Consider the following 56240-nt stretch of genomic DNA (forward strand, 5'->3'; position numbering starts at 1 on the left):
TCGGCAGAATGATCGCCAGCGCCAGCACCAGGCTTTCAGCGCCAAAGAACGCCGGGGACCAGAGAAAGTTCAGCCCCATCTGCGCCAGCCAGAAGAATTTCATCCGTCTGTCGCCGGTGCGGTACCAGCTGCGCCAGCCCGCAATACCGATCAGAATATAAAGCAGCGTCCAGACCGGGGCGAAAACCGCGCCAGGCGGGTTGAACCAGGGTTTGCTCAGTCCCGCATACCAGGGCCCGGGCTGGAAGAGGAAGCCGATCAGTGCTCCGGTGCCGACAACCAGAAGAATGAACAGGGGCAGGGCATATTTTTCCGACATCAGCTGCGTCTCTTGATTCGTGAAACCGGGCGGGAAATACGGCGCAGCCGGATTTTGTCCTGCTGCCAGAGAGGGAACAAGGGTGTAACGTCGCGCCTCAAACCGGGTTCCGCCGCCCGGACCCATGCGGATCGCTTTTGGGTTGTTTCTCATGAAGCAACAATGTGTGCCATCGCGCCGGATCTGGCGAGGCCTGCCGGATAAAAGCAGCCGTCTGGCGCGGCAGGGGGCTGCGGTCAGCGGCAGCAGAGCGTGGAGAGCATTGCCTGGTTCTGCTTTCGCCTCCCTGGTTTCGGGAGGTAGATTTGCACAATCCAGGGGCGTATTCAGCAGCAGTGTTTAGTCAGTTTTTGGGTTTTGGTCATGTTTGAATGTGTGAGCGGGCCTAAGGGCGAGGAAGCGGCTCTGGCAGCTGCGGATGCAGACTGGAGCGCATGCGAGGCGCGGATTGCGGCGGCCTTTGAAAGCCTGAAGCAACGCGAGGTGCTTGCCCTTGGCCAGGCCGGTCAGACGCAATATGACGCGCTGAGCGAGGTCGAGCGGAGCTTTCACGATGCAGCGCTTGCCGGGGCAGGGGTGCAATTCCTCGGTGCCTGTTTCTACACCCGTGAGGATGGCCAGCGCGCCCGCTCTACCGGCGAGCTGCCTATCGCGCTCTGGGCGCCCCAGGGCGATTTCGATCAGTCGATGCGCGCCATCGGTCGCGCCGTGGTCGAGGAATTCGCCAGGGTCGGTCTTCGTATCACCTGGGATGGCCGCAGCCGCAGCCGCCCGGTGGTGCGCCTGCACTGATGTCCCCGGATCGCCCCCCGGGGGCTATGTGGGGCGATGCCCGGCTGTTGCCCTGACGGGTCTGCCTGACAGAGCCGCTCCTAACCGGGGCGGTTGTCTGTTTTGTGATCATGGCCAGGCGCTTTTGGGGATGGATGACGCGGCGGCAGTGGGCTCGGCGGGCGGGATATCGATTCGAGCGGCGCAGATCTGCGGATTTGCCTGAGCGCGCTGCGCCTGAGCTGCTGATGCCAGGAAATGGTATCTGCCTGTTTTTTGGGCGATTTCTCTGGCGAGTCATCGGGATAATTGGCTGAAATTTGAAAATATGCCGCCATAATGACTGGATAAGTTAGTAATAATGGTCGTATTTCCGTAACCATGGTGGATCAGCTATTTTGATCACATCTGCCGACACTCTGCCGTTGCAATGGAAAGGGGCATTTGACTAGGCTCAGGGCAATCAGCGCAAAACAGCTGCCGGACGACAGGGGGATACCAGGTGACGGGTGATACCAAAAACGATGCTTACGTCGCTTTTGAGCATGTTCAGAAGAGTTATGACGGGGTGTCGCTGGTCGTCAAAGATCTGAACCTCTCAATCGCACGCGGTGAGTTTCTGACCATGCTCGGGCCCTCGGGCTCGGGCAAGACCACCTGCCTGATGATGCTGGCCGGGTTCGAGACCGCGACCCATGGCGAGATCCGTCTCGATGGCCGCCCGATAAATCAGGTGCCGCCGCATAAACGCGGCATTGGCATGGTGTTCCAGAATTACGCGCTTTTCCCGCATATGACCGTGGGCGAAAATCTCGCCTTCCCGCTGGAAGTGCGCGGCATGGGCAAGGATGAGCGCGAGACCCGGATTAAACGGGCGCTGGATATGGTGCAGATGGGGGCCTTTACCGCCCGCCGCCCGGCCCAGCTCTCGGGCGGGCAGCAGCAGCGTATCGCTTTGGCGCGCGCGCTTGTGTTCGATCCGAAGCTGGTGCTGATGGATGAGCCGCTCGGTGCGCTCGACAAACAGCTGCGCGAGCATATGCAGTTTGAAATCAAGCGCCTGCATGAAAGCCTTGGCATTACCGTGGTCTATGTGACCCATGACCAGGGCGAGGCGCTGACCATGTCGGACCGGGTCGCGGTGTTCAATGATGGCCGGATCCAGCAGCTTGCCCCGCCGGCCGATCTTTATGAGCGGCCCGAAAACAGCTTTGTCGCCCAGTTCATTGGCGAGAATAACAAGCTGCAGGGCGTGATTGAGCAGATCGAGGGCGATAAGGCGCTGGTGCGTCTGGCCTCGGGCGAGCTGATCGATGCCACCCCGGTGAATGTGACGCAGAAGGGCGAGAAGACCCTGGTCTCGATCCGCCCCGAACGCGTCGAATTCAAGAGCGAGATGATGCCCGCCGGTGCGCATACGCTGGAGGCTGAGGTGCTGGAGGTCATCTATATGGGCGACATTCTGCGCACCCGGCTGCGCGTTGCGGGCTCGGATGATTTCGTGATGAAATGCCGCAATACCCTGTCGCAGACCCGGCTGAACCCGGGCGAGAAAGTCCGGGTGGGCTGGCATCCGCTCGACGCGCGGGCGCTCGACGCCTGAGCGCAGGCAGCTCAGAATTCCCGGGAACCGGCAAAATAGCCGGAGCCGGGCAGGCCAGAGAACTCTGGCCGAACCAACATAACAAGGGAGTGCTATTCTATGAACAAACTGCTGTTTCTGACGACGGCTCTGGTCGCCGCGGCTTCGGTTGCCCGTGCAGATGTGAATGTGCTCAGCTGGGGCGGGGCCTATGGCAACAGCCATAATGAGGCTTATATCAAGCCCTTCGCCGCCGAAACCGGGATCAAAATCTCGATGTCGGATGCCGATAACCCGGCCACCCCGGTCAAAGCCATGGTTGAGGCGGGCAATGTCACCGTGAACGTGGCTTCGGTGGAATATGCCGATGCCGTGCGTCTGTGCGACGAGGGCCTGCTTGAGGAGATTGACCCGGCGATCCTGCTGCCGGCCGCCGATGGCACCGCTGCGACCGATGATTTCATCGCCGGTGCGGTGACGCCCTGCTTCATCGGCACCGATGTCTACACCATGGCCATCGCTTTTGATGACAGCAAATTTGCCGATGCCAAGCCTGCCAGCCCGGCCGATTTCTTCGATACCGCGAAATTCCCCGGCAAGCGCACCATGCGCAAGGGCGCGAAATTCAACCTCGAATTCGCGCTGATGGCAGATGGCGTGCCGGCGGCGGAAGTCTATGACATGCTCGGCACCCCGGAAGGTGTGGACCGCGCTTTCGCCAAGCTCGACACCCTCAAAAATGACATGATCTGGTGGGAAGCCGGTGCCCAGGCACCGCAGCTGCTCGCCGATGGCGAAGTCGCCATGGCCTATGCGTTCAACGGCCGGATCTTCTCGGCCGCGACCACCGATAATAAGCCCTTCAAAATCGTCTGGGATGGCCAGGTCTATGAGATGGAAGGCTGGGTGGTGCCGAAAGGTGCCCCGGATCTGGAAGATGCGATGAAATTCATCGCCTTCTCGACCGGCACCGGCCCGCAGGCCCGCGCGGCTGAATTCATCAGCTATGGCCCGCCGCGCGCTTCGGCAGCGGCTGCGGTTGGCAATTTCAACGGCACCGATATTCCGATGGCGCCGAACCTGCCGACCACGGCGGCGAATATGACCAATGCCCTGGCATCCAATCTCGATTTCTGGGTCGATCATGACGCCGAGCTGAATGAGCGCTTCAACTCCTGGCTGCTCGCCAACTGAGACCTGCTCTCTGTGATCCGGGGGCCGCACTGGCCCCCGGTTTTCTGCACGACCCCTGTGCCAGATCCGCAGCCGGTGCTGTCGCCGGGCTCCGGAAGGGGCAGGGGCTGGCTTTATGCCTGAACGCGCCTGGCGAGAATGGACCTGAGATGACCGAGGCAATCCTGCTGACCACTGCCGATGGCCGCCCGCTGAAAGAGGCCCTTGCCCGCGCCCAGTCAAAGGCGAAGCGGCGGGCCTTTTTCCTCGTGCTGCCGCTTTTGCTGTTTATCATGCTGACTTTCGTGATCCCGATCGGTCAGATGTTGCAGCGTTCGGTCTATCATGACGGCTTTTCGCGCTCGGCCCCGTCGCTTGCAGCCTGGTTTGACGCCAATGCCAGCGGCACCGCGCCCGATGAGGCCGCCTATGCCGCGCTGGCTGCCGATCTGGTCTATATGAAGGAAAAAAAACTCGCCGGTGAGGCCGGAACCCGGCTGAATTACGCCGTACCTGGCACCCGTTCGCTGGTGACCTCGGCAGCGCGTGGCGCCGATAAGCTTGAGCCGCCCTTCAAAGAGGCGCTGCTCGCGGAAGATAAGAAATGGGGCGAGCCGCTGATCTGGGCTGCGATGCGCGAGGCCTCCTCGCCCTGGACCACGGATTTCTATCTGACCGGCCTTGATATGGAACGCGCCGCCGATGGCTCTGCGGTACGGGTGGCCGAAAATAAGCAGGTCTATGTCCAGCTTTACCTGCGCACCTTCGTCATCTCGGCGATCATCACCGTGATCTGCCTGCTGCTGGCCTTCCCGATTGCCCATCTGCTGGCGACCTTGCCGATGGCTAAGGCCAATCTGCTGATGATCCTGGTGCTGCTGCCATTCTGGACCTCGCTGCTGGTGCGCACCACCTCGTGGATTGTGCTGCTGCAGGGCCAGGGGGTGATCAATTCATTCCTGGTCTGGCTCGGAGTGATCAGCGAGGAGGGCCGTCTGACCATGATCTATAATCAGACCGGCACGATCATCGTCATGGTGCATATCCTGCTGCCCTTTATGGTGCTGCCGCTCTATTCGGTGATGCGGGTCATTCCACCGAGCTATGCCCGCGCGGCGCGCTCGCTCGGGGCAACCTCCTGGACCACCTTCCGCCGGATCTATCTGCCGCAGACCCTGCCGGGGATCGGCGCGGGCGTGCTGCTCGTCTTCATCCTGGCGGTTGGCTATTACATCACCCCCGCCCTGGTCGGCGGCGCAGATGGCCAGCTGTTCTCGAACCAGATCCAGTTCCATATGAGCAAATCGAACTGGAGCCAGGCGGCGGCGCTTGCGGCCATGCTGCTGGCCGGGGTGCTGCTGCTCTACTGGCTCTATGACCGCCTCGTCGGCATTGACAAACTGAAGCTCGGCTGAGGAGCGAAATCATGGCCCTTCCCACCTATGCCGATCCGCTGGAGCGCGCCTGGTATTATGCCTATCTGGTGATCTGCACGCTGATCTTCATCTTCCTGATCGTGCCGATCCTGGTGATCATCCCGCTGTCATTCAATGCCGAGCCCTATTTCACCTTCAGCGAGAAGATGCTGACCTTCGATCCCGAGGGCTATTCTTTGCGCTGGTATAAGGCGCTGGTCTCGGTGGGGATGCAGGCGCCTGAGGCCAGCGAGGGCTGGTGGCAGGATATGTGGACCAATGCCACCTGGGTGAAAGCGGCCAAGAACTCGCTGATCATCGGCCTCTGGTCCACCATTCTCGCGACCGTGCTCGGCACTCTTGCCGCGCTTGGCCTCAGCCGCCCGGAAATGCCCTGGCGCCGGCTGATCATGGCGGTGCTGATCTCGCCGATGATCGTGCCGATCATCATCGTCGGCACCGGCATGTTCTTCTTCTACTCGAACCCCTGCGGTGTCATCGGTCTGACCTGTGGCAGCGAGGCCCAGCCCTGGCGCCTGACCTCGACCTATACCGGGGTGATCATGGCCCATGCCGCGCTTGGTATTCCTTTCGTGATCATTACCGTCACCGCCACATTGTCGGGCTTTGATCAGTCGCTGATCCGGGCGGCTGCCAGCCTCGGGGCCAATCCGCGCATCACCTTCTTTAAAGTAGTGATGCCGCTGATCCTGCCGGGGGTGATCTCGGGCGCGCTCTTCGCCTTTGTCACCTCGTTTGACGAGGTGGTGGCGGTGCTGTTTATCGGCTCGGACCAGCAGCAGACCATTCCGCGCCAGATGTGGAACGGTATCCGCGAGCAGATCAGCCCGGCAATTCTTGCGGTGGCGACGATCCTGGTGGTGATCTCGATTGCGCTGCTGACCACGATCGAGCTGCTGCGCCGCCGCTCGGACCGGCTGCGCGGGGTGACCGGGCGCTGAGCGGATCCGCTCCCGCGGAAATCAGGGGCCGGGGGGAACAGAGGCCGGGAAAATCAGGGGCCGGGGGGAAACCTCCGGCCCTTTTTCATGGAGGGGGGACGCGCTTCATCGATGTGACCGGATGACCCGGCGGGTAATCAGGGCAGAAGCTGCAGCCAGATCCAGACCGAGAGGATCGAGAAGGCAGTGCCGAACAGCACCGCCGAGGCATTCACCCGCTTGGCCACGCCATACATATGGGCAAACATATAGGCATTGGCGCCGGGCGCCATGGCGGCGGTGACCACGACCGAGCGCAGACCGGCATCCTCAAGGCTGAAGATGCCGCGCGCGACGCCCCAGGCAATGGCGGGATGAATGACCAGCGAGACGGTGCAGATGGTGATAATCACCATCCGGTCGCCCTCGGGCCGGTAGCGCCAGAGCACGCCGCCAAGGCCAAACAAAGCGGCGGGCAGGGCGGCTTTGGCCATCATCGCGGTTGCGGCCAGCAGCATATCGGGCAGGGGCAGACCGCTGAGATTGAGGGCAAAGCCGCAGAGAATGCCAAAGACCAGCGGCTGCAGCAGAATGGCGCGGGTGATCTTGCGCGCGAGATCAAGCGCCGAGAGCCCCTCACCGCGCGAGCGCGCCCATTCCATCAGGCTGATGCCAAGGCCGTAAAACAGCGGCGAATGGATCGAGAGAATGGCAATATTGCCGGTCAGGGCATCGGGCCCATAGGCCCGCTCGGTGATCGGCAGGCCGAGCAGCAGCGAGTTTGAGAACATGCCGGCAAAGCCAATCGCCACCGCATCGGTGAGCGGACGGCGAAACAGCCAGCGCGCCGCGACAAAGCACAGAGCAAAGCCCGAAAAAGCGCCGCTGTAAAATGACAGCATCAGCGCCGGGCTATAGGCGCTGGAGAGATCAAGCTGAGCCACGCCGAGAAACAGCACACAGGGCAGAGCAAAGCCCTGGGCAAAGCGCATCAGCCCGTCGACGGCGCTGTCACTGAACCAGCCCCGCCAGGCGGCAATCCAGCCAAAGCCGATGACCAGAAACACCGGCAGAATGACATCAAGTAAAGCAGACATGGGCTACAGGCTCCTGATCCCGGCTCGGCTCCGGCAGGCCCGGGGCCTCAGCCGGGCAGATCGTAGCAGATCGTCATTCCGTCAAAGGCCGGGCGGATCTCTGGCGGCAATTCGCCCAGCAGGGTCTGATAATCCAGATCCAGATGCATATTGGTCAGCACGGCGCGGGCCGGTTTTGCCCGGGCAATCCAGTCCAGCGCCATGGCCAGATGGGCATGGGTCGGATGCGGCCTGCGGCGCAAAGCATCGACGATCAGACAATCCAGTCCCGCAAGCACCGGCCAGCTTGCCGCCGGGATCGCCACCGCATCGGGCAGATAGGCCAGGTCCTGGATCCGGAAGCCCAGAGCATCCATCGTGCCGTGATCGGCCTCAAACGGGGTGAAGCGGATCGCTCCGCCAGGCCCCGGCACCTCAAACGGGCCGGAAATGGTGTTCAGCGTCAGGATCGGCGGATAGGCACTGTCGGCGGGCTGGACGAAAGCATAGCCAAAGCGCGACAGCAAAGCCTCCTGGGTCGGGCCATCGGCCCAGACCGGCAGGCGGTGCCCCATATTCAGCACCACCTGGCGCAGATCATCAAGGCCGTGCACATGATCGGCATGGCTATGGGTATAGACCACGCCGTCGAGCTGCCCGACCCCGGCCGAGATCAGCTGTTCGCGCAGATCCGGCCCGGTATCGATCACCACGCGCGTTACCGCCTCGCCTGCGAAACGCTCGACCAGCAGGGCGCAGCGGCGGCGGCGGTTCTTCGGCTCGCCCGGGTCACAATCGCCCCAGTCGCCGCCGATCCGCGGCACCCCGCCCGAAGAGCCGCAGCCCAGAATGGTAAAGCGCAGCCGGTTCATGAGCGGTTTCGTCCCCAGTCTGCGGCCCGCGGGAACAGGCGGTCAAAATTCTCGCTGGTTGCCCGGGCGAATTCTGCCGCGCTGAGGCCATAAAGCCTGGCCCCCACCGCCGCGGTATGGGCGACATAGGCCGGCTCATTGCGGCGGCCGCGATGGGGCGGCGGCGCCAGATAGGGGCTGTCGGTTTCCACGAGGATCCGCTCGAGCGGCGCGGCGGCGAAGATATCGCGGATCTCCTGGCTTTTCGGGAAAGCAGCAATGCCCGACATCGACAGATAAAAGCCCATCTCCAGCGCGGCCCCGGCCAGGCGCGGCCCCGAGGAGAAGCAATGCATCACCGCGCTATAGGGCGCTTCTTTCAGCCCCTCGGCCAGGATCTTCTCCATATCCTCATCGGCATTGCGGGCATGAATCACCAAGGGCAGCCCGCTTTGCTGGGCGGCGGTGATATGTTCGCGCAGGCTGATCAGCTGGGCCTCGCGGGTTTCGGGCGTGTAGTGGAAATCAAGGCCGGTTTCGCCAAAAGCGACGAATTTCTCATGATGGCTGAGCGCGATCAGTTCAGTCGCAGTGATCTTTGGCTCTTCGGTGACATGCAAAGGATGCACGCCATAGGTGAAGAAGACGCCGGGATGGCTTTCGGCCAGGCTCTGGCAATAGGGCAGATTGGCAATGCGGGTGCAGATGGTGACCATCCGGGTCACCCCGGCGGCCCGGGCACGCGCAACCAGCTGATCGACCTCGCCGTTAAAATCGGCAAAGTCGAGATGGCAATGGCTGTCTACCAGTTCGGGGAGAGCGGTCAGGTCGGGAGAGGTCGCGTCGGGCATTTTCATCCGTTGGCGAGCTGTCCCGCCGTAGCGTCGATTTGCAGGAGGATATCCATGAGAAGGGCTGCGGGGTCAAGGTTAACCGCCTTGCCGCGTCTGGCCCGGGCGGTCAGGGTCTGGGCCAGCCCGGCCCAGGGCAGAGCCGCACCGGCATGGGGGGCGAGTTTCGCGAACAGCTCGGCCTCTCCCGGGGCGGCCTCGGGCGGGGTCTGGCGCCGGGCTGCGGCCCGGGCGAGGCGGGACAGGAAAAGATCAATCTGGGTCAGGATCAGATCGAATTTCTCGGCCGCACCACGCGCCGCCGCCTGTTCGGCCAGCGCCAGCGCCCGGTCGCGGTCAAGGCGTGGCAGGGTGGAAAACAGCCGCACAAGGCCGGCATAGGTTTTCAACCCGTCGAGATTGGTCAGCCGGAACGCCTCACCCGCCGAGCCGCCCGCCAGTTCCGCCAGCGCATCACGATCCTCGGGCTCAATCGCGCCCCCGGCCTGGGTCAGCGCATCCGAGAGATCCCCGGCCCCGAGCGGGGCGAGCCGCAGCTCGCGGCAGCGCGAGCGGATCGTGGGCAGCAGCCGGGCGGGCTGATGCGAGATCAGCAGGAACACCGCCCGGGGCGGCGGCTCTTCCAGCAGTTTCAGCAGGCCATTGGCGGCATTGGGGTTCATCTCATCCACGCTGTCGACAATGGCGACGCGCTTGCCGCCATCCGCCGCCGAGAGGCTGAAGAAATTTTTCAGCCTGCGGGTATCATCAATGGTGATGAACTGCGACAGCGCATTGCCTTTGTCATTGGCGGTGCGGCGCAACAGGGCGAGGCGCGGCTCGGCCAGGGCACGCATCCGCCGTGCCACCGGGCTTTCGGGATCGGTCCCGAGGCTTTGCGGCTTTTCCGGCGCGCCAAACAGACCGGCAGGTCCGGCCTCGGGCGTGGTCAGGAGAAAACGCGCGATCCGCCAGGCCAGTGTTGCCTTGCCGATGCCTTTGGCCCCGGTCAGCATCCAGGCATGATGCAGCCGGCCGGTGTTAAAGGCGCGCAGGAAATCCGCCTCGGCGCTGTGCTGCCCAAACAGGGCTGCAGTGTCGCGCGGATGGGGCGCACCCTCGACGCAATCGGGTTCGGGAAGCTCAGTCTCTGCCATAGCCTGTCATCGCTGGCGCCGGGAGGCGGTGTCAAGGGCCGGGTGCTGGCATCGCCCCACCAGGGGCGCGGGGTCAGCGCGGGGAAAGCGGGACAGCGTCGCGCAGGGCGGCGCGCACGGCTTCGGCCACCCTGTCCTGCGTGCCCGCGCCGTCGATCACCCGGAACCGCTCCGGCGCGGCCCCGGCAAGGGCGAGAAAGCCCTCGCGCACCCGGGTCTGGAAGCCAAGCCCCATATCCTCAAACCGCATTTCGCTGCCCTGGCGGGCCTGGGCGCGGGCCAGGCCAAGCGCCGGCTCCAGATCGATCAGCAGGGTCAGATCCGGCTCGCGCCCGATCATCAGCCGGTGCAGCTGATCGACCATGGCGCTGAGATCACCCCGGGTCAGGCCCTGAAACACCCTTGTGCTGTCGGCAAAGCGGTCACAGATCACCACCTCGCCGCGCGCAAGTGCCGGCAGGACGGTCTTTTCCAGATGATCGCGCCTTGCGGCGGTGAACAGCAGGATTTCGGTCTCGGGCGACCAGCGATCAGCATCGCCCTCAAGCACGAGGCTGCGGATCTGCTCGGCCCCGGCCGAGCCTCCAGGCTCACGGGTGAGGGTGACCTGATGGCCCTCGGCCCGCAGGGTTTCGGCCAGACGGCGGGCCTGGGTGCTTTTGCCCGACCCGTCGATGCCTTCGAAAGAAAGAAACAGTCCGGCCAAGAGATCAGCTCGCCGGGCTGGCGGCTTCACCCGCGACATGTTTGGACCAGAGCACACCGGCGGTGGTGCTGAGGCGGCGCAGGAAACCGGCTTTCGGTACCGAGGTTTCCGCCACCAGCGGCACGCGGTGATCGGGCAGGCCGGGCACGCGGATGATCAGCTCGGCCAGTTCAGCCCCGGCCTCAATCGGCGCCGGGACCGGGCCGGTATAGACCACCTCGGCCTCAAGACTGGTCTGACCCATGGTCGGGACCAGAAGTTTCAGATCCTTTGCCGGCACCAGACCGACCTTCGAGCTTTCGCCCATGAAAACATTGGCTTCGGTCACCCTTGTGCCGCCGGTTACCACGGTTTTTGCCGCGAACTGGCGAAAGGCCCAGTTCACGATAGCCTCAGATTCGCGCGCCCGCGCCGCATCATTGGCAAGGCCGGTGATGACAAAGACCACGCGCCGCCCGTCATCTTTGACCGCCGAGCCGACCAGGCCATAGCCCGCTTCTTCGGTATGGCCGGTTTTCAGCCCATCGGCCTTCCAGTCGCCGCCTTTGATGCGCAGGAGCGGATTGCGGTTCTCGCTGTTGGAGGGGACGCGGTCTTTATAGACAAAGCCGGTCATGGCAAACATCGGATAATATTCGGGATATTCCTCGATCAGCCGCACCGCCAGAATACCCAGATCCTCAAGGCTCATGCGCTGACCCGGATCGGGCCAGCCCGAGGCATTGGCAAAGGAGGAATGGGTCATGCCAAGCTCACGCGCGCGCTCGGTCATCAGCCGCGCAAAGGCCTCTTCCGATCCGGCCATGCCCTCGGCCACCACCACACAGGCATCATTTCCGGAATTGATGATGATGCCATGCAGCAGCTCTTCAATCGTCGGACGGTCGTCGGGTTTGACGAACATTTTCGAGCCGCCCATCTTCCAGGCCTTTTCCGAGACCGGGAAAGTATCGCTCATCTGCAGCCGGCCCGATTGCAGCGCTTCAAACACCATATTGATGGTCATCAGCTTTGACATCGAGGCCGGCGGCAGCGGCTCGGTGGCATTCTTGTCGAGCAGCACCGTATGGGTCGAGACATCATAGACCCAGGCCGCGCGGGCCTCGGTTTCAAAGGCCTTGGCCGGGGCGGCGCAGGCGATGATCACAGCTGCGATGGCCTGCAGTGCTCTGAAGCGGCGGAGGGGCATTGGTGCTCCTATTTTAACAGATAGGCATCGGCAAAGCCGGCAGCCTTGATTTTCTTCAGAAGCGCCGCATCACCGCGGGTGACAACAGTCCAGTAATCCTTGCCGCTGGCGCTTTCCTTGCGCTTCGTGGCCTGGACCCCGGCTTTGGCGAGCGCATCGACGGCGCGGGTGGCATTGGTTTCAACCGAGAAGAAGCCGATCTGGATCGGACGACCCGATCCGGCAGCGGCGGGGGCCGCGGCGGCGGGTTTTGTCGCCGCTGCTTTGGCAGGCTCTGGCCTGGCCGCCGCAGCCTTGCCGGGGGCAGGCTTATTGGCGGCAGGGGGGGAGGCCTCTGCCGCCAGGATGGCGGCGCTTGCGCCAGCGGCAACCGGAGCGGCACCTGCTGGGGTGGCGAGGGGGGCTGCGCTGACCCCGCCGGCATCATAGCTGCCCGGGGCGGCCGCTTTGGCGGCGGCCAGGCTTTCATTGCTGTCAAGCACCGGCGCGGCGGGGGCTTTGCTCTCGGCCTGTTCGCGGCGCAAAGCGGTTACCGACAGCTTTGCCGGCTGGCCTGCCAGCAGGCCAAGCGCATCCGCCGCATCCGAGCTGATCTGCAGTTTCGGGCCGGGATTGTCGCGCTCGCGCTTAAACAGCGCGCCGATGACGAATTTGCCATTGGCGGGGTTGCGCATAATCACCCGCTCGGGATCGGTCACATCGGGCGAGGCCACCCAGACGCCGCCGAGGGAAGGCCGGCCGTCCCAGAGCGCCTGATCGCTGACCTGAAACACCTGGGGGGCCTCAACATCGCGTTCGACAATCCGGGTCGAGCGCTGGGTTTTCGGTGCCGCCACCTCTCCCGGGGCGGCGGCTTCGCTGCTGTCGCTGCCGGCAACGCATCCGGCCAGAGCCATCGCCGCACCACCGGCCAGCAAGAGCTGCACCAGCGGGCGCAAAGCTGCCCGGGCCGGGCCAGCCGTGGTGATATCCGTCTCCGCCTGAAGAACTGCTCTGATCATCTGCGCCTCTTGCGGCGCGGTCTGCGCCGCGCTTGGGTTGTTCTGATAACTTTGTCCGGGAACCGGGCCGAAAGGGATGGTGTAAACTGACTTGATAAACTGACCATAGGTATCGCAGATCTGCCTGCCCGGCCCGGGAACGGGCCTGAACCTGCGCTGCGGAAAAATACTGTTTCCTGCTGGCGCAATCATAGTCAGAGCGCGCGGTCAAGGAAAGGCCTCAGCGTCCGGGGCGGGATCACGAAGCAAGGAAAGGCCTGGCAGGCGCAGGGGAGAGAATCACCGGGGAGGGGCGGTGGTCCGCAAGGGCGTCACACCGGGAATTGATCGGGCATGGCCGGGTCTGCTGGCTTTTGCCGGGCGGGCAGGGACCCAGTAAATTAAGGCTGCGGCCCTGGACAAGCGAAACCAGAGCCCTGGCGGATTGCGAAGGGTTCTGGACGCGGCCGCCGGCTTGTGATTACAACGGGATGCGCTGTCGCCGCGCCGGAGCTTTGCCCGGCTCGGGGCCCGCGCCTGCGGACAGGTGGCCGAGTGGTTTAAGGCTCTAGTCTTGAAAACTAGCGTGCGGGGAACCGTACCGTGGGTTCGAATCCCACCCTGTCCGCCACGTTAGTATGAAACCGGGAACGCCGATTCCCGCCGATTTCCCTCCCTTCGTGGCCATGAGCGTCTTCAACAGGACGTTTTTGTTGCCTTTGATGTAGATCGCATCGTCCGCGACCTCGACACGCTGCGCGAAAGCCCGGACGTGTTCCCGCCGATAGCCGCCCTTTCCAAGCCGGAGCCGGGTGCGGGCTTCGGACGCCAGTTCGCGCACGGCCGCCCCGGTGATGCCCTGATGGGCCGAGCCTTTCAGCATGGCCTCGGTCCTTTCGGCATCGGCCCGCGCCTGATCCCGTAGCGCGGTCAACCCCGCGATCCGTTCGCCAAGGGCAGATTCGGCCGGATCGAGCGAACCGGCCTCGATGGCGTCGTAGAGCCGCTTGAGGCGCATGTCGGCCTCGGCCGCGCGCTGGTTCAATTCGGCGATGTGCTGGCTGCGCCGCTCGACGCTCTCCTGCCGGCGATCCAGCAGCGATGCGAGGATTTCTTCGATCCGCTCGGGATCGAGAAGCCGTTCCTCGATGTGACCGACCACGATGCGGTCGAGCTTGTCCATGGGAATCGCCCGGCCCTTGCAGCCGGTTTCGCCCTGCCGCGCCCGGATCGAACAGGCATAATAGCGGTAGCGGCCGTTCTTGCCGGTGCGCAGCGTCATCGCGCCGCCGCAATTGCCGCAATGGCAGATGCCGGTCAGCAGGTTTGGCCCGCTGACGACGCGCGGTGGCGTCACTTTGGGATTGTTGGCCTGCAAACGGCTCTGCACCGCCTCGAACGTCTCAAGGTCGATCAGGGGCGGCACCGCGACGGTGACGATTTCTTCCTCGGGCTTCACCTCGCCCTTCTTGGAGCGACGATTGAAGCGATGCTCGCCGATATAGGTGCGACGTGTCAGGATGCGGTGAAGCTGGCCAATGCCCCAACGTCCGCCGCTGCGGGTGAACATGCTGTTCCTGTTGAGGGTGCTGACGATGTTCTTGACGCCCATCGGGCCGGATGTGCCGTCGCCTTCCGATGCAAGGCGGAAGATCATCCGCACGGTATCGGCGTGGAGCGGGTCGATCTCCAGCTTCTTCTTCATCTTCGTGCCGCGCTGCTCGGCGTCGATCACACGGTAGCCGATGGGCGGCAGCGAGCCGTTCCAGAAGCCTTGCCGGGCATTCTCTTTCAAGGCGCGCAGAACGTGCTTGGCGTTCTCCTTGGACTGATATTCGTCGAACAACGCCATGATCTGCCGCATCATGACGTGCATGGGATCGTCGCCCATCTCCTGCGTGATGGAGACGAGCTTGACGCCGTTCTTCGCCAGCTTGCGGACATAGAACTCCAGCTCGAAGTGATCGCGGAAGAAGCGGCTAAACGAATGGACCACGACAACATCGAAGGGCGCGGGCTTTGACGTGCCCGCCTCGATCATCCGTTGAAACTCTGGCCGGCGGTCATTGGTCGCCGATGCTCCGGGTTCCACAAAGGTCTCGACGAGCTGATAGCCACGCGAGGCGCAATAGGCTTCGCCTTGCCGCTTCTGATCCGGGATCGACACGTCATGCTCGGCCTGCCGGGCGGTCGAGACACGCAGATAGAGCGCGGCGCGCAGTGCGACATGGGGACTCTGCATGTTCATAGCGCGTCTCCTTTCGCGGCACGGCGCTCAATCAGCGGCAGCTCCAGCGCCACGCGATCATAAAGAACGCGGGGCATGACTTTCCGGCCATGCCCCTTCTCCATGCGGACAAGGCCGTAGCTCGCCATCGTCTTGAGGGTGCGGGACAGGCTGGGCTTCGTCCGTCCGGTCATCTGCGACAGTTCCTCCAGCGAGCCGGGCGAGTGTTCGTCGATGACGCGCAGCAGTTCGCGGTTCCCGCTGGACAGGATTTGCGCGAAAGATTCCGTGGACGTGAACCACACCTTCGGATCGTCGGGCGCGGGCTTTTCTTCGCCGCGCGCAATCCGCATGGTGCGGTCCTTCATCTCGTCATAGTCGGCGATCCCGACTTTCAACGTGGTCATAGCACACCTCGCTCCTTCAACACCGCATCCACTGCCTGCCAGAAGTCGGCCAGCAGCGTGGCCGCGTCCTGCCAGTCATAGGGCTTCACGGTCTGGAGGCGATGCCGATGATCCATCGGCTTGCCCCTCTTGCCCCGGCCGACCGGATGGGCGTTATCAAAGCCGACCAGCCGTTCGCCCGAAGGCCCATGAAGCGTGAGCGAGTAATCGAGGCCGTGCGGCTTTTCCGGTGAGACCGGAACGCGGGTGACGACGAACTTCACCCAATGGCCGCCCTCGGGATCGACAACGAGCACCTGTCCGTCGAGGTCCAGAAGCGTGTCGAGGCTCGGATCACGATCCCCGCTCATGACTTGTTATTACCATCTGGTGTTAATTCAGGCAAGCTCTCATTGCCCGGATCGGCATCGACAGACCCGAACAACCGGTCGAGCACGTCGCCGAAATACCGCTCGAAGATGTCGATCTCGGCCTCGGTGACAGGCACCTTTTCGGGCCAGTCGTCGAAGACCGGCAGTGCTTCAACATCGACGATGCGAAGCGGCGACCTGCGGCGCTCCCGGCCGCCTGGCGTCGGTTCGTCGGCGTAGTCGAACAGATCGTCGGGGAGTGCATCAGGGACCGGGTGTAGCGGTCGCCCTTTACGGGCGCGGTGGCGCTCTGCACACATGGAATCCTCCTTGGTTCTGGTGGATTCCGGGGCGCTACTGGCCCCGGAATTAAGCGAACCATGGAGGGCATTCGGCGATCTGCGCCAGAAGATCAGGCAGAACAGGTGCATCTTCTCCACCATCGAACTGGTCAACGCCCTCGAACAGGAAAAGCCAAAGGCAAGGCAGGGCAGATCGCCGAGGGCCTGACCAGGCTCGACCTCGTGATTCTGGATGAACTTGGCTATCTGCCCTTCAGCCCCTCTCGGGCGGGGCGCTTCTGTTCCATCTGCTGAGCAAGCTCTGCGGGCGCACCAGCGAGGCGATCACCGCCAACCTCAGCTTCAGCGAATGGGCCACGGTCTTTGGTGATGCCAAGATGACCACTGCCTTGCTCGACCGCCTCACCCACCGCTGTCACATCCTGGAGACCGGAAACGACAGCTTCCGCTTCAAGGCAAGCTGAGCAACTGCAGATAGGAAAAAGAAGGAGACACCCCCCAGACCCCAGCTTGAACCGAAATCCATAATCAGATGTGGCTCAATTATCGGTGACAAAACCGGCTCAGTTCCGTGTGAGATTCAACAGGCAGTTGCGCAGCTGGGTGTGACGCCGGGAACCGGGCCATTTCCGGGCTTTCCGGCCGTCTTTTGTCGTGTAGCAGCCGGGGCACGATTATCCAAATAAGATACCCACCCGCCACGGCTCCGGGCGGTGGCTGCTGATCTGTAGAAAACGGTCAGGCCCCCGGCTTTGTCATAAAAAAGCCCGCCGGTGAGGGCGGGCTTATCTGGGTCAGTTGTCCTGTGATCCGGCATCGGTGAGGACCTGTACCTCGTTTTCACGCGGATCATCTGCCGGCTCATCGGCGATCTGCGGGAAGTCGATGCGGAAGCTGCGCAGCAGGAATTCCGGGACATGATCGCCCATGCCGACCACCTGGGGGCCATCATCGCGACGGTCGCGGCGATGGTGCTCGCGGTGGCTGTGGTCGCGCTGAGCATTGTCACGCGGCTGGCTGTCACGGCCATTGCTGTGACCGTTTTCACGCGCGGCTGCGGGCTCACGCGAGGTCTGGGCCTCACGTGGCTGGCGCTGGCTGTCACGGCCCGTGCTGCGACCGGCGTCGCGGCGGGGCTCGGCTTTCTCGCGACGGGGTTCGTTCTGACGGGGCTCGCTCTGACGGGGCTCGCTCTGCGGTTCGGCAGGTGCTTGCGGCTGTTCGTTGCCGGCCTCAGCCAGCACAGGGGTCTGATCCTCACGGGCAGCACGCTCACGCTCGCCACCGCGCGAACGGTCGCGGCCACGGCCAGCCCGCTCCGCGCCGCGCTCGCCGCGCGGCTTGCTTTCGCTGCGTTCACGCGGCGGGCGGGCCGAGCCAGCCCCGGCCAGATCGGTGCCTTCGGGCAGTTCGGCGCGGGGGATTTCGGTCTTGATCAGTGCCTCAACCCCGGCCAGCTGCCTCGCATCATGCGGGGTCGAGATCGTGAAGGCCTTGCCGTGACGACCGGCACGGCCGGTGCGGCCGATGCGGTGCACATAATCCTCGGGATGGCTCGGCACGTCGAAGTTAAAGACATGGCTGACCGCCGGGATATCGAGGCCGCGCGCCGCCACATCGGAAGCGACGAGAATATGCAGGCTGCCATCGCGGAAGGCGTCGAGCGTCTTCATCCGTTCGGACTGGGCCAGATCCCCATGGATCGGTGCGGCGTTGAATCCATGCGATTTCAGCGATTTGGCGACGACATCCACATCCATCTTGCGGTTGCAGAAGATGATGCCATTGGTGCAGGCCTCACCCTCGGCCCGGATCAGCTCGCGCAGAACCGCGCGCTTTTCGGTGAAGGTGCGGTCTTTGCGCGAAGGGGTGAAGAACACCAGCTTCTGGTCGATATTGGTATTGGTGGTGGCCTGACGCGCCACTTCGACCCGGGCCGGAGCATTCAGGAAAGTATTGGTAATGCGCTCAATTTCCGGCGCCATGGTGGCGGAATAGAACATGGTCTGACGGGTGAAGGGCGTCAGCTGGAAGATGCGCTCGATATCGGGGATGAAGCCCATGTCGAGCATCCGGTCGGCCTCATCGACCACCATGATCTGCACGCCGGTCAGCAAGAGCTTGCCGCGCTCGAAATGGTCGAGCAACCGGCCCGGGGTGGCGATCAGCACATCGACGCCGCGGTCGATCAGCTTATCCTGCTCGCCAAAGGCGACGCCGCCGATCAGCAGCGCCTTGGTCAGCTTGGTATGTTTGGCATAGATGTCGAAATTCTCGGCCACCTGGGCGGCCAGCTCGCGCGTCGGGCAGAGCACGAGGCTGCGCGGCATGCGGGCGCGGGCGCGGCCCTGGCCCAGAAGCGTGATCATCGGCAGCGTGAAGCTGGCGGTTTTGCCGGTGCCGGTCTGGGCGATGCCCAGCACGTCGCGGCCTTTCAGCGCTTCGGGAATGGCTTCGGCCTGGATCGGAGTGGGGCTTTCATAGCCGGCTTCCGAAACAGCCTGAAGGACACGGGGGTCAAGCGCGAGATCTGAAAATTTGGTCATAGGCGTCCAGTGGTGGCGGCCGGAGACTGAAGAGACTGCAAGGCCGCGGGAGGGCGGGACGCAGGTTCAGGCGCCCCATCGGATCAGCCCGCCGGATTGCGGGTTGATCGCCGATACAATGAAATGCAGGCCGGGTCAATCTTACGGCGGTTTTTGCCCGTAAAACGGCAAAATTTGAACTTAACCCCGTGGTTACCCGGGGGGGAACCAGACCCTGGCGCAGGCAGAGCCGGGCCGGGGCTGGCGAATGGGGGGATTTTGCCACCTGTCTTGAATGGTGAGAATTCTTCCCCATCTGCAAGCGGTAACAGCTGAGGTATGCCGATGAAATGTCCGGTCGATAATGAGACCCTTCTGATGACGATGCGCGAAGGCGTCGAGATTGACTATTGCCCGAAATGCCGGGGGGTCTGGCTCGACCGGGGCGAGCTGGACAAGCTGATTGGCGCCGCAGCTCAGCAGCCGCTGTCGCAGCCTGTTCAGGCGGCAGCGGGATATGGCGCAGCGCCGCCGCCCTTGCCCGAGGGCCAGGCCTATGGCCGCCCGGCGGCCGATTACCGCCGCGATGCGCCGCGTGATCTGTCGCAGGGCCGCGACAGCTATCGCCGCCGCGATGATGACGATGATGATGACCGCGACCGCGATGGCTATCGCCGCTATGACGATTACAAAGGGCATAAGCGCCGCAAGGGCGGCTTCCTCGCCGATATTTTTGATTTCTGATCCCGCATCAGGATCGCTGCAGAGAAACCTGATCTGTAAAGAAAAACGGCCCGGACTGCTCCGGGCCGTTTTGTCATTGGGGCCTGAGCCTCAGACCATCATTTCCTTGGTCGCAGTCAGCTTCGCCAGCGGGTAATCGCGGACCACGCGGTCGATGTCCCATTGCAGACGGGTCAGGAACACCAGATCGCCATCGCTGTCGGTGGCGATATGCTGTTTGTTCATATTGACCAGCTTCTCCACCTCGGCCTTGTCGCCCGAGATCCAGCGTGCCGACTGGAAGGAGGAGGATTCGAACCGCACCGGGATCGAATATTCCAGCTGAATGCGCGAGGCGAGCACATCGAACTGCAGCGCGCCGACGACACCGACGATAAAGCCCGAGCCGATCATCGGCTTGAAGACTTTGGCCGCGCCTTCCTCGGCAAACTGGGTCAGGGCCTTCTCCAGATGTTTGGCCTTCATCGGATCGGCGGCGCGGATATTCTGCAGCAGTTCCGGCGCGAAAGAAGGGATGCCGGTAAAGCGCAGGCTCTCGCCCTCGGTCAGCGCATCACCGATGCGCAGCTGGCCATGGTTCGGAATGCCGATGATATCGCCGGCCCAGGCCTCTTCCGCCAGTTCGCGGTCGGCGGCGAGGAACAGCACCGGGTTGGAAATCGCCATCTGCTTTTTTGAGCGCACATGGGTCAGCTTCATGCCGCGCTCAAAATGCCCGGAGGCGAGGCGGACGAAAGCAACGCGGTCGCGGTGCTTGGGGTCCATATTGGCCTGAACCTTGAAGACAAAGCCCGCGACCCTGGTCTCGCCGGCATTGACGGCGCGCTCGGTGGCTTTCTGCGGCTGCGGCCCGGGGCCGAAAGTGCCGATCCCCTCCATCAGCTCTTTCACGCCGAAGGAATTGATCGCCGAGCCGAACCAGATCGGGGTCATGGCCCCGGCCAGGAAGGCGGCGCGGTCAAAGGCGGGCAGCAGTTCGCGCGCCATGGCAATCTCGTCGCGCAGCTGCTGCAGCTGGCCGGCGGGAATATGATCGGCCAGAGCCGGATCGTCGAGACCATTGATCTGAATCGATTCCGCCAGCTTATTGCGGTCGGCGCGGTCCATCAGCTCCAGCCGGTCATTCAGCAGATCATAGGCCCCCAGGAAATCGCGGCCCGAGCCGATCGGCCAGGAGGCCGGGCAGACATCAATCGCCAGATTTTCCTGGATTTCGTCGATGATCTCGAATGTGTCGCGCGCCTCGCGGTCCATCTTGTTACAGAAGGTCAGGATCGGCAGATCGCGCAACCGGCAGACCTCAAACAGCTTGCGGGTCTGGCTTTCCACGCCCTTGGCGCCATCGATCACCATGACCGCGGCATCGACCGCCGTCAGGGTGCGATAGGTGTCTTCGGAGAAATCCGAATGGCCGGGCGTGTCGACGAGGTTAAAGCGAAATTCTTTGAACTCGAAGGACATAGCCGAGGCCGAGACCGAGATGCCGCGATCCTGTTCCATCTGCAGGAAGTCCGAACGCGTGCGGCGGGCCTCGCCTTTAGCGCGCACCTGACCGGCCATCTGAATGGCGCCCCCGAACAGGAGGAATTTTTCCGTCAGCGTGGTCTTGCCGGCGTCCGGATGCGCGATAATCGCGAAGGTCCGGCGGCGGGCGATCTCAGGCGGGAGCTTTGGGGCATTATCGAGCATGGCGGGGCTTCTAGCCTGTTCAAAGCGCCTCGTCCAGGGGAGAGGTGAGCCCGGGGTAAACTGCGGCTGCCGCAGCCCTGGCCCCGGATCCCGGGCTTCGCCACAGGCTCAGCCGCGCCGCCGGAGGACTGATCCAGCCGCCTGAAACAGCTGGCCCTGGGGCAGGCTGTCGAGGAAATTCCGCCCGGCTTCGGTGCCGAAATGCTGAACCTGCGCCAGGCCCGGAAAACGCTCTGAGACTTCGGTGGCGATTTCGGGGGGCAGGCGCGAGACCGTGGCATCATTGACCATCAGGCTCTCGGCCGGGATGCCCTCGGCATAGATAATCTCATGATGGTCAAAGATCAGGCTGAACCAGTCGGTAAAGCCGCCCTCACGCAGAAAGACATTCTCGCCATCGACCAGATGCCGGGCCTGGACCAGCAGTTCAGAGGTCGAGAGACCGGGCAGGCGCTTGCGCTGATAGAGAAACATCCGGTGGTGCTGGCTGACGATCAGATCGCCGGAATTGCCAAGCACGCCCGCCGGGATCACCACCGGGGCAAAGGCCCCGATGGCGCGCAGAGTGGCCCGGCCGATGAAGCGCAGGCTCTGGGCGCCGTGATCGCGGGTCAGGACGCGCTGGCCAGGCGTCAGATCCTCGACCGCGATCTGGCGGCCATCGGCGAGGGTGATGCGGGTGCCGCGCGCGAAAGACAGGCTCATCACCTCGGCCAGCCGCGCCGTTCCGGTATCGCGGGCCGAGGCGAGCAGGGTATAGCCGGTCTTTGGCGCCATGGGGGAAAGCGGCAAAGCAAACAGCCCCTGGTCCAGCCCCAGCAGCAGGATCTCAATCCGGTCGCCGTCATCGGCCATCAGCGTGTAGCGCGCCAGCATTTCAATCTTTTCGCCGGGCCTGCCGAGCGGCGAGCCTGGGGCGACCCGGCTTTCGCCCGCGGCCGCTTCGCCGGAGCCGGGGCTGTTCAGCATCAGACGCAGCGCCCGGGCATGGGGGTCGAGCAGATAGAGATCGCCGATCTCCACCTCATCCTCGGGGCGCAGAGCATCGCCGCTGTTTGCCCCCGAGGAGACATAGATATCCCCGGCGGCAAAGACCTGAATGGCATAGACCGGAGAGGGGGCGGCGGCGGGCTGGGGCTGTTCTGGCGTCATCTTCCGGTCTCTCGCTTCGGCAGGCTCGCGCAACATGCGCGCGGGCTGACCCCGGGGGACCTGCTTTGCGGACACTGAGACTAGCAAAGACCCAGGGCCGGGGTCAAACTGCCCGCTTCGCCCTTTGCGAGAAAAACACTGACCAATGGAGAGGCCGCGCAGGGGCCGGGCCTGCTGTCTGCCCGGACTTGCTCTGCAAGGGGGGGAATGCCAGGCTGATCCGAGCAGCACAGGGCCGCCCGACGGGATGCGCGTGTGGGCTGCAGCAACAGGGGCGCGAGGCCCGGGGGAGTGAGAATGGATCTGGGAATTCGCGGCAGGCGGGCTCTGGTTTCGGCAGCGTCAAAGGGGCTTGGCCGGGGCTGCGCCGGGGCGCTGGCTGCGGCGGGGGTGGATCTGGTGATCTGCGCCCGCGGGGCCGAAGCCCTGGAAGCAACGGCTGAGGATCTGCGCCGCAGCTATGGGGTCAAGGTGACTGCGGTTCAAGCCGATGTCACGCTTGAGGCAGACCGCGCCCGGGTGCTGGAGGCCGCCGCAGGGGTGGATATCCTCGTCACCAATGCCGGCGGGCCGCCGCCCGGGCTCTGGAATGACTGGAGCCGTGAGGATTTCCTCAAGGCGCTTGATGCCAATATGCTGACGCCGATTGCCTTCATGCAGGCTCTGGTGCCTGGCATGGCGCAGCGCGGCTGGGGCAGGGTGGTCAATATCACCTCGGCCTCGGTGCGCGCCCCGATTGATGTGCTGGGCCTGTCAAATACTGCACGCACCGGGCTGACCGGCTTTGTCGCCGGAACCGCGCGTCAGGTGGCGCGTCAGGGAGTGGTGATCAACAATCTGCTGCCGGGTATTCATGCCACCGACCGCGCGGTCTCGCTCGATCAGGGCGCGGCAAAGGCGCGGGGCATCACGCCCGAGGAAGCGCGCCAGGCCCGGGCCGCCTCGATCCCGGCGGGCCGCTATGGCACCGCCGAAGAATTTGGCGCGACCTGTGCTTTCCTTTGCTCAGAACATGCCGGCTTTATCATCGGCCAGAATATCCTGCTCGACGGCGGTGCGACCAATCTGACGCTGTAACCCCGCTCAGCCTGGGGGAGAGGGCTCAGGCCTCATCCTCTCCGGGGCCTGGTCCGACCTGGGGCAGCAGGGTGGCGATTTTATAGAGCAGGTTTTTTGCCGCCCGGGCCCGCTCGGGATCATGCGCCTCGACATAGCGCAGCCCGGTGAAGAGTGCATCAGCCTCTTCCGGGGTCAGCACCGTGGGCGGCAGCATCAGCGGCGCGCGCAGGATATAGCCAAGGCCGCGCCCGCCGGTCACCGGCAGGCCGGTCGCCGCCATCATCGCCATATCCCGCCAGACGGTACGGGTCGAAACCCCGAGTCGCCCGGCCAGCTCGGCCGCGGTATGCAGCTTGCCGTCGCGCAGGATCTGCACCAGATCAAAGAGCCGCGCATCGCGTTTCATTGCAATTCCCCGCAAGTGAGCGCCCGGAACCGCGCTACTGACAAAATACTGTCAGTAGCGCGGCGCGGCAAGCCGAATGGCTCTTTAACCCGGGCGCCGAATGGCCCTAATTTCAGCAGCAGAAGCATATTTCCCCACAACCGGGGCCAGAAACGGAGTTTCCCATGCTGCAGAATATCGGCCTTCCCGGCCTGCTCCTCATCGCTGTTGTCGTGCTTGTGCTGTTTGGCAAGGGCAAGGTCTCCTCGCTGATGGGCGAAGTTGGCAAGGGCATCACCGCCTTCAAAAAAGGCGTGAGTGACGGCACTGCTGAAATCGAAAAAGAGCGCGCCGACATTGCCAGAGACGTGACCCCGGGCGCGACCCCCACCGCTGAAGCTGCACCCAAAGACAAAGTCTGAGGCCCGGGCGCTGAAGAGCCGGGGCAGAGGTCCCGGCGCTTCGGGGCTGCGCCGGAGAGGGCAGGGCCGGGCAGGCTTTGGGCCTGCATGACCTGCAGAGGCTGTGTCAGCCGGAACGGATCCGGCACAGGATGCAGCAGCAACTGAATTTGCAAAGGAGCAGGCTGGATGGAGATCGGTTGGTCCGAACTTCTGGTCATCGGTGTGGTGGCGCTGGTCGTCATCGGGCCGAAAGATCTGCCCGAGATGTTCCGCACCCTGGGACGGTTCACCGCGAAAATGCGGGCCATGGCGCGGGAGTTTTCGCGCGCGATGGAGGATGCCGCAAGGGAAACCGGCGTTCAGGATGTGGCAGATGATCTGAAAAAGGTCACCAGCCCGCGTTCGCTGGGGCTGGATGCGGTCAGATCCGCGGCGGATAAATTTGAGAAATGGGATCCGCTGAAAGCCACCCGGCCGGGCAATACCGTGGCGCAGGGCGGCGCGATCGCTCCGGCAGCACAAGCGGCCCAGGCTTCGGCTGCGGCAGGGATCGGCTCGGCGGCCCTGGCTGCGGGCGAGGCAGCCGCCGGCGAGGCGGCAGCGGAAGCTGTTACCGCTCAGCCGGTGATTTCGCCGGTGACCAGCACCGCGCTGGGCCCGGCAACGGCGGTGCTGGCGGAAAAACAGGCTGAGCGTCAGGCCATTGCCCGCGACGCGGCTGATAAATTGCGCACAACCTCTGCCACCACGGCGGGCGCCCCGGCGGCGGCGGCCACCGATGCCTTTGAGGATGCACCAGCAACGACAACCCTGGCGGCGCCTGCTGCGGGTCCGGCGGCGGTGAAACGCCCGGGCCGGACCCGCAGCGTCGCGGCAACCCGTGCCCATGGCGAGGATGTCGTGGCCGAGCTGATTGGCGGCCCGGTTCCGAAAGCCGCCGTGAAAAAGGCCCCGGCAACATCGGTAAAACCGGCAGAGGCAGCTCAGGCCGCTGAGCCGGCTGCGGCGCAACCGGCCCCGAAACGCAAGGCTCCGGCGAAGCGCGCCGAGGCTGCTGCTGGCGCTGAGACGGCCGGGAAACCTGCCCCGAAACGCAAGGCGGCCCCGAAACCGGCTGCGAAGGATAATGCATGAGCGGGAATGATATTGACGACAGCGCCGCGCCGCTGGTCGAACATCTGATTGAACTGCGCAACCGCCTGCTCTGGTCGGTTGCCGCCTTCATTGTGGCGATGCTTCTGTGCTTTGTCGTGGCCGAGCCGATCCTGCATTTCCTGCTGAAGCCGATTGAAAACGCCATGCGGGCTTTGGGCAATCCCAATCCGGTGATGCAATATACCGCGCCGCAGGAGTATTTTTTCACCCTTATCCATGTCTCGGTGATCGCCGGGCTGATCCTCAGCTTCCCGATCATCGGCTATCAGCTCTGGCGTTTTGTCGCGCCTGGTCTCTACAAAAGCGAGCGGATGGCGTTTTTGCCCTTCCTGATTGCCTCGCCGGCTTTGTTCCTGCTCGGCGCGGCTTTCGCGCAATTCGTGGTCACGCCGATTGCGATGAGCTTCTTTCTCGGCTTTGCCTCGGTCACTTCGATGTTCGGGGCGATCTTTGGCCAGGTTGCCGAGAGCCTGCATGGTACGGCCGGGGTGGTGATTGAGGGCGCCTCGAATGCGGCGACGGTGACCCCGGCCCAGACCAGCGAGGGCATCGGCATTGTCTTCCAGGGCAAGGTCAATGAATCGCTGGATATTTCGCTGAAGCTGATCTTTGCTTTCGGCCTGTGCTTCCAGCTGCCGGTGCTGCTGACGCTGATGGGGCGCGCCGGTCTGGTGACGGCAAAGGGCCTCGCCGGGGTGCGCCGCTATGCAATCGTGCTGATCTTGCTGGTCGCGGCTGTGGTCACACCGCCCGATGTGATGTCGCAGCTGATCCTGTTTGCGGCGGTCTATCCGCTTTATGAGGTGTCGATTTTCCTCGTGCGGCGGTTTGAAAAGAAAAAAGAAGCCGAGCTGCGCGCCAGCGGCGACTGGGTTGAGGAAGACGAAGATCAATGAATGACGAGGTTCTGAACCGCATCGCTGCGGCGCTGGAACGGCTGGCCCCGGCGCCGGTGCCCGCTCCGGACTTTAACGCAGCCGATGCTTTCCTCTGGGCCACCGCGCCTGAGCGGCTCGAGCCGGTGCAGGATGTCAGCCGGGTTGGCATCGAGCTTCTGGTCGGGGTTGACCGTTCACGCGATACCCTGCTGGAAAACACCCGCTGTTTCGCCAGGGGGCTGCCGGCGAATAATGCCCTGCTCTGGGGCGCGCGCGGGATGGGGAAGTCGAGCCTCGTAAAGGCGGCGCATGCGCGGGTGGTTGCCGAAGGCCTGGCGCTGAAAATCGTCGAGCTGGCGCGTGAGGATCTGCCTTCGGTGGCGCGGCTGCTGGCGCTGCTGCGCGCCGCGCCTGAGCATCGCTTCTTGCTGTTCTGCGACGACCTCTCCTTCAGCCATGACGATCAGCATTACAAATCGCTGAAAGCCGTGCTCGATGGCGGTATCGCCGGGCGGCCGGAAAATGTGCTGTTCTACGCCACCTCGAACCGCCGCCATCTGATGCCGCGCGATATGATCGAGAATGAGCGCAGCTCGGCGATCAATCCGGGCGAGGCGGTTGAGGAAAAGGTCTCGCTCTCGGATCGTTTCGGCCTCTGGCTCGGCTTCCATCCCTGCAGCCAGGATCAGTATCTGGCGATGATCCGCGGCTATTGCGAGGCCCATGGTCTGAACATCGCCGAGGAGCGGCTGCGGGCCGAGGCCATCGAATGGCAGGCAACGCGCGGCTCGCGCTCGGGCCGGGTGGCCTGGCAGTTCTTCTGCGATCTGGCGGCGCGTGAAGGGGTCAGGCTCCGCGCCTGAGCCTGGGGTCCGAACCGGGGGCCCGAACCAGGAGCTTGGGCCGGTCTCCAGGCGGAGACCCGCAAAATCTGATCAGGGCGGGTGAAATTCCCGCCCTGTCTGCGTTAATGGCTGCAAGCTGGTTTTGTCATCTGTCCTGTCCTGTCATCGGAGATTGTAAGTGCTGCTTGAGATCCTGGTCATCCTCGCGCTGATCGTGCTGAACGGCGTTTTTGCCATGTCCGAGCTGGCACTGGTCTCGTCGCGCCCGGCCCGGCTTAAAAGCATGGCAGCCCACAGCCGCGGGGCGGCGCTGGCCTTGCGGCTGTCGGAAAATCCGGGGCGCTTTCTGTCGACCGTCCAGATCGGTATCACCGCCGTCGGCGTGCTCTCCGGGGCACTGGCCGGGGATACGCTTGGCAAACGCCTCGCGGATTACCTGATTTCGGGCGGGATGGATGCGGTCTGGGCGGGCCGGATCGGGGTCGGCGGTGCCGTGGTCGCCATTACCTATTTCTCGCTGATCGTGGGCGAGCTGGTGCCCAAACAGATCGCTTTGCGCAATCCCGAGGGCGTGGCTGCGAAGGTGGCCCCGATGATGACGCTTTTATCGGTGGTGGCGGCCCCCGTGGTCTGGTTCCTCGACCGCTCGGGGCGGCTGGTACTGTGGCTGCTGGGCCAGCGGGGCGAGAGTGAGAACCGCGTCACCGAGGAAGAGGTGAATGTCCTGCTGGCCGAGGCCGAGCAGGGCGGCGTGCTCGAAGAGGGCGAGCGCAATATGATCTCAGGCGTGATGCGCCTTTCAGACCGGACGGTGCGCGCCCTGATGACGCCACGCCAGGAGGTGGCCTTTCTCGCCATCGACACCCCGGCGGCGGATCTGGCGGCGGCGGTTGAGCGCATTGGCAAGAACCGCATCCCCGTGGCCGATGCCGGAGGCAATCCGATTGGCATTCTGCGGGTGATTGATCTGTTCCGGCAGAAAAGCCTCGATGAACCCGCCGATCTGCGCGCCCTGATCCGCAATATCCCGGTGATCACCGACCGGATGGAGGCGCTGGATCTGGTGGCGGTGCTGCAGAAATCCCCCGATGGCATGGCGCTGGTCTATGATGAATATGGTGATTTCGAGGGCCTGGTGACCACCGATGATGTGCTTGAGGCGATCACCGGCGCCGAGGCCTCGGCGATGGCAGATGAGCCGGCACTTCTGACGCGCGAGGATGGCTCACTCCTGGTCTCGGGCTGGATGCCGGCCGATGAATTCTGTGACCGCATGGGCATTTCGCGGGCCTCTGCCGGCGGCTATGACACGGTTGCCGGGCTGGTGCTGCATCATCTCGGCCATCTGGCGGCGCTGGGAGAGGTCTTTACCCTGGCCGGGGCCGGGCTGCGCTTTGAGGTGATCGATCTCGACGGTATGCGCATTGATAAAGTGCTGGTCACTCAGATCAGCCCTGACTGAGGACTGAGAACTGAGCACTGGGGGCAGCCCGGGACGGAAGGGCGGGCAGGCCCTCCCGCCTGGCTCAGGCCGGATCAGCCGCGCGCTGTGGCATAAAAAAGGCTCTGGCAAAAGACTCTCGGCCGGGGCCTTGCCTGGTTCTTGATGCGATGGCCCGGCTCGTCTAATCAGGGCTGAGCCAGAGGAAAATATGCGCATTCTTATTACCAATGACGACGGCATCAACGCCCCCGGGCTTCAGGTGCTGGAAGAAATCGCCCGGTCCGTAGCCGGGCCTGCCGGTGAGGTCTGGATCGTCGCACCGGCGTTCGAGCAATCCGGCGTTGGTCATTGCATCAGCTATAATAACCCCACGGCAATCGCGAAACTCGCGCCGCGCCGCTATGCGGCCGAGGGCAGCCCGGCCGATTGCGTGCTGGCGGCGATCTATGATGTGCTCGAGGGGGCAAAGCCCGATCTGGTGCTGTCGGGTGTGAACCGTGGCAATAATGCCGCCGAGAATGTGGCCTATTCCGGCACCGTCGGCGCGGCGATGGAGGCGGCGCTGCAGGGCATTCCGGCCATTGCTCTGTCGCAATATATGGGGCCGCAGACCGCTGATCTGGCCGATCCCTTTGAAAGTGCCCGGCTGCATGGCGCGGGCGTGGTGCGGGCTTTGCTCGAAAAGGGCCTCTGGACCGGTGAGGATTACCGGGTGTTCTATAATGTGAACTTCCCGCCTCTGCCTGCCGCCGCGACCAAAGGCATGAAAGTGGCCGCCCAGGGCTTCCGCCGCGATACCAGCTTTTCGGCTGCGGCGCAGGTCTCGCCAAATGGCCGGCGCTTTTTGTGGATCAAGGGCGGTCCGCAGCACAGCCCGACCCTGCCGGGCACCGATGCCGAGGCCTGCCTGTCGGGCCATATCGCCATCACGCCTTTGCGCGCCGATCTGACCGCGCATGACCTGCTCGACAGCCTCTCTGCCTCCCTCACGGGCAATCCCGGATGAGTGCAGGCAGCATCGGGGATCACGACGACGAAGACGAGACCGACGCCCCGGGCAGCCTTGCTGAACGCAAGATGCGCTTTCTTTTTGCCCTTCGCTCGCGCGGTGTCACCGATGGCCGCGTTCTGACGGCCATGGAAAAGGTCGATCGCGGCCGCTTTGTCAAAGGCGTCTTTGCGTCCCGCGCCTATGAGGATATGCCGCTGCCGATTTCCTGCGGCCAGACCATATCCCAGCCCTCGGTGGTCGGGCTGATGACTCAGGCGCTGCAGGTGGGCCCGCGCGATACCGTGCTCGAGGTCGGCACCGGCTCGGGCTATCAGGCGGCGATCCTGTCGCAGCTGGCGCGCCGGGTCTATACGGTGGATCGCTGGCGTCGTCTGGTGCGCGAGGCGGGCGAGATTTTCCGCGAGATGGATCTGACCAATGTCACCGGTTTTACCGGCGACGGCTCTTTTGGTCTGCCCGACCAGGCCCCTTTCGACCGTATTCTGGTCACGGCGGCGGCTGAGGATCCGCCGGGGCCCCTGCTGGCGCAGCTGAAACCGGGCGGCATAATGGTGCTTCCGGTCGGCCAATCGGATGCGGTGCAGCAGCTGATCCGGGTGCGTCGCGGCGAAAATGGCTTCGAATATGAGGAACTCCGCCCGGTCCGTTTCGTGCCTCTGGTCGAAGGGCTTGGGAGCGAGTAACCTTGATCTGACGCGAAGAGCCGGGGATAAACCCGGACGCAGAGGCAAGAAAGAGGCGGTGAAGATGACACTGACAGCAGTAATCCCGGAGGGCGGGGCATCCGCCGTCACCCGTAAATCTGTTTCTCTGCGGCTGATGCTGGCTTCGGGCGCGCTGCTGGCGCTGAGCGCCTGTGTGAATACCAATGATCTCGACTGGGATCTGCGTGGCGGCAATCTCGGAGGCACGGCTGACGATGTGCGCCAGGCCACGGCCTCGCGGCCCCAGGCCGACAGCAATGGCGTGCTGTCCTATCCGGGCTATCAGATGGTTCAGGCCCGGCGTGGCGAGACCGTTGGCCAGGTGGCCTCGCGGCTTGGGCTGAACCCTGCTGAACTGGCGCGCAACAATGCGCTGCAGGTCAATGATCCTTTGCGCCAGGGCGAGCTCCTGCTGTTGCCGGCCCGGGTTTCGGCAGCGCCGCAGCCGATGATCACCGGCTCTGCCCCGGTGGATATCACCGCTGTTGCGGGCGGCGCGCTTGACCGGATCGAAACCAGCAGCCTGCCGCCGGTGGCCAGCACCCCGCTGACCGCGCCGCCGCCGGTTGTCGCACCGGATGTTGCCGCCAGAACACCGGGCGGTGGCAAAGAGCCGACCCGCCATAAAGTGAAACGCGGCGAGACCGCCTTCGTGATCGCGCGGAATTATAATGTTTCGGCCAAAGCACTGGCGGAATGGAACAGCCTTGATGCCAATATGTCGATCCGCGAAGGTCAGACACTGATCATCCCGGTCGCCACCGGTCAGCCGCCGAAATCGGGTAATTCCACCAGCGCACCTGGCGCGGGCAGTGCCACTCCGGTGCCGCCTTCGGCCTCGAAACCGCTGCCGGATGAAAAGACCCAGCCGTCCAGCTCGAAACCGGCAGGCACGCCTGCCTCGCCGGATCTGGGGACAGGGCGGTCCTCGGCCTCGGCCTCGAAAATGGTGATGCCGGTCTCGGGCTCGGTCATCAAAGCCTATGACAAAAAGTCGAACCAGGGCGTCAATATCGGCGCGCCGGCCGGAACGGCGGTGAAAGCGGCCGATGCCGGTACGGTGGCGGCGATCACCCGTGACACCGATCAGGTGCAGATCGTGGTGATCCGGCATGCGGGCGGGCTGATGACGGTCTATGCCGGGGTAGACGGGCTGAAGGTGAAGAAGGGCGATAGTGTGACGCGCGGCCAGACCATCGGCGGCGTGCGCGCGGGCAATCCCTCCTTCCTGCATTTCGAGGTGCGCAAAGGCGTCGACAGCCTCGACCCGATGCCCTATCTGCAATGAGCTGAGGCGGGGCTGAGAATAAGGCGAGGGGGCGCTGCCCTCCGACCCCCCGGGGATATTTACCGACAGATGAAATGAATAAAGGCGGCGCAGGGAGAGATCCGGCGCCGACTTTTTATCTGTCCTTAAATATCCCCGCCTGCCACAGGCACAAGGGGGTGGGGGCGGAACGGGAAAGGGCATCCGGTTGCCCGGATGCCTCTCTGGCCTCTTTGTGAAGCCGGCCAGCCCGTCAGGTCAGATCAGTTCAGCGGACCCATCGGGGTTTCGGCCTCAACCGCGGCCTGGGTGGCTGCCAGTTCCGGATCCGAGACAAGGCCATAGGCGGCCAGCGGGCCTTCCGGGCCTGCCATTTCATCCGAGACGAAGAAGGATACGAATTCCTTCAGCCCGGGGATCACACCGATATGGGCTTTTTTCACATAGATGAACAGCGGGCGCGAGATCGGATAGTCTCCGGCGGCGATGCTTTCCACCGAAGGGGTGATGCCGTCGATGGTGGCGACGCGCAGCTTGTCGGTATTGTTCTGGTAGAAGGACAGGCCGAAGACGCCGACCGCATTCTTATCGGCATCGAGACGGGCGAGGGTTTCGGTGTAATCGCCGTCGATATCGACCGAGACACCATCGGTGCGCAGATCCATACAGGCCGATTTCGCTGCTTTCTTCTTATCTGCCTCTTCGCCCTGTGCGGCGGCGAGGAACAGATCATAGGCGCCGGTCGCCTCGCAGCCTTTGACGATGACTTTCTCGTCGAAGACCTCACGGGTGCCGTGTTTGGTGCCCGGGATCATGGCGATGATCTTCTGCTCGGGGAAACCGGCATTCACCTGGTTCCAGCTGGTGTTCGGATTGGCCACCAGCTTGCCGTCAGCCACCACCTGCTTGGCCAGGGCCTGATACCAGTCCGCCGGGCTATAGGCGAATGCGGGGCCGTTCACATCCGAGGCAAAGACGATGCCGTCATAGCCGATACGGATTTCCATCACTTCGGCGACGCCATTGGCGGCGCAGAGATCGATGTCCGATTGCGAGATGCGCGAAGAGGAATTGGCGATGTCGATGGTATTCTCGCCCACGCCCTCGCAGAGTTTCTTGCGGCCGCCGCCCGAACCGCCGCCTTCGACCACCGGGGTCGGGAAGTCGAAATTCTCTCCGAAAGCTTCCGCCACGATTGTGGCATAGGGCAGCACGGTCGATGAGCCCGAGATCTGAACCTGGTCGCGGGCCTGTGCCATGCCTGCAGCGGCGGCGATCAGGGCGAGGGTGGAGACGGCAAGTTTAACGGTCTTCATGGATTTCTCCTCGTGGGTCAGGCCTGGTATCCGGCCTTCTGCTGCACTGGATAAGGCTTTTACGTAACGCTGATCCTGCGTTTTTGTAACAAAGCGATGACGATTGCGGTTTCGGGTAAAAAACTCTGGCGCAACCTGCAGTCCCGGGGTGACCCCCGGGCGGCCCGCAGCACGGCTCAGCCTGTTTGCGACGCGGTAACGCCAGGATCACGGCGTTGCGACAATCCCATGAAAACGAACAGTGAGCCCGAAAAAGACGGTCTAATGTTCCGCATTGCACATCTTTATATCCGCTTCATCGATGCGACACCGCGTCCGCCGCTTCCATGAAAGGAAAAGTTATGAAAGCTCTTGTTACCCTTTCGACCGCCGCCGCCGTTCTTGCCGCCGGCACTTTCGCTGCTCTGGCCTCGCCCCAGCGCGACGCTGCCATCCCGGCTGGCTTTGGCGAGCAGGTTGAGGTTCCCGCCGCTCAGGTTCTGAGCGCGAAGGAAATGCACCAGCGCGGCCTGGCCTTTGGCGATGTGGTGACGGTCACCAGGGCGCCCCAGGGCCCGGTTGATACCTCGCGCGGCAGCTGATCTGACTGTGCGATCCGGTCCATCGGATCGGGGCTGGGCAGAGCCTGGCGACGGATGCGCCCTCGCAGAGGGGGGCGCATCCGATTTTCATTCAGAATCCGCCCTATTTGTCATGCTGACAATCACGTGAGGGCAGTGCATCAGCGCACAGCCTGTTGCAACCTGCCGGTATTGTCGGCCCGGCGCTCTCGCTCTACATCTCTGCCTGCGCAGGTTGCAGGCCAGAGACCGCCCGCTTCCCTGCCTTGTGCTGTGTCAGTGTTGGCCGGGAGGGCAAAGCTTTGGATATTACGGTATTACAGACCTATCTGCATGTGGTCGAAGAGGGCAGTTTCGCCGCCGCCGCCCGTCGCATGGGCATATCCAAAAGCATGTCGAGCAAATATATCTCAGATCTTGAGACCTCGCTCGGGGTGCGCCTGCTGAGCCGGACCACCCGCTCGGTCCGGGCCACCAGCGCCGGTGAGGAATATTATGACCGGCTGCGCCCTATTCTGGCTGAACTGGAGCAGGCCAATGAGGCGATGCGGCGTAAATCTGATCAGCCCTCGGGCAGACTGAGGATCGGCGCGCCGATTTCCTATACGCTGAAGGTTCTGAACCCGCTGATGATGCGGTTCATGGAGGCCTATCCCGAGGTGCAGCTCGATCTGATGCTGGTGGATATCTGCACCGATCTGGTGGCCTCGGGCTATGATGCGGTCATCCGCATTGGCGAGCTGGAGGACAGTTCGCTGATCGCGCGCCATCTGCATGATGTCGAGGGGATGATCGTCGCCTCACCGGCCTATCTGGCAGAATATGGCGCGCCGCAGACCCCGGCCGATCTGCCGGGGCATCGCTGCCTGCATTACAGCCATATGCGCGGCCCCGGCACCTGGCGGTTCCGCAGGGGTGATGAGGTGATCAGCCAGAAAGTGCAGCCGGTCCTGAGCGCCAATAGCGGCGATCTGCTGCGCGCTGCCTCGCTCGAGGGCAAGGGCCTCGCCCCGGTGCTCAGCTTTGATGTCGCCGATGAGCTTGCCGATGGCAGGCTGGTGCAGATTTTGCCGGATTACTCCTTTGCGGATCTGCCGGTGAACCTGGTCTATCCGTCAGGCGTCCATAAAACCGCCGCGCTGAAAGTGTTTATTGATTTTATCAGCCAGAACCGCATGCCGGCACGGCTGGCCGCCTGAGAGCGGGGAGGCCCTGAGCCCGACTGCGCTGAGCCGGGACGGGACGGGCTCAGCCGGGGCTGACAGGCGACTTGCCCCGCGCGCGGCAAGCGAGCATATCTTTGCCAGCGCAGGCAAAGGGCAGGGGCTATGAGTTTCGCATTCCGGCACAGCTATCAGCAGTCCCTTCCGGGCAGCTATCTTGATCACCAGCCCGACCGGGCCCCTGATCCGGCGCTGGTGGCGCTGAACCTGCCGCTGGCGGAAGAGCTGGGCCTTGATCCTGATCTTTTGCAGCGTGAGGGGGCGAACTGGTTCTCAGGCGCCAGCCTGCCGCCTGGCGCCGTGCCGGTGGCCCTGGCCTATGCCGGGCATCAGTTTGGCGGCTTTTCTCCGACCCTTGGCGATGGGCGCGCGCATCTGCTGGGCGAATTCAGCGGCCCGGACGGGCGGATATGGGATCTGCAGCTGAAAGGCTCGGGCCGCACGCCCTTCTCGCGCGGCGGCGATGGTAAGGCGGCTCTGGGGCCGATGCTGCGCGAATATCTGATCTCTGAGGCAATGGCCGCGCTTGGCGTGCCGACCACCCGCTCCCTGGCGGTGGTGACCACCGGCGAGCAGATCCCGCGCGATCAGGGCCTGCTGCCGGGCGCGGTGCTGGCCCGGGTGGCGGCAAGCCATATCCGTGTCGGCACCTTCCAGTTCTTTGCCGCACGCGGCGAGGGCGCGAAACTCCGGGCTCTGGCTGATTATGCCATCAAGCGGCATTATCCGGAATTATCAGACAATCCCGAGCCTTATCTGGCGTTCTTCGATGCGGTGACCCAGCGTCAGGCGGCTTTGATTGCGGCATGGATGGGGCTGGGCTTCATCCATGGGGTGATGAATACCGATAATATGGCGATCTCGGGCGAGACCATCGATTATGGCCCCTGCGCCTTTATGGATGAGTTTGCGGCGGGCACGGTCTTCTCCTCCATCGACCGGCAGGGGCGCTATTCCTGGGCCAATCAGCCGCATATCCTGACCTGGAACCTCGCACGTCTGGCCGAGACCCTGCTGCCGCTGATCGACCCCGATCAGGAACGGGCGGTGGAGCGGCTTAATGACCGGCTGCAGGGTGTGGCGGGGCTCTACCGTGAGGCCTGGCTGGCGGTGATGCGGCGCAAGCTCGGGCTCGGGGGCGCGCAGGAGGGCGATGGCGCGCTGATCGATGATCTGCTCCCGGCCCTGACCGGGGCCGACTGGACCATGTTCTACCGCCGCCTGGCCGACTGGGCAGAGGGGCGGCCAGAGGGGCTCAGGGCGCTGTTTCAGGATTTCAGCGCGATCGGGGCCTGGCTGCCGCGCTGGCAGGCGCGGATCGGCACAGATCCCGGCGCAGCGGCGCGGCTGCGGGCCGCCAATCCGGCGGTGATCGCGCGCAACCACAGGGTAGAAGAGGCGCTGGCTGCCGCCACGTCAGGCGATATGCGGCCGTTCCACGCCCTGCTCGCGGCTTTGCGTCAGCCGTTTTCTGAGCATGACAGCTATGGCCAGCCGCCCGGAGCTGATTTTGGCCGATATGTGACTTTTTGCGGAACCTGATCGTAAAATCAGGCGTTATATCACCTTTTTGCACCGGCAGAATCCGGGCCTCGGCGGAAAGCCGCACAATCGGGGCGCGAGCGGCCCGGATTCCTGCCCGGCCCGGTGTTTTCAAACACTTGTCCATTGAAGCGCAGCCAAAGCAGCAGTATCGAATCGCAGCTGATTTCAGATGCTGCAGTTGCACAATTGTGGCGATTCGATATGCGCCGCCAGGGTGGGACCTGACCTGAAGCAAAACCGGCCAGAAGGCCGGGCCTGCCCGGGAAAAGCCAGCCAGCCAGTTCGCAGAGGGTGATTGTGAGCCAAGATACAGGGACCGTCAGAAGGCGGGAGCGTGACCTGAGGCTGGATTTTTTCCGTGGCCTGGCAATGATTGTCATTCTCATCGCCCATATCCCCGATAATCCCTGGTGGCTCTGGCTGCCGGGGCGGTTCGGCTTTTCTGACAGCACCGAGATTTTCGTCTTCTGCTCGGGCATGGCCTCTGCGCTTGCCTATGGGGTGATCTTCCACCGGGCGGGCTGGCTGATCGGCACCGGTCGGGTGCTCTACCGGATCTGGCAGATCTACTGGGTGCATCTGGGCACGTTCTTCGCGGTGCTGCTCTCGGTTATTCTGATGAATATGACCGGGCTGTTCGGGCGTGATCAGATCGGGCAGTGGAACCTCTATCCGCTGCTGGTCAATACCGCGCCCAATCTGATCGGGCTGTTGAGCCTGACCTATGTGCCGAATTTCTTTGATATTCTGCCGATGTATATGGTGCTGCTGGCCCTGCTGCCGCTGATGATGGCCACGGCAAAGATCAGCCCCTGGTTGTCTTTGTCGCTGTCGCTCGCACTCTGGGGGCTTGGCACCGGCGGGGCGATCGGCCTGCCGGCGGAATGGTGGTTTGCCAGCGGCTCGACCCGCAGCTGGTTCTTCAATCCCTTTGCCTGGCAGCTGATCTTCTTCATCGGCTTTGGTCTTGTTGCGGGCTGGCTGCCGGTGCCGCCGCGCCATCCGGTGCTGATCGGCCTCGCATCCGCGATCCTGCTGGCCTCGCTGCCCTTCAGCTGGTCGGTGATCTTCTCGAAGGTCAGCTTCTTTGGCGAGACCCGCGGGCAATGGGCGGCCTGGTTCGATAAATCAGGATTTGGCGCCATCCGTGCCGTGCATTTCCTCGCCCTGGCCTATCTGGCCTATACCGCCTGCGGTAAAGAGGGCGAAAATCTGAAGGCGCTGTCGCGCGCCCTGCCGCGGATTACCGCCTTTGTGACCGATATCGGTAAGCAGGCTCTTGCCGCTTATGCTGCCTCGACCGTGCTTTCGCCTTTCCTTGGGGCCGTTCTCAATGAAATCGGACGCAACTGGTTTAACACCGCCTGCGTTAATCTTGCGGGTCTGCTGCTGGTCTGGCTCGCCTCCAGGCTGGTGGGCTGGTGCAAAGGCAGCAGCTGGAAAAACCACCTGAACGGGCCTGCACAGCCGCCCATTGCTTTGGCTGTCAGTGCCGAAAAATCTGCCGCAGTGCCGCTGGCACCGGCCCGGAGACGCAGTGCATGACGACTGATTTGCAGACCCTTCTGTCGCGCCGCGATGCGCTTGGCCTTGCGCTGGCTCTGGCCGGCCCGGCCCTGCTGCCGCGTCTGGCCCGGGCTGAGACCGCCACAACAGCGGCAGAGGGCACGATCACCAGCGCCTCGGGCGTGCGGCTTGGCCCGGCCGAGCCCTTCGCCGATGGCATGGTCGAGGCCCTGGCCCGCGCGCTGGCGGAAAAGCCTTTTGAGGCCCCGCCCGAGGTTTCGCCCGAATGGAAAGGCCTGACCTATGATCAGATCCGCGAGATCTGGTTCGATGGCAAACATGCGCTCTATAAGGGCGGCGAAAGCCCGGTTCAGGCCGAGATGTTTGTCGCCGGCCTCTATCAGCATCACGCCATCGGCATCTATGCCGTCAGCCAGGGCGAGGCGCGAGAGGTGCAGTTTGACTATGACCTCTTCGTGCGCACCGACCGCTTCCCTGATCTGCCCGAAGAGGGCACCGGTTTCTCGGGCTTCCGCCTGACCGGCGAGATCGAGACCCCCGGCACTTTCCAGGAATATGCGGTCTTCCAGGGCGCGACCTATTTCCGCGCCGTGGCCAAGGGCCAGCAATATGGCCTCTCGGCGCGCGGTTTTGCGCTGGATACGGCGCGGGCCGATAAGCCCGAGGAATTCCCGCTGTTTCGCCGCTTCTGGATCGAAGAGGGCGAGGCGGGCCAGGAAGAGGCCGTGGTCTGGGCGCTGATGGACAGCGCCTCGGTCACCGGCGCCTACCGCTTTGTCATCCGCAAGGGCGATGTCACCACCATGGATGTCGAGGCGGTGATCTTCCCGCGCGTCACGCTTGATGCGCCCGGCCTTGCGCCCGGCACCTCGATGTTCCTGTTCAACGATCTCAACCGCCTCGCTTTCGACGATTTCCGCGAAGGCGTGCATGACAGCGACGGGCTGCTGGTGGCCAGCGGCCAGGGCGATCTGCTCTGGCGGCCGCTGATGAACCCGAAATCGGTTGAGACCTCATGGTTCGGTGATGAGAACCCGCGCGGCTTCGGGCTGATGCAGCGCGCCCGGGATCCGGGCTCGTATAATGATCTGGCGGCGCATTATGAGCGCCGGCCCTCGCTCTGGGTCGAGCCGAAAGGCGACTGGGGCAAGGGCTCGGTCGTGCTGGTGGAAATCCCGGCCGATAAAGAGATCTACGATAATATCGTCGCCTTCTGGCGGCCTGAGGCACCGATGGAAGCGGGGGTCGAGCAGCGCTTTGCCTACCGTCTGCACTGGGCTGATGGTGCGCCGCCGGTTGAGGGCGAGAAGGCGCGGGTGATTGCCACCCGCACCGGCGAGCGGGTGTTCGAACCTGGCCGGATGTTTGCGATTGACTATGAGGCGCATCCCGCGCTCGGCAGCGACATTGCCCAGCTTGAGGCCAAGGTCACGGTCGGTGCGGGCGAGGTGACCGGGGTGCTGTTGCATCCGAACCCGGCCACGGGCGGCGTGCGCGTTGATGTGACGGTGATCTTCCCCCCGGAGGGCGCGCATGAGATGCGGGTCGAACTGTGGCGTGACGGCGTCAGCATCGTTGGTGAAATCTGGTTGTATCGTTGGGTGGTGTAACAATGAGCCGCGCTTTTCGTCCGCAATATGGCTTTCGTCCGGTCACGCTGCCGGCACCTCTGGCCATGCCGGATCAGCAGCTTGACCGTCGCTATCGTGACCCTGCCGCCCGGGCCGAAGGCCCGAAGCCAAGCCATTCGCGGCTGAGCCGCGCTGCCGTTCTGCTGTTGCCGCCGCCTTTCGCGGTTGTCTTCGGCATGACCACCGGCGAGGTGCTGGCGGCTGACGGGGCCTTTACCCCGGCCGATCTGATGCTGTCGTTCCTGTCGGGCTTTGCGGTCTACTGGATGGCAATGTCGGTGGTCTCTTCTTTCTGCGGGCTGTTCTGGCGCGCGCCCGCAAGGGCCAGCGCCGCGGCTCCGGGGCTGCGGATCGCGATCCTTTTGCCAATGTATGGTGAGGATCCGGCCGAGACCCTCTCGCCCTCGATCGCGCTTCTCGATCAGCTGCGCGCGCCGGGCCATGGCCATCGCTTCTCGCTGCATGTGCTCTCGGATACCCGCAATGGCCGCGCGGCGCTGGAAGAGGCGGCAATGGTCGCCAAACTCAGCGCGAACCGTCCCGATCTGGCGATCACCTATCGTCACCGGGTGAAGAATACCGATTACAAACAGGGCAATATCCGCGACTGGATCTCGCGCCAGGGCGCAGCCTATGACGCGGCGCTGATCCTTGATGCTGACAGCGTGATGGGGCGCGAAAGCGTGCTTTTGCTGGCCGATACTCTGGTGGCCGATCCGGGCTGTGGCCTGGTGCAGACCCTGCCGCTGTCGAGCGCCGGGGATACAGTCTGGCAGCGGCTGCAGAGCTTTGCCAGCCGGGTTTACGGTGGGCCGCATGGCCGTGGTTTCGCGATGTGGACCGGCTCGGATGCCAATTTCCTTGGCCATAATGCCATGGTGCGGATGAAGGCCTTTGCCGCCTGCTGCGGCCTGCCGCATCTGCCGGGGCCGCGCCCGATGGGCGGGGTGATCCAGAGCCATGACTTTGTTGAGGCGGCGCTGCTGCGCCGTGCCGGCTGGGGCGTGCGGATGCTGCCTGCCGCCATGGACAGCCATGAAGGCCCGCCCGGCAATCTGCTGGCCCATATCAAGCGCGATGCGCGCTGGTGCCAGGGCAATCTGCAGCATATGCGGCTTTTGAAAACCCCGGGGCTGCACTGGGTGTCGCGGCTGCATTTCCTGTCGGGGGCCATGGCCTATCTCGGCTCGGTCATGCTTCTGGTGATGCTGATGCTCTGGGCCATGGCCGAACAGGGCCGTACCGGCCATGCCTCCAATGGGATCGAAGTGGTGCTGGCGGGCACGGTGATCTTCCTGCTTTTCGCGCCGCGCTTCTTTGGTGTGTTTGACTATCTGCGCCGGGTCGGCGTGCCAAAGGGCAGGCGTCTGGGCTTTGGGAAGCTGCTGCTGGCTGAGACGGCGGTGGCGGTGCTCTCGGCACCGGTGATGATGCTGCATCACACCAAAATCATCCTGCGGGCGCTGACCGGCTCGGATACCGGCTGGCCGCAGCATTCGCATGGCCGGATCCCGCTGAAACAGCTGGCGAAATTCCACGCGCTGGAAACCCTGCTGGGCTTTGCACTGCTGGGCTTTATCGCTGCGGGCAGTCTGAGCATCTGGCTGCTGCCGGTGGCCTTTGGCCTCGCGCTGGCGGTGCCGGTTTCGGCCTGGGTTTCCGGCCCGGCGGACAGCCTCGCGGAAGTGGCCTGGAAGCGGCGCTGAGTGCGCCGATAGCCTGATATGAAAACGACCGGAAGGCCTGGGCCTTCCGGTCGTTTTTTTTTTACGCGGCAGGGGTGCTCAGCGTGAGCGGCCCCAGGGGGTCAGAGCGGGCGCTCGATCGCCTCATAGATCGCCTCAAGCGCCTGCTGGCGCTGCTGATAGGCGCGGCGCAGGCAGGGCAGATCCGCCTCGCAGGCCATGCGCTGACGCAGCCAGAGCCTCTGCTCATCCATCATCTCGCCGCGCATCCCCATGCCGAAAAGGCCGGTCAGGAATTTCAGCGTGGTGACCATGCGCACATCGGCATCATTGAGATCGCGATTGTCACAGATCGCCTGTTCATCGGCAGCGAGGCCGGACAGGCTGCAGTCAAAACTGGCGGCGGCTGCGGGCAGGGGGGCCAGCAGCCCGAGAGCCAGGAGAAGGGCGAGCGCGCGCAGCATTGGTTTTCTCCCCGGAGCAACAGAAAAGGCCGCACCCTGATCAGGTGCGGCCCGGAATGTCAGCAGCTCAGACCAGACGGCCATTTGCCATTGCGGCGCGGATGAAATCGGCAAACAGCGGATGCGGCGCGAAGGGTTTTGACTTCAGCTCCGGATGGAACTGCACGCCGATGAACCAGGGGTGATCCTTCACCTCGACGATTTCGGGCAGCTTGCCATCGGGCGACATGCCCGAGAACACCAGGCCCGATTTCTCGAGCTCTTCGCGGTAGCGGGTATCAACCTCATAGCGGTGACGGTGACGTTCTTCGATGACCGTGCCGCCATAGATCTGCGCCACTTTCGAGCCCTCGGTCAGGGTGGCGGTATAGGCGCCAAGGCGCATGGTGCCGCCCTTGTCATCATCGGCTTTGCGGCGCACCTTGTGATTGCCCTGCACCCATTCCTTGAGGTGGTAAACCACGGGGATAAAGCGCTTCTCACCGGCTTCGTGGTCAAATTCCTCTGAGCCAGCGCCCTCGATCCCGGCCATATGGCGGGCCGATTCAATCACTGCCATCTGCATGCCAAGGCAGATGCCCAGATAGGGCACGCCCTTTTCGCGCGCGAATTTAGCGGCCTTGATCTTGCCCTCGGTGCCGCGCTCGCCAAAGCCGCCCGGAACCAGAATGGCATCATAGCTTTCAAGATAGGCGGCGGGGTCTTCTTTCTCGAACAGCGCGCTGTCGATCCATTCGGCTTTGACCCGGACCCGGTTTGCCATACCGCCATGGGTCAGCGCCTCGGCGATGGATTTATAGGCGTCTTCCAGCTGGGTATATTTGCCGACAACCGCGACGCGGACCTCGCCCTCGGCATGGGTCAGGCGGTCCATCACATCCATCCAGCGCTCAAGCTTGGGCCGGGGCGCGGGATCAATACCAAAGGCATTCAGCACGGCAGTATCGAGGCCGGCCTCATGATAGGCCAGCGGCGCGCCATAGATTGATTTCAGATCATAGGCCGGGATCACCGCATCGGGGCGGACATTGCAGAACAAAGCGATCTTCTCGCGCTCGCGCTCGGGGATCGGATGTTCGGAACGGCAGACCAGCACATCGGGTTTCAGGCCGATCGACTGCAGCTCTTTCACCGAATGCTGGGTCGGTTTGGTCTTCAGCTCACCGCTGGCCGCCAGATAGGGCAAGAGCGTCAGATGCATCAGAATGCATTCGCCGCGCGGGCGCTCATGGATGAACTGACGGATGGCCTCAAAGAAGGGCAGGCCCTCGATATCGCCGACCGTGCCGCCGATTTCGCAGAGCATGAAATCAACCTCATCCTCGCCGATGCGCAGGAAGTCTTTGATCTCATTGGTGACATGCGGGATGACCTGAATGGTCTTGCCAAGGTAATCGCCGCGACGCTCATTCTCGAGCACATTGGAATAGATCCGGCCCGATGAGATCGAGTCAGTCATGCGGGCGGAAACGCCGGTGAAACGCTCGTAATGGCCAAGGTCGAGATCGGTCTCGGCGCCGTCATCGGTGACGAAAACCTCGCCATGCTCAAAGGGCGACATCGTGCCGGGATCGACATTGAGATAGGGGTCAAGCTTGCGCAGACGGACGGTATAGCCACGGGCCTGCAGCAAAGCCCCGAGCGCCGCTGACGCGAGACCTTTGCCCAGCGACGAAACCACGCCGCCGGTGATGAAGATATATCGCGCCATTTGGGGACTCCCGCAGTTCTGGAACAGACGATTCGTTCATATGAAAACGCACCACTACGGGAGTCGGGAATTAACCTGCCCCGTAGCAAAACGCAACCACACGGCCGCAAGATCGTGTTTGCGGCCGTGTGTTATGGTCAAAGATTAGTGGATCAGTTGGCCGGAGCTGCCGGTTCCGATGCCGGTGCCGTTTCCGCCGGAGCCTCATCTGCGGCAGGCGGTGCTGCCGGGTCATCAGCGCGCGGCGGAGCGCCCGCAGTTCCGGCAGCCGGGGCGGCTGCGGGCGGGGGCATCATGCTGTCGAGCGAGGGCGGGGCGCCGGTTTCCGAAGAAGGCGCAGCGCCGCCCTGGATCACCGAACCCGAGCCGCTGCCACGGGTGGCAAGCACGGTAAGCGAGACCGAGGTGATGATGAAGGCAATTGCGAGCAGCCAGGTGACCTTGGTCATCGCGGTCGGCTTGGCCCGGGCCTGGGTATTGCCACCGCCCGAGAGCAGCGCCGCGCCCTCACTCTTCTGAAGCAGCACGACCCCGATCAGGAGCAGAGCGAGGATCAGGTGGATCGCGAGTACGACGGTTTCCATAGGGCAGGGCTTCCTTCCAAGGCTGGCGCTATCTATTCATAAGATTTGCGGCGCGCAAGGGCGAGGGCGGTCCGGCGGTATGCTTTCTGTCCGGCTGCGGCTCTGCTGCTGCCCGGTTGCTGCTTTGGGCCGCAGCAGAAACCGGCGCGGCGATCAGGCCAGTTTTCTGCCCGCGGTAAGGCCAGTCTGGCCCAGAGCCCGTTAGCGGCGTGCCTGGTCGCTTTCGGCCTGGCATATCCCCGGGCCGCGGGGTAGCGGGGAGCTATGACACAGGACCGTATTCTTCCCGGCATTTTGCTCATGCTGGGCTTTTGTGCCCTCGCACCCCTTCTCGATGTCAGCTCGAAACTGGCGGCCCAGGCCGGATTGCCGGTGGGGCTGATCACTTTCGCGCGCTTCCTTGTGCAGGGCACAATGATGGCGCTGGTGGTGCTGGCGATGCAGCTTGATCTGCGGATGAGCCGCCGGGCCATGGCGATGATCTTCCTGCGCGCCTTCTTCCTTGTGATCTCGACCTTCTCCTTTGTCTCTGCGCTGAAGGTAATGCCAATTGCTGATGCGCTGGCGATTGCCTTTGTCGAGCCTTTCATCCTGCTGCTGCTCGGACATGTGATCTATGGCGATGCGGTCGGCCCGCGCCGGATCACCGCCTGTGTCATCGGCTTCTTTGGCGCTCTGCTGATCATCCAGCCCTCGCTGACGCTGTTTGGCTATATGGCGCTCTGGCCGCTTGGCACCGCTTTCAGCTTTGCCCTCTATATGCTGGTAACCCGCACGATGTCGGCCATGATGCATCCGGTCACCATGCAGTTTCACACCAGCTGGGCCGGGCTTGTGCTCTGCCTGCCGGTGCTCTGGATCTTCCGCGATGGTCCGGTGCCCGATCTCGCCTTCATCATGCCCGAGGGCTATGGCTGGCTCTGGCTGTTTGGTGTGGGGTTCTGGGCCTGTCTTGCGCATATGTGCATGACCCTGGCCTTTGGCTGCGCGCCTTCCTCGATGCTGGCGCCTTTGCATTACAGCGAGCTGATCGTGGCGGTGCTGCTGGGCTATCTGATCTTTGATGATCTGCCCAATGGGCTGAGTTTTGCCGGGATCGCGGTGATCACCGGCTCGGGTCTCTATCTGATCTGGCGCGAGAGGCTGGTGGCGCGGGGCGCGAAAGCCGCCCGTAAGGCCGCCCTCAGCCCCGGGGGCTGAGGCTGAGCGCGGCAATCGCCTGACGCAGCCGCGCCCGGGGCAGGATCGCCACCATACCATTCCCTGCCATCTGCAGCCGCACCCGCCGCGCCGTCACCCGGTTTGAGGTGCCGATAAAGCCGTCTGGCGCGAAGACATGCGGATCAAGCGGCCATTCCAGCCCCTCGCTCTGAGCGCAGACCCTGGCAAAGGGAAAGAGCGAGAACAGATCTCCCGGCCGCAGCGCAATTTCAAAGCGGCCGGCGGGCAGAGCAAAGCTGACATCTTTCGGCCCCAAAACGAGGCAGGGCTGGCGGGAATGCCGCACCAGGCTGTTCAGCACCGCAAGGGCATGATCGCTGCGCCCGCCGGAAAACCCCAGCGCCAGAATGAACGGGGCAGAAAGCGAGCGCAGGGCTTTGTCAAAATCTGTGCTGCTCTGATCGGGAATATGATAAAGATTGGCGGGCGCAACTGTTCTGCGCGCCTGATCTGAAAGCGAGTCGAGATCGCCGATGATCACCCCCGGTCGCTGCCCGGCCGCCAGCATACGGTCTGCCCCGCCATCGGCGGCGACGCTGACGGGTGCCAGCTTCAGGGCCAGTTTCAGGTCGCGGGCTGATACCGGCCCGCCGCCCACCAGGGTGATCCCTGAGGCAGTCTCGACAATCATTCGGGTCACGCAGTTCTGGTTCAGATTAAGGCAAAATCACAGGCTGAGAGCCACAATCAATTCACTAAATTACCCCGGTCTGTCCATGGATTCGCACAAAGCACCGGCGAGACTGGTCAGGATAGAAGCATGAGGTCCGCGTCAATGAACAGTGCCAGTAAGATCCTGACCGTATCCTACGGGACATTCAGCTGCACACTGGAAGGTTTTGACGAGCCCTTCAATACGATGAAGGCAATTGCCGAGTATTTCCGCGACCTTGCGGCCGATGACCGCTATTTCGGCGCCGAGCCGGCCCAGCCGGATGCCGCCATGCTGCACCGCATTGCCGAGCGTGAGATCCAGCGCCGTGTCGAGACCCGGGTGACCGATAATGCGGTGATTCTGCGCGCTGGCGAAGAGCTGGCCAGTGATCAGCCTGTTTCTGTTCCCGCCACAATGCCGTCATCTGCCCCTCATTCTGCGACGCCCCTCGCCGCAATGGCGGCAAGCCATATCGAACCGGCTGAAACCGCGCCTGTCGCATTGGCCGAACCGCTGGTCCTGCGCCAGGCTGGAGCCGCGGCTGAGGCTGCGCCTCCCGTCGCTGATCCGGCCCGGACTGAGGGCGCGGCTGAGGCTGAGGCTGAGGTTGAGGCTGCGGAGACTGAGAGTGGGGCCGGGCTGCCTGTGGCTGATGCGCTCGCGACGGCAGCAGATGATTCGCCCCGCCCGGTTCGCGCCGGACCGCAGCTCAGCGCCAGCATTCCGGGCGGCGTGGCCGCGCGCCTGGCCCGGCTGCGCCGCGCCGTGGCGGCCCCGGTGGCGGCTGTGGCCGAAGCTGAGCCGCTGGCCGGCAGCCTGACTTCCAGCGCAGCCCTCTCGCATGACGCGGCTGCGGCTGAGCATTTCGCCGCAGCGCCAGAGCTGGCCGGTGACGGCGGCGATCCGCTGCAAGCATCGGCGCAAACCCGTGCCGCCGAGGAAGAAGACATGCTGACGCGGCTTGCGGCCAGCGCCCCGGTTGCAGCGGCGGTTTCGCCGCAGGAGGATCTGGTCGCAGAAACTCCGGCAGCAGAGCAGGCCGGTGCCTTTATCCTCAGCAGCGCTGAGGCAGAGGAAGTCAGCCGGGGTGCAGAACTTGCAGAACCCCCTGAAACGGCAGAGATCTCTGCGCCCGAAGCCGAAGCCGAAGCCGAAGCCGAAGCCGAAGCGGATCTGTCCGCCCTGATCTCGCGGCTGAGTGACGAGGCATCCCAGCCGGTCGCCGCCGTGCCGGTTGTGGCCGCCGAGACCCCCGAGACCCGCGAGATCCCCGCGACCCCCGAAACCCCGGCAGCCTTTGACCCCTTCGCCGATGATCCGGATTTCGACGAGGATGACAGTTCCTGGTATCTGCCCGCCACCGGGCCGGTGGAGGAGACTGCGGCTGCTCTGGCGGAAGACGAGTTGAGCCCGGAGCCTGAATTTGTTGTCCTGGCTCAGGATCCGGCAGCAGAAGAAATCGCAGCGGATGCGGCGCAGCACCTGATGCCTGTAAGCGGGGCTGAGGCTGAGGTTGAGGCTGTAAGCAAGGCTGAGGCTAAGGAAGTGCAGCCTTTCGTCGCCGAAACCCCGATTCCGGCTCCGAGGCTGGCGCCCGGAGCGGTTGCTGCCGCTGAACTGTCCGACAAGCTGCAGCGCGCCCGGGCAAGGGTGATCAGGATCCGCCGCATCGACCCGGTTGCCCCGGCTCTGCAGGCCGAAACCGCTGCCCCCGTCACCGCTGCCCCCGATACGGCTGCCCCCGCTGCTTTCGTCGCACCGGTCCCGGCCGGGAGCGAGGATGTCGACCGGCTGTTGCGCCAGGCCGATGATGAGATGGCCGATGTCGATAATCAGCGCCGCCTGACTTCGATTCAGCACCTGAAGGCCGCCGTGGCCTCGACCAATGCCGACCGTCGTGCGGGAATGCCGCAGCCTGATCCGGGCCAGCGCGAAGGCGCTTATCGCGCCGATCTGGCCCGTTCGGTGGTGCGCCCGGTGCGCCCGGTCCGGGTCAGCCGCAGCGAAAACGCGGCGGTGGAACAGCTCGCCCAGGCGCTGAATGGCGAAGCGGGGCGCAGCGCTGCGGTACGTCCGGCACCCCTGGTGCTGATCTCGGAGCAGCGGATCGATCTCTCGGCTGCCGCGCCGCGCGAAGCCGCGCCGCGTCCGCATCTGGTCCAGGATTTGGCTGCCGCCGCGCCGCTTGTGCTGCAGGACGAGGCCGGGGAAGCCGGGGAGTTCAGCAGGCCGCAGGCGCAGCAGGCAGGCTTTGCCGGTGTTTTTGAGGCTTTCGACCTTGAGACCGAGGATGAGGATGAGGATTTCGCGCTGCTGCCGGGCGATAGTGAGGGCTTCCAGGAATTCGCCGAGCGTCTGGGCGCGACCGAACTGCCGGAACTGCTCGAAGCCGCCGCCGCCTATGCGCTCTGCATCGAGCAGCGTGAGCATTTCACCCGCCCCTTCCTGATGCGCCGGCTGATCAATGGCCAGCTGGGCGGACCGATGAGCCGAGAGGAAGGTCTGCGCAGCTTTGGCACTTTGCTGCGCGAGGGCCGGATCGAGAAAATCCGCCGTGGCCAATATGCTCTGCCCGAAGACAGCAATGTGCTGGCCGAGGCGCGCAAATTCGCCGGCTGAGGCCGCAAGGCTACAGCCCTGGCACAAAAAAGGCGCTTCCGCAGGGAAGCGCCTTTTGTCTTTGGCAGCCATATAGCCTAGCGCGGCGGCGGGGCATCCGGATCGGCCTGGCCGATGCCGCGGAAAATGCTGCGGCAGGGCAGGGCCCAGATCAGGCCGGTGCCGATGAAGACCACCAGCTCCAGCCAGAAGGGCATCCGGTCCTGAGGCCCGGGCCACCAGGTGTCATTGGCCCAGCCAATCACGCCGAGCGTCAGCAGAATATAAAGCGGCAATCCGATCACAAGGATCAGAAGGGCCAGCTTTCTCCGGGCCTTATAGCTCAGCGCCATCTTTATCAGTCAGCGAAGGGATCGGTGACGAGGATGGTGTCATCGCGCTCGGGCGAGGTCGAGAGCAGCGCCACCGGGCATTGGATCAGCTCTTCCACACGGCGGACATATTTGATCGCCGCCGCCGGAAGATCAGCCCAGGAACGGGCGCCCTCGGTCGATTCGCTCCAGCCTTCCAGCTCTTCATAGACCGGCTTGCAGCGCGCCTGCTGATCGGCAGCGGTCGGCAGATAGTCGATCTTTTCGCCATCAAGCTCATAGCCGACGCAGATCTTCAGGGTCTTGAACCCGTCAAGCACGTCGAGCTTGGTCAGCGCGATGCCCGAAACGCCCGAGGTGGCACAGGTCTGGCGCACCAGAACCGCATCGAACCAGCCACAGCGGCGCTTACGGCCGGTGACCGTGCCGAATTCATGGCCGCGTTCGCCCAGACGCTGGCCGTCTTCATCATTCAGCTCGGCCGCAAAGGGACCTTCGCCGACGCGGGTGGTATAGGCTTTGACAATGCCCAGCACGAAATCAATCGCGGTCGGCCCGAGGCCCACGCCGGTCGCGGCCTGACCTGCGAGCGTGTTGGACGAGGTCACGAAAGGATAGGTGCCGAAATCAACATCGAGCAATGCGCCCTGTGCGCCCTCAAACAGGATGCGCTTACCGGCGCGGCGGGCATCATGCAGGACTTTCCACACCGGCTTGGCATAGGGCAGGACCTGCGGCGCGATCTCGCGCAGCTGGGCGATCAGCGCGGCGCGGTCGATCGGCTCGAGGCCAAGACCACGGCGCAAAGCATCGTGATGGGCGAGCAGACGGTCAACGCGCAGCTCAATCGTGGCGTCATCGGCCAGATCGGCAACGCGGATCGCCCGGCGGCCGACCTTATCTTCATAGGCCGGGCCGATGCCGCGACCGGTGGTGCCGATTTTGGCCACGCCGACAGCGCCTTCGCGGGCGCGGTCCAGCTCGCCATGCAGCGGCAGGATCAGCGAGGTATTCTCAGCGATCAGGAGGTTATCCTCGTTGATCTCAACGCCCTGGGCCTGAAGCTTGGCGATCTCGGTGACGAGATGCCAGGGATCGAGCACGACACCATTGCCGATGACCGAGAGCTTTCCGCCGCGCACAATGCCCGAGGGCAACAGCGATAGTTTATAGACGTTACCGTCAATCACCAGGGTGTGGCCGGCGTTATGGCCACCCTGGAAGCGCGCAACGATATCGGCGCGCTCCGAGAGCCAGTCGACGATCTTGCCTTTACCCTCGTCGCCCCACTGAGCGCCGACGACTACCACATTGGCCATGAGATGCCTGCCTTCGTGAAAGAAAATGCGTCAGACCTATAGCGACACTGGCGGGCGGGGGAAACAGGAAAAACCGTCGCGCCAGGCCGCAAGGGGCAGGGGAGCGCTGCCCCCGGTGCTTTCGCGCCTCCCCGGGGATATTTCCGGACAGATGAATAAAGCGCCGTCCCCCCCGTTTCATCTGTCCGCAAATATCCCCGCCGGAGGCTCCGGGCGGCACTGACCGCCCGGAGCTGGCCGACCGGAGCTGGCCGCCCGGATCTCATCAGCAGTTCGGCACATTCACCGCCAGGCCGCCGAGCGAGGTCTCTTTATACTTCTCATGCATATCATGGCCGGTCTGGCGCATGGTCTCGATACAGGCATCAAGCGAGACCAGATGCTGGCCATCGCCGCGCAGGGCGAGCGAGGCTGCCGAGACCGCTTTGATCGCACCAAGGCCGTTGCGCTCGATACAGGGCACCTGCACCAGACCCTTGACCGGGTCGCAGGTCATGCCGAGGTGATGCTCGAGCGCAATCTCGGCGGCATTCTCGACCTGTTCCGGCGTGCCGCCCAGCACGGCGCAAAGCCCCGCCGCTGCCATGGCCGCGGCTGAGCCGACCTCGGCCTGGCAGCCGCATTCGGCACCCGAGATCGAGGCATTATGTTTGCACAGTCCGCCAATCGCCGAAGCGGTCAGCATGAAATCCGCCACCTTGCTTTCCGAGGCGCCGGGCACATGGTCGAGATAATAGCGGATCACCGCCGGGACCACGCCCGCCGCGCCATTGGTCGGCGCGGTGACCACCTGGCCCCCGGCGGCGTTTTCCTCATTCACCGCCATCGCATAAAGCGACATCCAGTCATTGATCGTATGCGGCGCAACAAGGTTCAGCCCGCGTTCGGCCTGCAGAGCCTCATGGATGCCTTTGGCGCGGCGGCGCACTTTCAGCCCGCCGGGCAGAATGCCGCTGCCCTCCATGCCGCGGTCAATACAGGCCGACATCACCTGCCAGATCCGCCCGATCCCCTCTTTCAGCTCGGTTTGCGAGCGGAAGGCCAGCTCATTGCGGCGCTTCATCTCGGCGATCGACAAGCCGGATTTCTTTGCCATTTCCAGCATTTCGGCGGCGGTCGAGAAAGGATAGGCGACATCGGCACGGGCTTTCGACGCGCCGCCCGCCGCTTCGGCCAGCTCGGCTGCGGTCAGTACAAAGCCGCCGCCGATCGAATAATAAATCTCTTCGAGGATCACATCGCCCTCGCCATCGGTGGCTTTGAGCATCATGCCATTGGCATGGCCGGGCAAAGCCGGGCCGAAATCGAAGCTGAGATCGCTCGCCGGATCAAAGGCCAGTTCCGGCAAGCCGGGCGGGGTGACAGTTTTCGTCTCGCGGATTGCTGCCAGCGCGGCTTCGGCCTTGTCATGGTCATAGCTCTGCGGCTCAAAACCGGCGAGGCCCAGTACCGTGGCGCGGTCGGTGGCATGGCCGATGCCGGTAAAGGCCAGCGAGCCATGCAGCGAGGCTTTCAGCCCTTTGGGATGGAAGGGGGACTGGCGCAGGGTTTCGAGAAACCGCGCCGCGGCCACCATCGGCCCCATCGTATGCGAGGAGGAGGGGCCGATCCCCACCTTGAACATGTCAAAGACCGAAAGAAACATGAGCCTGCCTTATATCAATCCGGGGCGGAGCATGGCGCGCCCTGCTGGGGAAGGTAAGTGTGAAAACGACCAAAGCAATGGGGGAAGCGTCGGCAGCTCGCGGCGCTGCCGGCTTTACGGCGTGCGGCTCTGGCCGGCAGGGCCATTTGCGGCAAAAGCCTTTTGCCCTTCGGGGCTGATTGCGCTACTTCCAGAGCGTCAACCCGGCCCGGCCGCCGGTGCTCAGTGCCCTTCCCCAGGCCGGTCCAGCCCCCGGAGTACGCCATGTCTGCTGAACTGTCGCCCGCCGAAAAAGGCAAATTCATTTCCGCCCGTCGCGCGGTCGATTATGTGCAGGACGGGATGAAGCTGGGGCTTGGCACCGGCTCAACCGCGGCCTGGATGGTGAAATGCCTGGCGCGCCGGGTACAGCAAGAGGGGCTGCAGATCAGCTGCGCCGCCACATCAACCCGCACTGCCGAGCTGGCGAAAAGCCTTGGCCTTGATGTGCGTGCGCTCGACGATCTGGGCTGGCTCGATCTGACTATCGACGGCGCCGATGAATTTGACCCCGAGCTCAGCCTGATCAAAGGCGGCGGCGCGGCGCTGCTGCAGGAAAAAATTGTCGCCAGCGCCTCGGATCAGATGATCGTCATCACCGATCCGGCGAAAGAAGTGGCCAGCCTCGGGGCCTTCCCGCTGCCGGTTGAGGTGATTCCCTTCGGGGCGATGACCACCAAAGCCCTGATCGAACAGATGCTGACCGAGATGGATGTGGCGGGCCGTGAGGTCACTTTGCGCATGGCAGGCGATAAGGCGCTGCGCACCGATGAGAATAATCTGATCCTTGATCTGCATCTGCAGAAAATCGGCAATGCGCGGGAATTGTCGCTGATGCTGAACCAGATCCCCGGCGTGGTTGAAAACGGGCTGTTCATTGATATCTGCGATATCGTGGTGATCGGTGACGGCGCGGGCAAAGTCACGGTGAAAGATATCAGTGATGGCAGCTCGCATACCGAAGCGGTTACGGTAACTGCGGCTGATTACAGTTTTGCGGATCCGAAACAATGAGCTTTGACTGCGATCTTTTCGTCATCGGTGGCGGCTCGGGCGGGGTCCGGGCGGCGCGGGTGGCAGCGGCCACCGGGGCGCGGGTTCAGCTGGCCGAAGAAAGCCGGATGGGCGGCACCTGTGTGATCCGCGGCTGTGTGCCGAAAAAGCTGATGGTCTTTGCCTCTTCCTTCCGCGATCTGCCGGCCGAGGCGCGCGGCTACGGCTGGGATATTGCGGATGGCCAGTTCAGCTGGCCGGTTTTCCGCGCCAGACTTCATGCCGAGCTGGACCGGCTGGAGGCGGTCTATCAGCGCCTGCTCGACGGCTCGGGGGTGAAAACCCATGCGCAGCGCGCGAAACTGACCGGCCCGCATGAGGTTGAGCTGGCCGATGGCACGAAAATCAGCGCCAAACATATTCTGATTGCCACCGGCGGCGCGCCGGATCGCCCCGATCTGCCGGGCGCTGAACTGGGCATGGTCTCGGATGATATCTTCCTGATGGAAGAACTGCCCAAACGCCTGCTGGTGGTGGGAGGTGGCTTTATCGCCTGCGAAATGGCGGCTCTGCTGCAGGGCCTCGGGGTTGAGGTCACGCAGTTTTACCGTGGCGCGCAGATCCTGCGCGGCTTTGATGATGAGGCGCGCGGCATGATCGCCGGGAGCCTGCGGGCCTCGGGGGTTAATCTGCGCCTTGGCACCAATATCGCCGCCATGGGCAAAAAGGGCAGCCTCGCGGGCTGCGATATGCCGGTTGGCGAATTGCAGGCGGCGCCCGCTCCGGTGCTGACTTCCAGCCATGGCCCCTGCGATATCCGTGCCACCACGGGCGAGCTTTATGAGGTCGATGGCGTGCTTTTCGCCACCGGCCGCAAACCCTCGACCCGGGGCCTTGGGCTTGAGGAGCTGGGCATTACCCTGCAGCGCAATGGCGCGGTTGTGGTCAATGAATACAGCCAGACCGCGGTGCCTTCGGTCTATGCCATCGGCGATGTGACCGACCGCATCAACCTGACCCCGGTGGCGATCCGCGAGGCGATGGCCTTTGTCGCCACCGTGTTTGAGGGCCGCCCGACACCGGTCGATCATGAGCTGGTCGCTGCGGCGGTCTTTACCCGCCCGGAACTGGGCGCGGTGGGGATGACCGAGGAAGAGGCGCGCGAGAGTGAGCCGGTTGAGGTCTATGCCACCTCGTTCCGCCCGATGCGTTCCGCTTTTGCCGGGGCTGAATCGCGGGTATTGATGAAGCTGATCGTCTCGCAGGCCAGCCGTAAGGTTCTGGGGTGTCACATTGTCGCGCCGGATGCGGGTGAAATGATCCAGCTGGCGGCGATTGCGGTGAAGATGGGCGCGACGAAAGAGGATTTCGACCGTACCTGCGCTGTGCATCCGACCATGGCCGAAGAACTGGTCACGATGCGCAATCCGGTGCGCCGGAGCTGAATTATCCCGGGTTGCCCCGGGGCAGAGACAGGCGCTGCTTGAATTCTGCCCGGGGATAACCAATTGAGTGCATGTATTTGAAGGAAAAGGACGCGAGCATGGCAGGAGGTCCCTGGGGCGGAGGCGGCGACGAGGATCGTGGCGGCAACCGTGGGTCAGATGAGAGTGGAAACCGTGGCCCGAACGGCAGCGGCAATGGCCCTCGCAGACCCGGTGAAGGCGGGTCGCAGATCCCCGAGATCGACGAAATCATGCGCAAGGGCCAGGAGCAGCTGCGTGTGCTGATGGGCGGGCGCGGCAATCGCCAGAGCGGTGGTCCGCGTGGCCCGCAGCAGGGCGGCGGCGGGCCTCTGGTCTCGAAACAGGGCCTGGCGCTTGGTGGCCTGGCTGCGGTTGCGGCCTGGGCTTTCATGTCCTTTTACACGGTGCGCCCGGAAGAGCGTTCGGTTGAGCTGTTCCTCGGCGAGGCCTCGAGCGTTGGCAATCCGGGTCTGAACTTTGCCCCCTGGCCGGTAATGACCTATGAGAAGGTTCAGGTCACCGGCGAGCGCACCACCGATATCGGGGCCTCGGATGGCAATTCCGGCGCGCTGATGCTGACCCGCGATCAGAATATCGTCGATATCGGCTTCCAGGTGGTCTGGAATATTTCCGACCCCGAGGCCTATCTGTTCAACCTCGCCGATCCGGAAGAGACCATCCGCGCGGTCTCGGAATCGGCGATGCGCGATATCATCGCCCGCTCCGAGCTTTCGCCGATCCTTAACCGTGATCGTGGCGCGATCTCCTCGGATCTGCGCACGGCGGTGCAGACCACACTCGACAGCTATAATGCCGGGATCCAGGTCATCCGGGTGAACCTGCGTCGCGCCCAGCCGCCGGCCGATGTGGCCGAGGCCTTCCGCGCCGTGCAATCGGCCCAGGCCGAGCGCTCGCGTCTGGAAAATGAGGCCGATGGCTATGCCAACCGTGTGACCGCAGGCGCGCGCGGTGAGGCGGCGCGTCTGACCGAAGAGGCCGAGGCCTACCGCGCCGACCGCGTCAACGCCGCCCAGGGTGAGGCAGCGCGTTTCCTCTCGATCTATGAGGAATATGTCAAAGCGCCGGAGGTGACACGTCGCCGCCTCTATCTGGAAACCATGGAGCGGGTCTACGCTGGCATGAACAAGGTTCTGCTCGATGGCGTGGCCGGGGGCGAGAACGGGCAGGGGGTTCTGCCTTTCCTGCCACTGAATGAACTGGCGCGGCCGGCTGCGCCTGCAGCTGCGGCTGCGGCAGGGGGGGCAAACTGATGCGTGCGATTTACGGACTTCCGGTGGCGATTGCCGTTGCCGTGACCGCTCTGTCCTCGGTCTTCATTGTCGACGAGCGTAAAAAGGCGCTGGTGCTGCAGTTTGGTCAGGTCAAGCAGATCAAGGAAGATGCCGGCCTCGGCTATAAACTGCCCTTCATCCAGGAGGTGGTCTATTACGAGGACCGTATCCTCGGCCTGCAGACCCAGCCGATGGAAGTCACGCTCCTGTCCGACCGCCGCCTGGTGGTCGATGCCTTTGCCCGCTGGCGCATCACCGATCTGGCGGCCTTCCGTCAGGCAACGGCGGCTGGCGGCGAGGAACGGGCTCAGGCTTTGCTGAACAATATCCTGCAGCAGGCCATCCCCGAGGTTCTGGGTCAGACCACCCAGGACCGGGTGCTGTCGCAGGACCGTTCGGGCCTGATGAATGAGATCCTGACGATTGCCCGGCGTGAGGCGCAGTCGCTGGGGGTTCAGGTCATCGACGTGCGTCTGACCCGCACCGATCTGCCCGAGGCCAACCTCGCTGCCACCTTCTCGCGCATGCGTTCCGAGCGTGAGCGTGAGGCGGCGGATGAGATTGCGCGCGGCGGCGAGGCGGCACAGCGCGTGCGCGCTGCCGCGGACCGGACCGTGGTTGAGGAAACCTCGCTCGCCCGCAGCCAGGCCGAGATGATCCGCGGTGAGGCCGATGCCGAGCGCAACGCGATCCTCGCCGATGCCTATAGCAAAGATGCCGAATTCTTCGCTTTCAGCCGTTCGCTTTCGGCCTATGAAGCCTCGCTCAAAGGGCCGAATTCCTCGATCGTGATGCAGCCGGACAGCGATTTCTTCGAATATCTGCGCTCGCCCGGTCTCAGCACTCCGGCCGCTCCTGCAGCCGAGTAATTCCTGAGAGGCGCAGCCCCGGGGCT

The 56240-nt window shown here is 63.8% G+C and carries 50 protein-coding genes, 1 tRNA gene and 2 pseudogenes (1 of these 53 running past the window's edge); 29 read left to right on the top strand and 24 right to left on the bottom strand.

Features of this window, described 5'->3' with window-relative positions; all coding sequences use genetic code 11:
* Window positions 1-319: the 5' portion of a TspO/MBR family protein gene (locus tag H0485_RS11355; protein ID WP_226935616.1), read on the bottom strand. The gene continues 134 nt to the left of window position 1, outside the view; the window shows 319 of its 453 coding nt (coding positions 1-319); its start codon is at window positions 317-319; its stop codon lies beyond the left edge, outside the window.
* A gap of 363 nt (window positions 320-682) precedes the next feature.
* On the opposite strand from H0485_RS11355, the gene H0485_RS11360 reads away from it, so the two are divergent.
* The 5 genes from H0485_RS11360 to H0485_RS11380 all read left to right on the top strand — a co-directional run bounded on the left by H0485_RS11360 (window position 683) and on the right by H0485_RS11380 (window position 6222).
* On the top strand, window positions 683-1111 hold the full coding sequence (locus tag H0485_RS11360; protein ID WP_226935618.1) for a DUF6891 domain-containing protein: 429 nt from the start codon (window positions 683-685) through the stop codon (window positions 1109-1111).
* A 481-nt stretch (window positions 1112-1592) separates the two neighbouring features.
* Window positions 1593-2693 (top strand): ABC transporter ATP-binding protein, encoded by a 1101-nt coding sequence (locus H0485_RS11365; protein WP_226935620.1) that lies wholly within the window; start codon window positions 1593-1595, stop codon window positions 2691-2693.
* A gap of 99 nt (window positions 2694-2792) precedes the next feature.
* Entirely contained in the window at window positions 2793-3866 is a 1074-nt protein-coding gene (locus H0485_RS11370; protein ID WP_226935622.1) for an ABC transporter substrate-binding protein, read from the top strand.
* Window positions 3867-4015: 149 nt separating this feature from the next.
* Complete coding sequence (locus H0485_RS11375; protein WP_226935624.1) at window positions 4016-5260, top strand: ABC transporter permease; 1245 nt, start codon at window positions 4016-4018, stop codon at window positions 5258-5260.
* Between the two features lie 11 nt (window positions 5261-5271).
* A complete protein-coding gene (locus tag H0485_RS11380) occupies window positions 5272-6222 on the top strand; it encodes an ABC transporter permease (RefSeq protein ID WP_226935627.1) in 951 nt (316 codons plus the stop codon).
* 137 nt (window positions 6223-6359) lie between these two features.
* Here the strand turns inward: H0485_RS11380 and H0485_RS11385 are convergent, their stop codons facing one another.
* The 7 genes from H0485_RS11385 to H0485_RS11415 all read right to left on the bottom strand — a co-directional run bounded on the left by H0485_RS11385 (window position 6360) and on the right by H0485_RS11415 (window position 13011).
* Window positions 6360-7298: an AEC family transporter gene (locus tag H0485_RS11385; protein ID WP_226935629.1), complete on the bottom strand. Its 939-nt coding sequence runs from the start codon at window positions 7296-7298 to the stop codon at window positions 6360-6362.
* A 47-nt stretch (window positions 7299-7345) separates the two neighbouring features.
* On the bottom strand, window positions 7346-8149 hold the full coding sequence (locus tag H0485_RS11390; RefSeq protein WP_226935631.1) for an MBL fold metallo-hydrolase: 804 nt from the start codon (window positions 8147-8149) through the stop codon (window positions 7346-7348).
* Window positions 8146-8979 (bottom strand): TatD family hydrolase, encoded by an 834-nt coding sequence (locus tag H0485_RS11395; RefSeq protein WP_226935632.1) that lies wholly within the window; start codon window positions 8977-8979, stop codon window positions 8146-8148. The genes H0485_RS11390 and H0485_RS11395 overlap by 4 nt, the downstream gene beginning before the upstream one ends.
* A 2-nt stretch (window positions 8980-8981) precedes the next feature.
* Window positions 8982-10115: a DNA polymerase III subunit delta' gene (locus H0485_RS11400; protein WP_226935634.1), complete on the bottom strand. Its 1134-nt coding sequence runs from the start codon at window positions 10113-10115 to the stop codon at window positions 8982-8984.
* Window positions 10116-10188: 73 nt separating this feature from the next.
* Window positions 10189-10821 (bottom strand): dTMP kinase, encoded by a 633-nt coding sequence (gene tmk, locus H0485_RS11405; RefSeq protein WP_435531496.1) that lies wholly within the window; start codon window positions 10819-10821, stop codon window positions 10189-10191.
* 4 nt (window positions 10822-10825) lie between these two features.
* The gene (locus tag H0485_RS11410) at window positions 10826-12010 is read right to left on the bottom strand and encodes a D-alanyl-D-alanine carboxypeptidase family protein (protein ID WP_226935638.1); all 1185 of its coding nucleotides are present in this window, start codon (window positions 12008-12010) and stop codon (window positions 10826-10828) included.
* 8 nt (window positions 12011-12018) lie between these two features.
* On the bottom strand, window positions 12019-13011 hold the full coding sequence (locus tag H0485_RS11415) for an SPOR domain-containing protein (protein WP_226935640.1): 993 nt from the start codon (window positions 13009-13011) through the stop codon (window positions 12019-12021).
* Between the two features lie 520 nt (window positions 13012-13531).
* Between H0485_RS11415 and H0485_RS11420 the strand changes: the two genes are divergently transcribed.
* Window positions 13532-13621, top strand: a tRNA-Ser gene (locus tag H0485_RS11420).
* Between the two features lie 576 nt (window positions 13622-14197).
* On the opposite strand, the pseudogene H0485_RS11425 reads toward H0485_RS11420, so the two are convergent.
* The 4 genes and pseudogenes from H0485_RS11425 to H0485_RS11440 form a co-directional block, all read right to left on the bottom strand.
* Window positions 14198-15238: pseudogene (locus H0485_RS11425) on the bottom strand (recombinase family protein); the annotation flags it as partial.
* A complete protein-coding gene (locus H0485_RS11430) occupies window positions 15235-15624 on the bottom strand; it encodes an HVO_A0114 family putative DNA-binding protein (protein WP_226935642.1) in 390 nt (129 codons plus the stop codon). The gene H0485_RS11430 and the pseudogene H0485_RS11425, both read right to left, overlap by 4 nt.
* Window positions 15621-15974: a toxin-antitoxin system TumE family protein gene (locus tag H0485_RS11435; RefSeq protein ID WP_226935644.1), complete on the bottom strand. Its 354-nt coding sequence runs from the start codon at window positions 15972-15974 to the stop codon at window positions 15621-15623. The genes H0485_RS11430 and H0485_RS11435 overlap by 4 nt, the downstream gene beginning before the upstream one ends.
* Window positions 15971-16417: a hypothetical protein gene (locus tag H0485_RS11440; RefSeq protein WP_226935760.1), complete on the bottom strand. Its 447-nt coding sequence runs from the start codon at window positions 16415-16417 to the stop codon at window positions 15971-15973. Before H0485_RS11440 ends, H0485_RS11435 begins: the two co-directional genes overlap by 4 nt.
* Here H0485_RS11440 and H0485_RS11445 point away from each other — a divergent pair.
* Window positions 16407-16740, top strand: a pseudogene (locus H0485_RS11445) (ATP-binding protein); the annotation flags it as partial. The gene H0485_RS11440 and the pseudogene H0485_RS11445 overlap by 11 nt on opposite strands.
* Window positions 16741-17070: 330 nt before the next feature.
* Here H0485_RS11445 and H0485_RS11450 read toward each other — a convergent pair.
* A complete protein-coding gene (locus tag H0485_RS11450) occupies window positions 17071-18822 on the bottom strand; it encodes a DEAD/DEAH box helicase (protein ID WP_226935646.1) in 1752 nt (583 codons plus the stop codon).
* A 324-nt stretch (window positions 18823-19146) separates the two neighbouring features.
* Between H0485_RS11450 and H0485_RS11455 the strand changes: the two genes are divergently transcribed.
* Window positions 19147-19545 (top strand): TFIIB-type zinc ribbon-containing protein, encoded by a 399-nt coding sequence (locus H0485_RS11455; RefSeq protein WP_435531498.1) that lies wholly within the window; start codon window positions 19147-19149, stop codon window positions 19543-19545.
* Between the two features lie 90 nt (window positions 19546-19635).
* Here the strand turns inward: H0485_RS11455 and H0485_RS11460 are convergent, their stop codons facing one another.
* Both H0485_RS11460 and H0485_RS11465 read right to left on the bottom strand, forming a co-directional pair.
* Window positions 19636-21234: a peptide chain release factor 3 gene (locus H0485_RS11460; protein WP_226935650.1), complete on the bottom strand. Its 1599-nt coding sequence runs from the start codon at window positions 21232-21234 to the stop codon at window positions 19636-19638.
* 108 nt (window positions 21235-21342) lie between these two features.
* Window positions 21343-22386: a Hint domain-containing protein gene (locus tag H0485_RS11465; protein ID WP_226935652.1), complete on the bottom strand. Its 1044-nt coding sequence runs from the start codon at window positions 22384-22386 to the stop codon at window positions 21343-21345.
* A 297-nt stretch (window positions 22387-22683) separates the two neighbouring features.
* Between H0485_RS11465 and H0485_RS11470 the strand changes: the two genes are divergently transcribed.
* A complete protein-coding gene (locus H0485_RS11470; protein WP_226935654.1) occupies window positions 22684-23463 on the top strand; it encodes an SDR family oxidoreductase in 780 nt (259 codons plus the stop codon).
* A gap of 25 nt (window positions 23464-23488) precedes the next feature.
* On the opposite strand, the gene H0485_RS11475 is transcribed toward H0485_RS11470, so the two are convergent.
* Window positions 23489-23851 (bottom strand): helix-turn-helix transcriptional regulator, encoded by a 363-nt coding sequence (locus H0485_RS11475; RefSeq protein ID WP_226935655.1) that lies wholly within the window; start codon window positions 23849-23851, stop codon window positions 23489-23491.
* Window positions 23852-24015: 164 nt separating this feature from the next.
* On the opposite strand from H0485_RS11475, the gene H0485_RS11480 reads away from it, so the two are divergent.
* The 8 genes from H0485_RS11480 (at window position 24016) to H0485_RS11515 (ending at window position 31560) form a co-directional block, all read left to right on the top strand.
* Window positions 24016-24252, top strand: a complete 237-nt coding sequence (locus H0485_RS11480) for a twin-arginine translocase TatA/TatE family subunit (protein WP_226935657.1) — start codon at window positions 24016-24018, stop codon at window positions 24250-24252.
* A gap of 168 nt (window positions 24253-24420) precedes the next feature.
* Window positions 24421-25368: a Sec-independent protein translocase protein TatB gene (tatB, locus tag H0485_RS22015; RefSeq protein WP_435531497.1), complete on the top strand. Its 948-nt coding sequence runs from the start codon at window positions 24421-24423 to the stop codon at window positions 25366-25368.
* The gene (tatC, locus tag H0485_RS11490; protein WP_226935659.1) at window positions 25365-26285 is read left to right on the top strand and encodes a twin-arginine translocase subunit TatC; all 921 of its coding nucleotides are present in this window, start codon (window positions 25365-25367) and stop codon (window positions 26283-26285) included. The genes tatB and tatC overlap by 4 nt, the downstream gene beginning before the upstream one ends.
* The gene (locus H0485_RS11495) at window positions 26282-27130 is read left to right on the top strand and encodes an ATP-binding protein (protein ID WP_226935661.1); all 849 of its coding nucleotides are present in this window, start codon (window positions 26282-26284) and stop codon (window positions 27128-27130) included. Before tatC ends, H0485_RS11495 begins: the two co-directional genes overlap by 4 nt.
* A gap of 160 nt (window positions 27131-27290) precedes the next feature.
* Window positions 27291-28574 (top strand): hemolysin family protein, encoded by a 1284-nt coding sequence (locus H0485_RS11500; RefSeq protein ID WP_226935664.1) that lies wholly within the window; start codon window positions 27291-27293, stop codon window positions 28572-28574.
* Between the two features lie 190 nt (window positions 28575-28764).
* Window positions 28765-29562 (top strand): 5'/3'-nucleotidase SurE, encoded by a 798-nt coding sequence (gene surE, locus H0485_RS11505; RefSeq protein ID WP_226935665.1) that lies wholly within the window; start codon window positions 28765-28767, stop codon window positions 29560-29562.
* Between the two features lie 71 nt (window positions 29563-29633).
* Window positions 29634-30251, top strand: coding sequence for a protein-L-isoaspartate(D-aspartate) O-methyltransferase (locus tag H0485_RS11510; RefSeq protein WP_226935752.1), 618 nt, complete (start codon window positions 29634-29636; stop codon window positions 30249-30251).
* Between the two features lie 136 nt (window positions 30252-30387).
* Window positions 30388-31560, top strand: coding sequence for a M23 family metallopeptidase (locus H0485_RS11515; RefSeq protein WP_226935754.1), 1173 nt, complete (start codon window positions 30388-30390; stop codon window positions 31558-31560).
* 242 nt (window positions 31561-31802) lie between these two features.
* Here H0485_RS11515 and H0485_RS11520 read toward each other — a convergent pair whose 3' ends face one another.
* Window positions 31803-32855: a substrate-binding domain-containing protein gene (locus H0485_RS11520; RefSeq protein WP_226935667.1), complete on the bottom strand. Its 1053-nt coding sequence runs from the start codon at window positions 32853-32855 to the stop codon at window positions 31803-31805.
* Between the two features lie 341 nt (window positions 32856-33196).
* Here H0485_RS11520 and H0485_RS11525 point away from each other — a divergent pair, with 341 nt between their 5' ends.
* The 6 genes from H0485_RS11525 (at window position 33197) to mdoH (ending at window position 41047) form a co-directional block, all read left to right on the top strand.
* Entirely contained in the window at window positions 33197-33436 is a 240-nt protein-coding gene (locus H0485_RS11525) for a hypothetical protein (protein ID WP_226935669.1), read from the top strand.
* A gap of 281 nt (window positions 33437-33717) precedes the next feature.
* Window positions 33718-34614 carry a LysR family transcriptional regulator gene (locus H0485_RS11530; protein ID WP_226935671.1) on the top strand — a complete coding sequence of 299 codons (897 nt, stop codon included), beginning with the start codon at window positions 33718-33720 and terminating at the stop codon, window positions 34612-34614.
* A 129-nt stretch (window positions 34615-34743) separates the two neighbouring features.
* A complete protein-coding gene (locus H0485_RS11535; RefSeq protein ID WP_354002446.1) occupies window positions 34744-36180 on the top strand; it encodes a protein adenylyltransferase SelO in 1437 nt (478 codons plus the stop codon).
* A gap of 300 nt (window positions 36181-36480) precedes the next feature.
* Entirely contained in the window at window positions 36481-37728 is a 1248-nt protein-coding gene (locus H0485_RS11540) for an OpgC family protein (protein WP_226935673.1), read from the top strand.
* Window positions 37725-39320: an OpgD/OpgG family glucan biosynthesis protein gene (locus H0485_RS11545; RefSeq protein WP_226935675.1), complete on the top strand. Its 1596-nt coding sequence runs from the start codon at window positions 37725-37727 to the stop codon at window positions 39318-39320. The genes H0485_RS11540 and H0485_RS11545 overlap by 4 nt, the downstream gene beginning before the upstream one ends.
* Window positions 39321-39322: 2 nt before the next feature.
* Entirely contained in the window at window positions 39323-41047 is a 1725-nt protein-coding gene (gene mdoH, locus H0485_RS11550; protein WP_226935677.1) for a glucans biosynthesis glucosyltransferase MdoH, read from the top strand.
* Window positions 41048-41148: 101 nt separating this feature from the next.
* Here mdoH and H0485_RS11555 read toward each other — a convergent pair whose 3' ends face one another.
* The 3 genes from H0485_RS11555 to secG all read right to left on the bottom strand — a co-directional run bounded on the left by H0485_RS11555 (window position 41149) and on the right by secG (window position 43785).
* Window positions 41149-41490 (bottom strand): lysozyme inhibitor LprI family protein, encoded by a 342-nt coding sequence (locus tag H0485_RS11555; RefSeq protein WP_226935679.1) that lies wholly within the window; start codon window positions 41488-41490, stop codon window positions 41149-41151.
* A 67-nt stretch (window positions 41491-41557) separates the two neighbouring features.
* Window positions 41558-43201 (bottom strand): CTP synthase, encoded by a 1644-nt coding sequence (gene pyrG, locus H0485_RS11560; protein WP_226935681.1) that lies wholly within the window; start codon window positions 43199-43201, stop codon window positions 41558-41560.
* A gap of 152 nt (window positions 43202-43353) precedes the next feature.
* Window positions 43354-43785 carry a preprotein translocase subunit SecG gene (gene secG, locus H0485_RS11565; RefSeq protein WP_226935682.1) on the bottom strand — a complete coding sequence of 144 codons (432 nt, stop codon included), beginning with the start codon at window positions 43783-43785 and terminating at the stop codon, window positions 43354-43356.
* Window positions 43786-44049: 264 nt separating this feature from the next.
* On the opposite strand from secG, the gene H0485_RS11570 reads away from it, so the two are divergent.
* Complete coding sequence (locus tag H0485_RS11570) at window positions 44050-44985, top strand: DMT family transporter (protein ID WP_226935684.1); 936 nt, start codon at window positions 44050-44052, stop codon at window positions 44983-44985.
* On the opposite strand, the gene H0485_RS11575 is transcribed toward H0485_RS11570, so the two are convergent.
* Window positions 44969-45637: a thiamine diphosphokinase gene (locus H0485_RS11575; RefSeq protein ID WP_226935756.1), complete on the bottom strand. Its 669-nt coding sequence runs from the start codon at window positions 45635-45637 to the stop codon at window positions 44969-44971. The two genes, H0485_RS11570 and H0485_RS11575, sit on opposite strands and share 17 nt — an antisense overlap.
* A 129-nt stretch (window positions 45638-45766) precedes the next feature.
* On the opposite strand from H0485_RS11575, the gene H0485_RS11580 reads away from it, so the two are divergent.
* Entirely contained in the window at window positions 45767-48280 is a 2514-nt protein-coding gene (locus H0485_RS11580) for a hypothetical protein (RefSeq protein ID WP_226935686.1), read from the top strand.
* Between the two features lie 77 nt (window positions 48281-48357).
* Here H0485_RS11580 and H0485_RS11585 read toward each other — a convergent pair whose 3' ends face one another.
* The 3 genes from H0485_RS11585 to H0485_RS11595 form a co-directional block, all read right to left on the bottom strand.
* The gene (locus tag H0485_RS11585; protein WP_226935688.1) at window positions 48358-48612 is read right to left on the bottom strand and encodes a DUF2842 domain-containing protein; all 255 of its coding nucleotides are present in this window, start codon (window positions 48610-48612) and stop codon (window positions 48358-48360) included.
* Between the two features lie 5 nt (window positions 48613-48617).
* Window positions 48618-49910 (bottom strand): adenylosuccinate synthase, encoded by a 1293-nt coding sequence (locus H0485_RS11590; RefSeq protein ID WP_226935691.1) that lies wholly within the window; start codon window positions 49908-49910, stop codon window positions 48618-48620.
* Between the two features lie 265 nt (window positions 49911-50175).
* Window positions 50176-51555, bottom strand: coding sequence for an L-serine ammonia-lyase (locus H0485_RS11595; RefSeq protein WP_226935692.1), 1380 nt, complete (start codon window positions 51553-51555; stop codon window positions 50176-50178).
* 264 nt (window positions 51556-51819) lie between these two features.
* On the opposite strand from H0485_RS11595, the gene rpiA reads away from it, so the two are divergent.
* From rpiA to hflC, 4 genes are all read left to right on the top strand, one after another.
* Window positions 51820-52608 (top strand): ribose-5-phosphate isomerase RpiA, encoded by a 789-nt coding sequence (rpiA, locus tag H0485_RS11600; protein ID WP_226935694.1) that lies wholly within the window; start codon window positions 51820-51822, stop codon window positions 52606-52608.
* The gene (locus H0485_RS11605; RefSeq protein WP_226935696.1) at window positions 52605-54032 is read left to right on the top strand and encodes an FAD-dependent oxidoreductase; all 1428 of its coding nucleotides are present in this window, start codon (window positions 52605-52607) and stop codon (window positions 54030-54032) included. Before rpiA ends, H0485_RS11605 begins: the two co-directional genes overlap by 4 nt.
* Before the next feature lie 98 nt (window positions 54033-54130).
* Window positions 54131-55324 carry an FtsH protease activity modulator HflK gene (gene hflK, locus H0485_RS11610; RefSeq protein ID WP_226935698.1) on the top strand — a complete coding sequence of 398 codons (1194 nt, stop codon included), beginning with the start codon at window positions 54131-54133 and terminating at the stop codon, window positions 55322-55324.
* Window positions 55321-56214, top strand: coding sequence for a protease modulator HflC (hflC, locus tag H0485_RS11615; protein ID WP_435531499.1), 894 nt, complete (start codon window positions 55321-55323; stop codon window positions 56212-56214). The genes hflK and hflC overlap by 4 nt, the downstream gene beginning before the upstream one ends.
* The last annotated feature ends 26 nt before the right edge of the window (window positions 56215-56240 follow it).

This window comes from Pseudogemmobacter faecipullorum, assembly GCF_020539525.1.
Taxonomy (GTDB): Bacteria; Pseudomonadota; Alphaproteobacteria; order Rhodobacterales; family Rhodobacteraceae; genus Pseudogemmobacter; species Pseudogemmobacter faecipullorum.

Bases quoted from the DNA above. Each gene is read 5' to 3' on its own strand.
- H0485_RS11410 (WP_226935638.1), bottom strand. From the start codon at position 12,010: ATGCCCCTCCGCCGCTTCAGAGCACTGCAGGCCATCGCAGCTGTGATC.
- H0485_RS11555 (WP_226935679.1), bottom strand. From the start codon at position 41,490: ATGCTGCGCGCGCTCGCCCTTCTCCTGGCTCTCGGGCTGCTGGCCCCC.
- H0485_RS11515 (WP_226935754.1), top strand. From the start codon at position 30,388: ATGCTGGCTTCGGGCGCGCTGCTGGCGCTGAGCGCCTGTGTGAATACC.
- H0485_RS11455 (WP_435531498.1), top strand. From the start codon at position 19,147: ATGAAATGTCCGGTCGATAATGAGACCCTTCTGATGACGATGCGCGAA.
- H0485_RS11495 (WP_226935661.1), top strand. From the start codon at position 26,282: ATGAATGACGAGGTTCTGAACCGCATCGCTGCGGCGCTGGAACGGCTG.
- mdoH (WP_226935677.1), top strand. From the start codon at position 39,323: ATGAGCCGCGCTTTTCGTCCGCAATATGGCTTTCGTCCGGTCACGCTG.
- H0485_RS11395 (WP_226935632.1), bottom strand. From the start codon at position 8,979: ATGCCCGACGCGACCTCTCCCGACCTGACCGCTCTCCCCGAACTGGTA.
- H0485_RS11465 (WP_226935652.1), bottom strand. From the start codon at position 22,386: ATGACGCCAGAACAGCCCCAGCCCGCCGCCGCCCCCTCTCCGGTCTAT.
- hflK (WP_226935698.1), top strand. From the start codon at position 54,131: ATGGCAGGAGGTCCCTGGGGCGGAGGCGGCGACGAGGATCGTGGCGGC.
- secG (WP_226935682.1), bottom strand. From the start codon at position 43,785: ATGGAAACCGTCGTACTCGCGATCCACCTGATCCTCGCTCTGCTCCTG.
- H0485_RS11520 (WP_226935667.1), bottom strand. From the start codon at position 32,855: ATGAAGACCGTTAAACTTGCCGTCTCCACCCTCGCCCTGATCGCCGCC.
- H0485_RS11470 (WP_226935654.1), top strand. From the start codon at position 22,684: ATGGATCTGGGAATTCGCGGCAGGCGGGCTCTGGTTTCGGCAGCGTCA.
- H0485_RS11545 (WP_226935675.1), top strand. From the start codon at position 37,725: ATGACGACTGATTTGCAGACCCTTCTGTCGCGCCGCGATGCGCTTGGC.
- H0485_RS11510 (WP_226935752.1), top strand. From the start codon at position 29,634: ATGCGCTTTCTTTTTGCCCTTCGCTCGCGCGGTGTCACCGATGGCCGC.
- H0485_RS11480 (WP_226935657.1), top strand. From the start codon at position 24,016: ATGCTGCAGAATATCGGCCTTCCCGGCCTGCTCCTCATCGCTGTTGTC.
- rpiA (WP_226935694.1), top strand. From the start codon at position 51,820: ATGTCTGCTGAACTGTCGCCCGCCGAAAAAGGCAAATTCATTTCCGCC.
- H0485_RS11415 (WP_226935640.1), bottom strand. From the start codon at position 13,011: ATGATCAGAGCAGTTCTTCAGGCGGAGACGGATATCACCACGGCTGGC.
- H0485_RS11575 (WP_226935756.1), bottom strand. From the start codon at position 45,637: ATGATTGTCGAGACTGCCTCAGGGATCACCCTGGTGGGCGGCGGGCCG.
- H0485_RS11450 (WP_226935646.1), bottom strand. From the start codon at position 18,822: ATGACCAAATTTTCAGATCTCGCGCTTGACCCCCGTGTCCTTCAGGCT.
- H0485_RS11595 (WP_226935692.1), bottom strand. From the start codon at position 51,555: ATGTTTCTTTCGGTCTTTGACATGTTCAAGGTGGGGATCGGCCCCTCC.
- tatC (WP_226935659.1), top strand. From the start codon at position 25,365: ATGAGCGGGAATGATATTGACGACAGCGCCGCGCCGCTGGTCGAACAT.
- H0485_RS11585 (WP_226935688.1), bottom strand. From the start codon at position 48,612: ATGGCGCTGAGCTATAAGGCCCGGAGAAAGCTGGCCCTTCTGATCCTT.
- H0485_RS11525 (WP_226935669.1), top strand. From the start codon at position 33,197: ATGAAAGCTCTTGTTACCCTTTCGACCGCCGCCGCCGTTCTTGCCGCC.
- pyrG (WP_226935681.1), bottom strand. From the start codon at position 43,201: ATGGCGCGATATATCTTCATCACCGGCGGCGTGGTTTCGTCGCTGGGC.
- H0485_RS11380 (WP_226935627.1), top strand. From the start codon at position 5,272: ATGGCCCTTCCCACCTATGCCGATCCGCTGGAGCGCGCCTGGTATTAT.
- H0485_RS11390 (WP_226935631.1), bottom strand. From the start codon at position 8,149: ATGAACCGGCTGCGCTTTACCATTCTGGGCTGCGGCTCTTCGGGCGGG.
- H0485_RS11375 (WP_226935624.1), top strand. From the start codon at position 4,016: ATGACCGAGGCAATCCTGCTGACCACTGCCGATGGCCGCCCGCTGAAA.
- H0485_RS11475 (WP_226935655.1), bottom strand. From the start codon at position 23,851: ATGAAACGCGATGCGCGGCTCTTTGATCTGGTGCAGATCCTGCGCGAC.
- tatB (WP_435531497.1), top strand. From the start codon at position 24,421: ATGGAGATCGGTTGGTCCGAACTTCTGGTCATCGGTGTGGTGGCGCTG.
- H0485_RS11460 (WP_226935650.1), bottom strand. From the start codon at position 21,234: ATGCTCGATAATGCCCCAAAGCTCCCGCCTGAGATCGCCCGCCGCCGG.
- H0485_RS11435 (WP_226935644.1), bottom strand. From the start codon at position 15,974: ATGAGCGGGGATCGTGATCCGAGCCTCGACACGCTTCTGGACCTCGAC.
- H0485_RS11580 (WP_226935686.1), top strand. From the start codon at position 45,767: ATGAGGTCCGCGTCAATGAACAGTGCCAGTAAGATCCTGACCGTATCC.
- surE (WP_226935665.1), top strand. From the start codon at position 28,765: ATGCGCATTCTTATTACCAATGACGACGGCATCAACGCCCCCGGGCTT.
- H0485_RS11590 (WP_226935691.1), bottom strand. From the start codon at position 49,910: ATGGCCAATGTGGTAGTCGTCGGCGCTCAGTGGGGCGACGAGGGTAAA.
- H0485_RS11440 (WP_226935760.1), bottom strand. From the start codon at position 16,417: ATGGTGGAGAAGATGCACCTGTTCTGCCTGATCTTCTGGCGCAGATCG.
- H0485_RS11570 (WP_226935684.1), top strand. From the start codon at position 44,050: ATGACACAGGACCGTATTCTTCCCGGCATTTTGCTCATGCTGGGCTTT.
- H0485_RS11605 (WP_226935696.1), top strand. From the start codon at position 52,605: ATGAGCTTTGACTGCGATCTTTTCGTCATCGGTGGCGGCTCGGGCGGG.
- H0485_RS11400 (WP_226935634.1), bottom strand. From the start codon at position 10,115: ATGGCAGAGACTGAGCTTCCCGAACCCGATTGCGTCGAGGGTGCGCCC.
- H0485_RS11385 (WP_226935629.1), bottom strand. From the start codon at position 7,298: ATGTCTGCTTTACTTGATGTCATTCTGCCGGTGTTTCTGGTCATCGGC.
- H0485_RS11360 (WP_226935618.1), top strand. From the start codon at position 683: ATGTTTGAATGTGTGAGCGGGCCTAAGGGCGAGGAAGCGGCTCTGGCA.
- H0485_RS11430 (WP_226935642.1), bottom strand. From the start codon at position 15,624: ATGACCACGTTGAAAGTCGGGATCGCCGACTATGACGAGATGAAGGAC.
- H0485_RS11535 (WP_354002446.1), top strand. From the start codon at position 34,744: ATGAGTTTCGCATTCCGGCACAGCTATCAGCAGTCCCTTCCGGGCAGC.
- H0485_RS11370 (WP_226935622.1), top strand. From the start codon at position 2,793: ATGAACAAACTGCTGTTTCTGACGACGGCTCTGGTCGCCGCGGCTTCG.